55 protein-coding genes and 1 pseudogene (2 of these 56 only partly in view) are annotated in these 55087 nt (G+C 72.4%); 25 read left to right on the forward strand and 31 right to left on the reverse strand.

Annotation, left to right across the window (positions count from 1 at the left end; all coding sequences use genetic code 11):
- The 3 genes from argJ to KHP12_RS13480 all read right to left on the reverse strand — a co-directional run.
- Positions 1 to 1017: the 5' portion of a bifunctional glutamate N-acetyltransferase/amino-acid acetyltransferase ArgJ gene (gene argJ, locus KHP12_RS13470; RefSeq protein ID WP_037964498.1), read on the reverse strand. Its footprint begins 138 nt before the window's first position; only the first 1017 of its 1155 coding nucleotides appear in the window; its start codon is at positions 1015 to 1017; the stop codon falls past the left edge of the window.
- Entirely contained in the window at positions 1014 to 2042 is a 1029-nt protein-coding gene (argC, locus tag KHP12_RS13475; RefSeq protein WP_086883476.1) for an N-acetyl-gamma-glutamyl-phosphate reductase, read from the reverse strand. The genes argJ and argC overlap by 4 nt, the downstream gene beginning before the upstream one ends.
- A gap of 94 nt (positions 2043 to 2136) precedes the next feature.
- Positions 2137 to 3030, reverse strand: coding sequence for an NADP-dependent oxidoreductase (locus KHP12_RS13480; protein WP_086883477.1), 894 nt, complete (start codon positions 3028 to 3030; stop codon positions 2137 to 2139).
- 71 nt (positions 3031 to 3101) lie between these two features.
- Between KHP12_RS13480 and KHP12_RS13485 the strand changes: the two genes are divergently transcribed.
- On the forward strand, positions 3102 to 3689 hold the full coding sequence (locus KHP12_RS13485) for a TetR/AcrR family transcriptional regulator (RefSeq protein WP_086883478.1): 588 nt from the start codon (positions 3102 to 3104) through the stop codon (positions 3687 to 3689).
- Between the two features lie 98 nt (positions 3690 to 3787).
- Here the strand turns inward: KHP12_RS13485 and KHP12_RS13490 are convergent, their stop codons facing one another.
- Positions 3788 to 6007 (reverse strand): NADP-dependent isocitrate dehydrogenase, encoded by a 2220-nt coding sequence (locus KHP12_RS13490; RefSeq protein ID WP_086883479.1) that lies wholly within the window; start codon positions 6005 to 6007, stop codon positions 3788 to 3790.
- 138 nt (positions 6008 to 6145) lie between these two features.
- On the opposite strand from KHP12_RS13490, the gene KHP12_RS13495 reads away from it, so the two are divergent.
- Positions 6146 to 6673 carry a GNAT family N-acetyltransferase gene (locus KHP12_RS13495; RefSeq protein ID WP_086883482.1) on the forward strand — a complete coding sequence of 176 codons (528 nt, stop codon included), beginning with the start codon at positions 6146 to 6148 and terminating at the stop codon, positions 6671 to 6673.
- 61 nt (positions 6674 to 6734) lie between these two features.
- On the opposite strand, the gene KHP12_RS13500 is transcribed toward KHP12_RS13495, so the two are convergent.
- Complete coding sequence (locus KHP12_RS13500) at positions 6735 to 7307, reverse strand: histidine phosphatase family protein (RefSeq protein ID WP_210610179.1); 573 nt, start codon at positions 7305 to 7307, stop codon at positions 6735 to 6737.
- A gap of 578 nt (positions 7308 to 7885) precedes the next feature.
- Positions 7886 to 9334, reverse strand: a complete 1449-nt coding sequence (locus tag KHP12_RS13505) for an aminotransferase-like domain-containing protein (protein ID WP_210610177.1) — start codon at positions 9332 to 9334, stop codon at positions 7886 to 7888.
- Between KHP12_RS13505 and KHP12_RS13510 the strand changes: the two genes are divergently transcribed.
- Both KHP12_RS13510 and KHP12_RS13515 read left to right on the forward strand, forming a co-directional pair.
- The gene (locus KHP12_RS13510) at positions 9333 to 10484 is read left to right on the forward strand and encodes a DMT family transporter (protein ID WP_086882922.1); all 1152 of its coding nucleotides are present in this window, start codon (positions 9333 to 9335) and stop codon (positions 10482 to 10484) included. The two genes, KHP12_RS13505 and KHP12_RS13510, sit on opposite strands and share 2 nt — an antisense overlap.
- Positions 10485 to 10551: 67 nt before the next feature.
- Positions 10552 to 10758 (forward strand): DUF1918 domain-containing protein, encoded by a 207-nt coding sequence (locus KHP12_RS13515; RefSeq protein ID WP_020867170.1) that lies wholly within the window; start codon positions 10552 to 10554, stop codon positions 10756 to 10758.
- Between the two features lie 106 nt (positions 10759 to 10864).
- Here the strand turns inward: KHP12_RS13515 and KHP12_RS13520 are convergent, their stop codons facing one another.
- Entirely contained in the window at positions 10865 to 12097 is a 1233-nt protein-coding gene (locus KHP12_RS13520) for a glycoside hydrolase family 10-like protein (RefSeq protein WP_086882923.1), read from the reverse strand.
- A gap of 256 nt (positions 12098 to 12353) precedes the next feature.
- Here KHP12_RS13520 and KHP12_RS13525 point away from each other — a divergent pair, with 256 nt between their 5' ends.
- Both KHP12_RS13525 and KHP12_RS13530 read left to right on the forward strand, forming a co-directional pair.
- A complete protein-coding gene (locus tag KHP12_RS13525; protein ID WP_344311292.1) occupies positions 12354 to 14672 on the forward strand; it encodes a sialidase family protein in 2319 nt (772 codons plus the stop codon).
- Positions 14673 to 14795: 123 nt separating this feature from the next.
- Complete coding sequence (locus tag KHP12_RS13530; protein WP_086881375.1) at positions 14796 to 15653, forward strand: 3-hydroxybutyryl-CoA dehydrogenase; 858 nt, start codon at positions 14796 to 14798, stop codon at positions 15651 to 15653.
- A gap of 101 nt (positions 15654 to 15754) precedes the next feature.
- Here the strand turns inward: KHP12_RS13530 and KHP12_RS13535 are convergent, their stop codons facing one another.
- On the reverse strand, positions 15755 to 16270 hold the full coding sequence (locus KHP12_RS13535) for a hypothetical protein (RefSeq protein ID WP_211832994.1): 516 nt from the start codon (positions 16268 to 16270) through the stop codon (positions 15755 to 15757).
- Between the two features lie 296 nt (positions 16271 to 16566).
- Here KHP12_RS13535 and KHP12_RS13545 point away from each other — a divergent pair, with 296 nt between their 5' ends.
- On the forward strand, positions 16567 to 16941 hold the full coding sequence (locus tag KHP12_RS13545) for a hypothetical protein (RefSeq protein WP_143677957.1): 375 nt from the start codon (positions 16567 to 16569) through the stop codon (positions 16939 to 16941).
- A gap of 113 nt (positions 16942 to 17054) precedes the next feature.
- Here the strand turns inward: KHP12_RS13545 and KHP12_RS13550 are convergent, their stop codons facing one another.
- The gene (locus tag KHP12_RS13550; protein ID WP_086881372.1) at positions 17055 to 17237 is read right to left on the reverse strand and encodes a hypothetical protein; all 183 of its coding nucleotides are present in this window, start codon (positions 17235 to 17237) and stop codon (positions 17055 to 17057) included.
- 113 nt (positions 17238 to 17350) lie between these two features.
- Between KHP12_RS13550 and KHP12_RS13555 the strand changes: the two genes are divergently transcribed.
- From KHP12_RS13555 to KHP12_RS13575, 5 genes are all read left to right on the forward strand, one after another.
- Positions 17351 to 18130: a helix-turn-helix domain-containing protein gene (locus tag KHP12_RS13555; RefSeq protein WP_244202732.1), complete on the forward strand. Its 780-nt coding sequence runs from the start codon at positions 17351 to 17353 to the stop codon at positions 18128 to 18130.
- A gap of 19 nt (positions 18131 to 18149) precedes the next feature.
- Positions 18150 to 19334, forward strand: a complete 1185-nt coding sequence (locus KHP12_RS13560) for a M20 family metallopeptidase (protein WP_086881371.1) — start codon at positions 18150 to 18152, stop codon at positions 19332 to 19334.
- Between the two features lie 137 nt (positions 19335 to 19471).
- Complete coding sequence (locus KHP12_RS13565) at positions 19472 to 19645, forward strand: hypothetical protein (protein WP_167442460.1); 174 nt, start codon at positions 19472 to 19474, stop codon at positions 19643 to 19645.
- 83 nt (positions 19646 to 19728) lie between these two features.
- Entirely contained in the window at positions 19729 to 21474 is a 1746-nt protein-coding gene (locus KHP12_RS13570) for an asparagine synthase-related protein (protein WP_086881370.1), read from the forward strand.
- Positions 21475 to 21567: 93 nt separating this feature from the next.
- A complete protein-coding gene (locus tag KHP12_RS13575; RefSeq protein ID WP_244202731.1) occupies positions 21568 to 22311 on the forward strand; it encodes an ATP-binding cassette domain-containing protein in 744 nt (247 codons plus the stop codon).
- Between the two features lie 130 nt (positions 22312 to 22441).
- Here the strand turns inward: KHP12_RS13575 and KHP12_RS52400 are convergent, their stop codons facing one another.
- From KHP12_RS52400 to KHP12_RS13585, 3 genes are all read right to left on the reverse strand, one after another.
- Complete coding sequence (locus KHP12_RS52400; RefSeq protein ID WP_276328628.1) at positions 22442 to 22573, reverse strand: hypothetical protein; 132 nt, start codon at positions 22571 to 22573, stop codon at positions 22442 to 22444.
- A gap of 71 nt (positions 22574 to 22644) precedes the next feature.
- The gene (locus tag KHP12_RS13580) at positions 22645 to 23982 is read right to left on the reverse strand and encodes an NsdA family TPR-like regulatory protein (protein WP_208652967.1); all 1338 of its coding nucleotides are present in this window, start codon (positions 23980 to 23982) and stop codon (positions 22645 to 22647) included.
- A gap of 25 nt (positions 23983 to 24007) precedes the next feature.
- Positions 24008 to 24469: a DNA-processing protein DprA gene (locus KHP12_RS13585; protein WP_086881376.1), complete on the reverse strand. Its 462-nt coding sequence runs from the start codon at positions 24467 to 24469 to the stop codon at positions 24008 to 24010.
- Between the two features lie 63 nt (positions 24470 to 24532).
- On the opposite strand from KHP12_RS13585, the gene KHP12_RS13590 reads away from it, so the two are divergent.
- From KHP12_RS13590 to KHP12_RS13610, 7 genes and pseudogenes are all read left to right on the forward strand, one after another.
- A complete protein-coding gene (locus KHP12_RS13590; RefSeq protein ID WP_086881369.1) occupies positions 24533 to 24778 on the forward strand; it encodes a hypothetical protein in 246 nt (81 codons plus the stop codon).
- The gene (locus tag KHP12_RS13595; protein WP_086881368.1) at positions 24775 to 25371 is read left to right on the forward strand and encodes a hypothetical protein; all 597 of its coding nucleotides are present in this window, start codon (positions 24775 to 24777) and stop codon (positions 25369 to 25371) included. The genes KHP12_RS13590 and KHP12_RS13595 overlap by 4 nt, the downstream gene beginning before the upstream one ends.
- Positions 25368 to 25562, forward strand: a pseudogene (locus KHP12_RS53345) (helix-turn-helix domain-containing protein); the annotation flags it as partial. The gene KHP12_RS13595 and the pseudogene KHP12_RS53345, both read left to right, overlap by 4 nt.
- Before the next feature lie 205 nt (positions 25563 to 25767).
- The gene (locus KHP12_RS50990) at positions 25768 to 26247 is read left to right on the forward strand and encodes a Scr1 family TA system antitoxin-like transcriptional regulator (protein ID WP_167442458.1); all 480 of its coding nucleotides are present in this window, start codon (positions 25768 to 25770) and stop codon (positions 26245 to 26247) included.
- The gene (locus KHP12_RS50995; RefSeq protein ID WP_167442462.1) at positions 26244 to 26420 is read left to right on the forward strand and encodes a hypothetical protein; all 177 of its coding nucleotides are present in this window, start codon (positions 26244 to 26246) and stop codon (positions 26418 to 26420) included. The genes KHP12_RS50990 and KHP12_RS50995 overlap by 4 nt, the downstream gene beginning before the upstream one ends.
- The gene (locus KHP12_RS13605) at positions 26417 to 26560 is read left to right on the forward strand and encodes a hypothetical protein (RefSeq protein WP_167442459.1); all 144 of its coding nucleotides are present in this window, start codon (positions 26417 to 26419) and stop codon (positions 26558 to 26560) included. The genes KHP12_RS50995 and KHP12_RS13605 overlap by 4 nt, the downstream gene beginning before the upstream one ends.
- Before the next feature lie 291 nt (positions 26561 to 26851).
- Positions 26852 to 27940: a methyltransferase domain-containing protein gene (locus KHP12_RS13610; RefSeq protein ID WP_211832995.1), complete on the forward strand. Its 1089-nt coding sequence runs from the start codon at positions 26852 to 26854 to the stop codon at positions 27938 to 27940.
- A gap of 84 nt (positions 27941 to 28024) precedes the next feature.
- Here the strand turns inward: KHP12_RS13610 and KHP12_RS13615 are convergent, their stop codons facing one another.
- A complete protein-coding gene (locus tag KHP12_RS13615; protein WP_086885178.1) occupies positions 28025 to 28792 on the reverse strand; it encodes an MgtC/SapB family protein in 768 nt (255 codons plus the stop codon).
- A gap of 267 nt (positions 28793 to 29059) precedes the next feature.
- On the opposite strand from KHP12_RS13615, the gene KHP12_RS13620 reads away from it, so the two are divergent.
- On the forward strand, positions 29060 to 29317 hold the full coding sequence (locus KHP12_RS13620; RefSeq protein ID WP_037961557.1) for a hypothetical protein: 258 nt from the start codon (positions 29060 to 29062) through the stop codon (positions 29315 to 29317).
- A 22-nt stretch (positions 29318 to 29339) separates the two neighbouring features.
- On the opposite strand, the gene KHP12_RS13625 is transcribed toward KHP12_RS13620, so the two are convergent.
- From KHP12_RS13625 to infC, 10 genes are all read right to left on the reverse strand, one after another.
- Positions 29340 to 29870, reverse strand: coding sequence for an NUDIX hydrolase (locus tag KHP12_RS13625; RefSeq protein ID WP_037961561.1), 531 nt, complete (start codon positions 29868 to 29870; stop codon positions 29340 to 29342).
- 80 nt (positions 29871 to 29950) lie between these two features.
- Positions 29951 to 31288 carry an NsdA family TPR-like regulatory protein gene (locus KHP12_RS13630; protein ID WP_086885177.1) on the reverse strand — a complete coding sequence of 446 codons (1338 nt, stop codon included), beginning with the start codon at positions 31286 to 31288 and terminating at the stop codon, positions 29951 to 29953.
- A gap of 250 nt (positions 31289 to 31538) precedes the next feature.
- Positions 31539 to 32756 carry a PP2C family protein-serine/threonine phosphatase gene (locus KHP12_RS13635; protein ID WP_210610173.1) on the reverse strand — a complete coding sequence of 406 codons (1218 nt, stop codon included), beginning with the start codon at positions 32754 to 32756 and terminating at the stop codon, positions 31539 to 31541.
- Positions 32757 to 33655: 899 nt separating this feature from the next.
- Positions 33656 to 36214 carry a phenylalanine--tRNA ligase subunit beta gene (gene pheT, locus KHP12_RS13640; protein WP_211832996.1) on the reverse strand — a complete coding sequence of 853 codons (2559 nt, stop codon included), beginning with the start codon at positions 36212 to 36214 and terminating at the stop codon, positions 33656 to 33658.
- Positions 36214 to 37335 (reverse strand): phenylalanine--tRNA ligase subunit alpha, encoded by a 1122-nt coding sequence (gene pheS, locus KHP12_RS13645; RefSeq protein WP_086883235.1) that lies wholly within the window; start codon positions 37333 to 37335, stop codon positions 36214 to 36216. The genes pheT and pheS overlap by 1 nt, the downstream gene beginning before the upstream one ends.
- A 222-nt stretch (positions 37336 to 37557) precedes the next feature.
- A complete protein-coding gene (locus KHP12_RS13650; protein WP_211832997.1) occupies positions 37558 to 38754 on the reverse strand; it encodes a sensor histidine kinase in 1197 nt (398 codons plus the stop codon).
- Positions 38755 to 38798: 44 nt separating this feature from the next.
- Positions 38799 to 39632: a TrmH family RNA methyltransferase gene (locus KHP12_RS13655; RefSeq protein ID WP_210610171.1), complete on the reverse strand. Its 834-nt coding sequence runs from the start codon at positions 39630 to 39632 to the stop codon at positions 38799 to 38801.
- Between the two features lie 451 nt (positions 39633 to 40083).
- Entirely contained in the window at positions 40084 to 40467 is a 384-nt protein-coding gene (gene rplT, locus KHP12_RS13660) for a 50S ribosomal protein L20 (RefSeq protein ID WP_009713826.1), read from the reverse strand.
- Between the two features lie 113 nt (positions 40468 to 40580).
- Entirely contained in the window at positions 40581 to 40775 is a 195-nt protein-coding gene (rpmI, locus tag KHP12_RS13665) for a 50S ribosomal protein L35 (protein WP_020867203.1), read from the reverse strand.
- A 143-nt stretch (positions 40776 to 40918) separates the two neighbouring features.
- Positions 40919 to 41515, reverse strand: coding sequence for a translation initiation factor IF-3 (infC, locus tag KHP12_RS13670; RefSeq protein ID WP_037961588.1), 597 nt, complete (start codon positions 41513 to 41515; stop codon positions 40919 to 40921).
- Positions 41516 to 41984: 469 nt separating this feature from the next.
- Here infC and KHP12_RS13675 point away from each other — a divergent pair, with 469 nt between their 5' ends.
- Positions 41985 to 42350: a DUF1844 domain-containing protein gene (locus KHP12_RS13675; RefSeq protein WP_086885515.1), complete on the forward strand. Its 366-nt coding sequence runs from the start codon at positions 41985 to 41987 to the stop codon at positions 42348 to 42350.
- A 118-nt stretch (positions 42351 to 42468) separates the two neighbouring features.
- Here the strand turns inward: KHP12_RS13675 and KHP12_RS13680 are convergent, their stop codons facing one another.
- Both KHP12_RS13680 and KHP12_RS13685 read right to left on the reverse strand, forming a co-directional pair.
- On the reverse strand, positions 42469 to 43269 hold the full coding sequence (locus tag KHP12_RS13680; RefSeq protein WP_086885514.1) for an aquaporin: 801 nt from the start codon (positions 43267 to 43269) through the stop codon (positions 42469 to 42471).
- 106 nt (positions 43270 to 43375) lie between these two features.
- Positions 43376 to 44158 carry an SseB family protein gene (locus tag KHP12_RS13685; protein ID WP_086885513.1) on the reverse strand — a complete coding sequence of 261 codons (783 nt, stop codon included), beginning with the start codon at positions 44156 to 44158 and terminating at the stop codon, positions 43376 to 43378.
- Positions 44159 to 44238: 80 nt separating this feature from the next.
- Between KHP12_RS13685 and KHP12_RS13690 the strand changes: the two genes are divergently transcribed.
- Complete coding sequence (locus KHP12_RS13690) at positions 44239 to 45012, forward strand: serine hydrolase (protein WP_208653234.1); 774 nt, start codon at positions 44239 to 44241, stop codon at positions 45010 to 45012.
- 212 nt (positions 45013 to 45224) lie between these two features.
- Here KHP12_RS13690 and mycP read toward each other — a convergent pair whose 3' ends face one another.
- Together mycP and KHP12_RS13700 are read right to left on the reverse strand one after the other, a co-directional pair.
- Positions 45225 to 46442, reverse strand: coding sequence for a type VII secretion-associated serine protease mycosin (gene mycP / locus KHP12_RS13695; RefSeq protein ID WP_086885512.1), 1218 nt, complete (start codon positions 46440 to 46442; stop codon positions 45225 to 45227).
- Positions 46439 to 47497, reverse strand: a complete 1059-nt coding sequence (locus KHP12_RS13700; RefSeq protein WP_211832998.1) for a hypothetical protein — start codon at positions 47495 to 47497, stop codon at positions 46439 to 46441. Before KHP12_RS13700 ends, mycP begins: the two co-directional genes overlap by 4 nt.
- A gap of 213 nt (positions 47498 to 47710) precedes the next feature.
- Here KHP12_RS13700 and KHP12_RS13705 point away from each other — a divergent pair, with 213 nt between their 5' ends.
- The gene (locus KHP12_RS13705; RefSeq protein WP_210610167.1) at positions 47711 to 48907 is read left to right on the forward strand and encodes an amino acid deaminase/aldolase; all 1197 of its coding nucleotides are present in this window, start codon (positions 47711 to 47713) and stop codon (positions 48905 to 48907) included.
- Positions 48908 to 48943: 36 nt separating this feature from the next.
- Here KHP12_RS13705 and KHP12_RS13710 read toward each other — a convergent pair whose 3' ends face one another.
- The 4 genes from KHP12_RS13710 to KHP12_RS13725 all read right to left on the reverse strand — a co-directional run bounded on the left by KHP12_RS13710 (position 48944) and on the right by KHP12_RS13725 (position 53523).
- Entirely contained in the window at positions 48944 to 49909 is a 966-nt protein-coding gene (locus tag KHP12_RS13710; protein ID WP_210610165.1) for a DUF2510 domain-containing protein, read from the reverse strand.
- A gap of 68 nt (positions 49910 to 49977) precedes the next feature.
- Complete coding sequence (locus KHP12_RS13715) at positions 49978 to 50760, reverse strand: 3-oxoacyl-ACP reductase (RefSeq protein WP_037961605.1); 783 nt, start codon at positions 50758 to 50760, stop codon at positions 49978 to 49980.
- A gap of 1 nt (position 50761) precedes the next feature.
- The gene (locus tag KHP12_RS13720) at positions 50762 to 52144 is read right to left on the reverse strand and encodes an aldehyde dehydrogenase family protein (protein WP_086880328.1); all 1383 of its coding nucleotides are present in this window, start codon (positions 52142 to 52144) and stop codon (positions 50762 to 50764) included.
- Between the two features lie 11 nt (positions 52145 to 52155).
- The gene (locus tag KHP12_RS13725) at positions 52156 to 53523 is read right to left on the reverse strand and encodes a glutamine synthetase family protein (RefSeq protein ID WP_037961611.1); all 1368 of its coding nucleotides are present in this window, start codon (positions 53521 to 53523) and stop codon (positions 52156 to 52158) included.
- Positions 53524 to 53646: 123 nt separating this feature from the next.
- On the opposite strand from KHP12_RS13725, the gene KHP12_RS13730 reads away from it, so the two are divergent.
- A complete protein-coding gene (locus KHP12_RS13730) occupies positions 53647 to 54399 on the forward strand; it encodes a FadR/GntR family transcriptional regulator (RefSeq protein WP_037961614.1) in 753 nt (250 codons plus the stop codon).
- A gap of 127 nt (positions 54400 to 54526) precedes the next feature.
- Positions 54527 to 55087, forward strand: the 5' portion of a protein-coding gene (gene eat / locus KHP12_RS13735; protein ID WP_086881598.1) for an ethanolamine permease. 933 nt of this gene lie beyond the right edge of the window; 561 of the gene's 1494 nt are visible here — the first part of the coding sequence; its start codon is at positions 54527 to 54529; its stop codon lies beyond the right edge, outside the window.

Consider the following 55087-nt stretch of genomic DNA (forward strand, 5'->3'; position numbering starts at 1 on the left):
CTCGCCCACCGAGCCGTTCTTGCACACCCAGACGTCGTTGATCGCGACGTTGAGCTGGTCCGGTTCGAAGGCGGCCGAGGTGGTGCCGATCGCGGAGAGCACCCGGCCCCAGTTGGGGTCCTCGCCGTGCACGGCGCACTTGAGGAGGTTGTTACGGGCGATCGAGCGGCCCACCTCCACCGCGTCGTCCTCGGTGGCCGCGCCCACGACCTCGATCCGGATGTCCTTGGAGGCGCCCTCGGCGTCCCCGATCAGCTGGCGGGCGAGATCGGCGCAGACCTCGCGGACCGCCTCGGCGAACTCCGCGGTGTCGGGGGCGACGCCGGAGGCGCCGGAGGCCATCAGCAGCACCATGTCGTTGGTGGACATGCAGCCGTCGGAGTCGACCCGGTCGAAGGTGGTGCGGGTGGCGGCGCGCAGCGCGGTGTCCAGCCCCGGGGCGTCCACGTCGGCGTCGGTGGTGAGGACGACGAGCATGGTGGCCAGGCCCGGGGCCAGCATCCCGGCCCCCTTGGCCATACCGCCCACGGTCCAGCCGGCCGGGCTCTGTACGACGGCCGTCTTGTGGACGGTGTCGGTGGTCTTGATGGCGATCGCGGCCTTCTCGCCGCCGTGCGGGGAGAGCGCCTCGGCGGCCTTGCCGACCCCGGACAGCACCGCGTCCATGGGCAGCCGGACGCCGATGAGCCCGGTGGAGGCCACGGCGACCTCGCCCGCGCTGTGGCCGAGGACCTCCGCGACCTTCTCGGCGGTGGCGTGGGTGTCCTGGAAGCCCAGCGGGCCGGTGCAGGCGTTGGCGCCACCGGAGTTGAGGACGGCGGCCGAGACCTGACCGCCCTTGATGACCTGCTCGGACCACAGGACGGGGGCGGCCTTGACGCGGTTGGAGGTGAAGACGGCCGCGGCGGCGAGGCGCGGGCCGGTGTTCACCACGAGTGCGAGGTCGGGGTTTCCGTTCTCCTTGATCCCTGCCGCGACGCCGGAGGCCGTGAAGCCCTGGGCTGCCGTAACGCTCATGGAGCGACTCCGATCGTGGAAAGTCCCAGCTCCTCGGGGAGGCCGAGGGCGATGTTCATGCTCTGCACCGCGCCGCCCGCGGTGCCCTTGGTCAGGTTGTCGATGGCGCTGATCACGAGGGCGCGGCCGGCCGCCTCGTCATGGGCGACCTGGAGCAGCGCGGCGTTGGATCCGTACACGGCGGCGGTGGAGGGCCACTGGCCCTCGGGGAGGAGGGTGACGAACGGTTCGTCCCGCAGCGCCTTGGCGTACGCGGCGCGCAGGCTCTCCCCGGTGACTCCGGGCCTGGCCTTGGCGCTGCACGTGGCGAGGATGCCGCGGGGCATCGGGGCGAGGGTCGGGGTGAAGGAGACCGACACCCGCTCCCCCGCCGCGGCGGACAGGTTCTGGATCATCTCGGGGGTGTGCCGGTGGCCGCCGCCGACGCCGTACGGGCTCATCGAGCCCATCACCTCGCTGCCCAGCAGATGCGGCTTGGGTGCCTTCCCCGCGCCCGAGGTTCCGGAGGCGGCGACGATGACCGCCTCGGGCTCCAGCAGCCCGGCCGCGTACGCCGGGAAGAGCGCGAGGGAGACGGCGGTGGGGTAGCAGCCCGGCACCGCGATGCGCTTGGCGCCCTCCAGCGCGGCGCGGGCGCCGGGCAGCTCGGGCAGGCCGTAGGGCCAGGTACCGGCGTGCGGCGAACCGTAGAACTTCTCCCAGTCCGCCGCGTCCTTCAGCCGGAAGTCGGCGCCGCAGTCGATGACCAGGACCTGGTCCCCGAGCTGCTCGGCCACGGCGGCGGACTGCCCGTGCGGCAGGGCCAGGAAGACCACGTCATGCCCGGCCAGCGCCTCGGCGGTGGTGGGCTCCAGCACCCGCCCGGCCAGCGGGAGCAGATGGGGCTGAAGCCCGGCGAGGGGCTGTCCGGCGTTGGAGTTTCCGGTCAGGGTGCCGATCTCCACCTCGGGGTGGGCGAGCAGCAGCCGCAGCAGTTCCCCGCCCGCGTATCCGCTCGCGCCCGCCACCGCAGCACGTATGGCCATCGCCGTCGTCCTCCCTAGATGATGGCATGACTATACGTTCGACGACAGCTTTATGCAAAGGGTGGCCGGATTCCCACGGCCGAGGTGAAGCGGCTCAGATGACGATGACCCGGCGCCCGCGCGTATGACCGGCCTGGCTGTCGACATGCGCCGCCGCGGCCCCGGCGAGCGGGTACGACTTCTCCACCGGGATGTGGAGCCTTCCCCGCGAGATGAGGTCGACGGCCTCGGCGAGCGCTTCCGGCACGCTCCCGGCCACGCCGGAGAACCGGACGCCGAGCTCCGGCGCGCCGAGATCGGCGATGGAGATCACCTTCCGCGGATCGCCGGTCAGCTCGACGAGTTCGCGGATCACCCCCGAACCGGCCAGGTCGAGAGCCGCGTCGACCCGGCCGAGCCGCCGCACCCGCTCGACCCAGCCCTCGCCGTACGTCGTGGGGATGGCACCCAGGCTCCGCAGATAGTCCTGGTTCGCGGCCCCGGCCGTGCCGATCACCGTGATGCCGCGGTCGTGGGCGATCTGGAGCACCGCCGAGCCGACTCCCCCGGACGCGCCGCTGACCAGCAGCGTCTGGCCGGGCCGTACGCCGACCTCGCGGATGACGCGCAGCGCGGTCTCCACCACGGAGGGGTATCCGGCCGCCTCCTCGAACGTCAGCCCCTCGGGCATCCGGGCCCAGGCCGACAGCACGGCGAACTCGGCATAGGTGCTCGAACCCTCGCCGAACACACGGTCGCCGACCTCGACCCCTTCGACGCCCTCGCCGACCTCGTCCACGACCCCGGAGGCGTCCAGCCCGACTCCGGAGGGCAACACGGTCGGATGGGCCCCCAGGACCTGGCCTTCACGGATCCGCCAGTCGACGGGGTTCACGCCCGCCGCCCGCACGGCGATGCGTATCCGGCCGGGGCCCGCGTGGGGCTCCTCGGCGTCGATGAGTTGCAGAACGTCCGGACCGCCGAACTCGGCGAAGCTCACTCTCTTCATGCCGCCGACCGTAACACTAACCGTTAGGGTTTAAAAACGGTTTCGGTTTTGGATTTGATAGCGTGAGAGACATGACCGTGCCGCCCGGACGCCGTGAGCGCAAGAAGGCCGCGACCCGCCAGAAGATCGCCGATACCGCCCTGCGGCTCTTCCTGGAACGCGGGTACGAGGCGGTGGGCATCCGTGAGGTGGCCGCCGAGGCCGACGTGGCCGTCACCACGCTCTTCTCCCACTTCACCTCGAAAGAGGCCCTGGTGTTCGAGCAGGACCAGGACTTCGAGCAACGCCTCACACAGGCGGTCACCGGCCGGGCGCCGGACGCGCCGCTCCTCCCCGCGCTGCGCCGTGAGGTCCACGCCCTGGTGCGCCATTGCACGGCGGACGGCGCCGCCCCGATCTGGCACATGATCGAGGCATCGCCCGCGCTGCGGGAGTACGAGGAGTCGATGAGGCTGCGCCATGCGGAGTCGCTGGCAGCGGCCATCGCCAACGATCCCGGGCTGTCGCGGACCACGACGGCCTGCCGGACGATCGCGAGGTTCGTGATCGACGCCTATGCGCTGGCCCGTGAGGCGGCCGATCCGGAGGCCGCGGTGGACGAGATCTTCCGGATGATCGAGGCGGCCTGGGAGGTCGCCTCACCGGCCCGGCGGGCGTGAGGAACTGTTCCTCCAGGTAAAACAGGGACCGCCCCCGGCCGGGCGAGTGCCGGCCGGGGGCGGTGTGGTGCGGTGGTGCGTCAGGCGCGCCAGGCGGGTCAGCCGAGGGTGGCGAGGGCCTGGTTGAGGGTCGCGGACGGGCGCATGACGGCCGCGGCCTTGGCCGTGTCGGGGTGGTAGTAGCCGCCGATGTCGGCCGGGGAGCCCTGGACCGCGAGCAGCTCGTCGACGATCGTCTGCTCCTGGGCGGAGAGCGTCTCGGCGAGCTGGGCGAACGCCTTGGCCAGGTCGGTGTCGTCGGTCTGCTTGGCCAGCTCCTGGGCCCAGTACAGGGCCAGGTAGAAGTGGCTGCCGCGGTTGTCGATCCCGCCGACGCGACGGCTGGGCGACTTGTTCTCGGCGAGGAAGGTGCCGGTCGCCCGGTCGAGGGTGTCGGCGAGGACCTGGGCCCGCGCGTTGCCCGTCTTCTGCGCGAGGTGCTCGAAGCTGACCGCGAGGGCGAGGAACTCGCCCAGGCTGTCCCAGCGCAGGTAGTTCTCCTTGACCAGCTGCTGGACGTGCTTGGGCGCCGAGCCGCCCGCGCCGGTCTCGAACAGACCGCCGCCGTTGATCAGCGGGACGACCGAGAGCATCTTGGCGCTGGTGCCCAGCTCCAGGATCGGGAACAGGTCGGTCAGGTAGTCACGCAGGACGTTGCCGGTGACCGAGATCGTGTTCTCGCCGCGGCGGATCCGCTCGAGGGAGAGCTTGATCGCCTCGACCGGGGCCAGGATCCTGATGTCCAGGCCCTCGGTGTCGTGCTCCGGCAGGTACGCCTTGACCTTCTCGATGAGGTTGGCGTCGTGGGCGCGGCCCTCGTCCAGCCAGAAGACGGCCGGGTCGCCGGTGGCGCGGGCGCGGGTGACGGCCAGCTTGACCCAGTCCTGGATCGGCACGTCCTTGGTCTGGCACATCCGGAAGATGTCACCGGCGCCGACGACCTGCTCGATGACCGCGTTGCCCGCCCCGTCCAGGACGCGGACGGTGCCGGTGGTGGGGATCTCGAAGGTCTTGTCGTGGCTGCCGTACTCCTCGGCCTTCTGCGCCATCAGGCCGACGTTGGGCACCGAGCCCATCGTGGCCGGGTCGAAGGCGCCGTGGGCGCGGCAGTCGTCGATGACGGCCTGGTAGATCCCGGCGTAGCTGCTGTCCGGGATCACCGCGAGGGTGTCGTGCTCCTCGCCGTCCGGGCCCCACATGTGGCCGGAGGTGCGGATCATGGCCGGCATGGAGGCGTCGACGATGACGTCGGACGGCACATGCAGGTTGGTGATGCCGCGGTCGGAGTCGACCATGGCCAGCTCCGGGCCCTCGGCCAGCTCGGCGTCGAAGGACGCCTTGATCGCCGCGCCCTCGGGCAGGCCCTCCAGGCCCTTGAGGATGCCGCCCAGACCGTCGTTCGGGGTCAGACCGGCGGCGGCGAGGGTCTCACCGTGCTCGGCGAAGGTCTTGGGGAAGAAGGCGCGTACGCCGTGGCCGAAGACGATCGGGTCGGAGACCTTCATCATCGTGGCCTTCAGGTGCAGCGAGAACAGCACGCCCTCCGCCTTGGCGCGGGCCACCTGCGCCGAGAGGAACTCGCGCAGCGCCGCGACGCGCATCACGGAGGCGTCCACGACCTCGCCCGCCAGCACCGGTACCGACTCGCGCAGCACGGTGGTGGAGCCGTCGTCGCCCGCCAGCTCGATGCGCAGCGAGCCGTCCTCCGGGATCACCACGGACTTCTCGGTGGAGCGGAAGTCATCGGTGTCCATGTGGGCCACATTGGTCTTGGAATCGGCCGTCCAGGCGCCCATGCGGTGCGGGTTGGCCTTGGCGTAGTTCTTCACCGAGGCGGGGGCGCGGCGGTCGGAGTTGCCCTCGCGCAGCACCGGGTTCACCGCGGAGCCCTTGACCTTGTCGTAACGGGCGCGGATCTCCCGCTCCTCGTCGGTCTTCGGGTCGTCCGGGTAGTCCGGCAGCGCGTAGCCCTGCTGCTGGAGCTCGGCGACCGCGGCCTTCAGCTGCGGGATCGAGGCCGAGATGTTCGGCAGCTTGATGATGTTGGCCTCGGGGGTCTTGGCAAGGTCACCCAGCTCGGCGAGGGCGTCGGGGATGCGCTGGCCCTCTTCCAGGTGCTCGGGGAACTGGGCGATGATCCGGCCCGCCAGGGAGATGTCCCGGCTCTCGACGCCGACCCCGGCCGTGGAGGCATACGCCTCGATCACCGGCAGGAACGAGTACGTCGCGAGGGCAGGGGCCTCGTCCGTGTGCGTATAGATGATGGTCGAGTCAGTCACCGGGTGCTCCGCTCCACGTCTGCAACATTGCTCGACATCAAGATATCCGGTGCCGAGTGCTTTCCCGAAAGGGCCCTGGGCAGAAAGCCGCGCCCTGGTCACGGCACGCGCTCCGATGGGATCGTCCGGTCCATGCCGATGACTCTGCGGGGCGCGCGGGTGGTGCTGCGCCCCACCGTCCCTTCCGATGTTCCCTCCCTGGCCGCGATCCGCGCCACGCCCGAGGTGTACGCGCGCTGGCGGGGCGGCGAGGACCTGGTGGCGGCCGTGCTCGAGGACCTGGCCGAGCCCGGCGCCGAGCAGCTGACCATCGAGGACGGGGACGGGGACGAGGACGAGGGCGTGGTGATCGGCATGATCCAGTGGTCGGCCGAGGCCGATCCGGAGTACCGGCACGCGAGTATCGACATCTATCTGGACCCGGCGATGCACGGGCGGGGGCTGGGCACCGACGCCGTACGCACCCTGGCCCGCCATCTGATCGCCGACCACGGCCACCACCGGATCGTGATCGACCCGGCGGCGGACAACGCCGCCGCGATCCGGTGCTACGCCAAGGTCGGCTTCCGGCCCGTCGGCGTCATGCGGTCCTATGAGCGCGGCGCCGACGGTACGTGGCATGACGGCCTGCTGATGGATCTGCTGGCCGAGGAGCTGACCCCGTGAGCGGGAGGCCCTCGCGTTCTACTTCTCTCACGCACCGACCACTCTCACGCACCGTCCACTCTCACGCACCGTCCACGCGCAGCCGCCACTCGCCCGCCCGGCCGGTGAGGGTGACTGTGGAGAGCGGGCGGATGTCGACGTTCCAGTAGCAGTGCGGCGGCGCCTTGATCGCGTACATCAGGGCGGCGCGGACCACCCCGGGGTCGGCCACGGCCACCATCTTGGCGTGGTCCTCGGCCGGGCGGGTGTCCAGCCAGCCGCCGATCCGCATGATGAACGCGTGCAGCGACTCCCCGCCGTGCGGTGATGAGCGCGGATCGCCGAGCCAGGCGTCCACCTCCGTGGGTTCGCGCGCCATCACATCGGCGAGGGAACGGCCCGCCCAGCGGCCCATGTCGCAGTCGCGCAGGGCGAGTTGGACCAGCGGGGTGAAGCCCAGCGCGTCGCCGGTCTCCCGGCTGCGGGTCGACGGCGAGCAGTAGCGCAGCTCCGCCGCGGCCAGCGGCAGCAGCCCGGGGGCCGCGCGCTCGGCGGCGAGCCGGCCCTCCGAATCCAGCGGCCGGTCGTCGCCGAAGCGCTCCCCCAGCCGGGAGGAGCTGCGGCCGGCGGCGACCAGCGTCAGCCGAAACGTCATCCCGGCATCGTAAGGTCACGGCCGCGGCTCCAGGGCCCGTAACCAGGAGAAGAGCAGCGCCTTTCGGTGTGCGCCGGGTCGCTGGGCGGCTCGAAGCGGCCGTCGCGTGAACACCGTGCGCATCGTGGGTGGCGGGCAGGGTGGCGGACGCCCCGGAGGGGCGGGGGCTGTGTCGATGTGCGGCTCCGCCGCCCTTTCCCCTCCCCGCCCCTTCCCGATACCAGGGGCTCCGCCCCTGGACCCCAAGTCCGGGGGCGGAGCCCCGCCACGCGGCGGAGCCGCATATCGATGCCGCGGGGAGGGGCGGAGCCCGGGGCCGGGGTCTGGGGCAGAGCCCCGGGCTCGGGGCCTGGAGCGAAGCCCGGGGCCGGGATCTGGGGCGGAGCCCCGGTACGGGGCCTGGGGCGGAGCCCCGATACGGGGCCTGGGGCGGAGCCCCGGTACGGGGCCTGGGGCGGAGCCCCGATACGGGGCCTGGGTCGGAGCCCCGGTCCGGGGCCTGGGGCGGAGCCCCGGGTTCGGGAAGGGGCGGGGAGGGGGACAGCCCGGCGCAGGCGGTTCGGTTCGCCGGGCAGCTCCTACGCCAGTACCTCCTCGCACGCGGTGCGCAACCGCCGCACCCCCTCGGCCAGTTCCCCGGTACCCGCCACCGACGCGAAGCTCAGACGGACATGTGGCGCGGGCGGTTCGGCGCAGAAGTACGGGCGGCCGGGGGCGACGGCGACCCCGGCGCGCAGCGCGGCGGAGGCCAGGGCGGCCTCGTCGGTGCCCTGGGGCAGCCGCAGCCACAGGTGGTAGCCGCCGGGCGGGACATGGCGCAGCTCCAACGCGGGCAGCTCCCGCCGTACGGCGGTGACGAGCGCCTCGCGGCGGGTGTGCAACTCGGCGGCCACGGTGCGCAGATGGCGGGGCCAGGAGGGCGCGCCGACGAGTTCCAGGGCGGTCTCCTGGAGCGGGCGGGACACGAAGAAGCTGTCGACGACCTGGATCGCGCGCAGCCTCTCCAGCACGGGGCCACGGGCGGCGAGTGCGGCCACTCGCAGGCTGGGCGAGGTGGCCTTGGTGAGCGAGCAGACGTGGACCACCACCCCGTCGGGGTCGTCGGCGGCGAGGGTGGCGGACAGCGGGCCCGCGTCCTCGTGGACGAGCCGGCGCGCGAAGTCGTCCTCCACCACGAACGCGCCCGCCTCACGGGCGATCGCGAGCACCTCGCGGCGCCGCTCGGCGGAGAGCGTCGCACCGGTGGGGTTCTGGAACAGCGGCTGGCAGACGAAGACCCTCGCGCCGGTCGCCCGCAGCGCCTCGGCGAGCAGATCGGGACGCACCCCGTCGGCGTCCACCGGGACCGGGACGGGGCGCTGCCCGGAGGCACGGGCGGCGGCGAGTATCCCGGGGTAGGTCGGGGATTCGACGAGGACGGGCGCGCCGGGTGGGGCGAGGGCGCGCAGCGCGCTGGTGAGCGCGGACTGGCCGCCCGCGGTGACCAGGATGTCGGCGGCACCGAGGGCCCCGGCCGGGCCGCCGATCTCCCGGGCGAACCAGGCGCGCAGTTCGGGGAGCCCCTCCACGGGCGGGCGGCCCCACGCCCCCGGCCGCCGCCCGGCGCGGGCCAGGGCGGCGGCCAGCGCCCGCTCGGGCTGGAGCGAGGAGTGCAGATAGCCGTTGTTGAACTCCAGGATCCCGGGCGGCGGGGCGGCGAGCGTGGCCAGGACGCCGGTGGCGTCCACCGAGCGCGGCACCGACTCACCGGCCGTCTCCACGCTCAGCGCGACCTCCTGCCAGGAGGTGTCCCCGGGCCGGGGCGCCCCGGCCCGGGGGCGCTCGGCGCGGAAGGCACCGGCGCCCGGGCGGGTGACCACCAGCCCTTCGGCGGCCAGCGCGGCGAGGGCGCGGGAGACGGTCACCGGGCTCACCCGGTGGCGCTCGACCAGGGCCCGGCTGGATGGCAGCTTCTCTCCAGGTGAGTAGCGGTCCAGATCCTTCCGCAGCGATTCCGCCAGCTCAACCACACTGCTACGCTGTTGCATGACAGCCCAGGATAGCGCTACTGACAGCAGTGCGATAGCGGTGAGCGGTGATCCCACCGCGGGTGACGGCCCCGCCCGGGGTGATGACCCCGCCCCGCACGGCGGCCCCACCCCGGGCCGGGGCGATACTCACGCGACCCCGGCGCTCCCGACACCGTTCGCGCTCCGCACCGGCACCCTGCTCGCCGCGCTCGGCGTGGCCGCCTTCTCCCTCACCTTCCCCGCCACCGCCTGGGCGCTCACCGGCCTCGGCCCCTGGTCGGTGACCACGTGCCGGGTGGTGCTCGCGGCGCTCATCGCGGGCGGGGCGCTGGCCGCCCTGCGGGTCCCGGTGCCGGACCGCCGCCACTGGCCGGGGCTGCTGGTCGTCGCGGCCGGGGTCGTCGTGGGCTTCCCGCTGCTGACCACGCTCGCCCTGGAGACCTCCACCACCGCGCACGCGGCCGTGGTGGTCGGCCTGCTGCCGCTCACCACCGCCGCCTTCTCGGCCGTACGCACCGGGGTGCGGCCCTCGCGGGTGTTCTGGGCGGCGGCGCTGGCCGGGGCGGCGGTCGTGATCGCCTTCGCGGTGCAGCAGAGCGGCGGCGCGCCCACCACCGGCGATCTGTATCTGTTCGGCGCGCTGCTGCTGTGCGCCGCGGGCTACACCGAGGGCGGCCGGCTGGCCGGCCATATGCCGGGCTGGCAGGTGATCGGCTGGGCGCTGGTGGGCTGTCTGCCGCTGTCGGTGCCGGGCGCGGTGCTCGCACTGTCGGCCGAGGACGTCCACCTCGGCGGCCGCGCGGTGGCCGGACTGCTGTGGCTGGCGGTGGGTTCGCAGTTCGTGGGCATGGTGGTCTGGTACCGGGGGATGGCCGCCATCGGAGTGACCAGGGCCAGCCAGCTCCAACTGGCCCAGCCGCTGCTCACCCTGGTGTGGTCGGTGCTGCTGCTCGGCGAGACGCTGACCCCCGCCGCCCCGATCGCCGCCGTCGCGGTGCTGGTGTGCATCGGGGTGACACAGCGGGCCCGGGTCCCGGCGGGCGTGGTGCGGGCCTCCAGCCCCGGCCGGACGCGCACGGCCGAAACCGTCGGAGAGGCCGGACGGATCCCGGAAACGGCGGACCCGAATCACCCCCCGGCAGGAGCAAACCAGGACAACCGGCCATAGACTGGCCTCAGGGATCGCATGCCCTCAGCAGACCGCATTGCCCTCCAGCGGACGGGAGGTCACGCACATGGAGGCGACCGTAGGCGACAAGCTGCTGGTGCACGGCAGGGTTGTCGGAATTCACGACCGTGTAGCGGAGATCATCGAAGTGCTCGGGGATAACGGGGAACCGCCCTACCGCGTGCGGTACGAGGACGACGGACACGAGTGCCTGTTCTCCCCCGGGCCCGACTCGGTCGTCCGCCACCTGGCCGCCGGACCCGGGCAGCGTTAGGGAGTGTCCGACGGACCTGGGCGCCTGCGGCGGGCTGCTCTCCTCCCAGGGAAGGGGAGCAGCCCGCCGGACACCCCGTAGCCGTCCCCGCGGGGCAGGCCCCGGGTCAGCGGGGCGGACGGACGCGATACGGATAGTGGTCGGCGACCACACGCGCCATGGCGCCGTTGCGGTCGGCGGCCACTTCCTTCGCCGAGAAGTAGACATTGCCGCGCACCTGGGGAAAGCCTCGGTCGAAGGTGAGGTGCCGGGACAGCTCCGCCGGGTCCTGCCAGGGCGCGGGCTGCGCCGGATCGCCCGCCTTGTAGAGCGCCTCGCCGATGTAGAGGTTCACCCCGGTGTCCCGGACCGCCTCCGACCACCAGGGGACGAGCACCGCGTAGTCGGCGGCGGCGAAGCCGATGTTCCAGTAGACCTGTGGGACGACGTAATCCAGCCATCCCCGCCGCACCCAGCCACGGGTGTCCGCGTAGAGGTCGTCGTAGGTCTGCACCCCCGCCGTGGTGGCGGAGCCGAGCGGGTCGGTGGCCTGGTTGCGCCAGACGCCGAAGGGGCTGATGCCGAACCGCACCCGCCGCTTCAGCCGTTTGACGCGCACGGCCGTCTCGTACACCAGACGGTCGATGTTGTTCCGCCGCCAGGCCGCGCGGTCCGGGAAGCCCGCGCCGTGGCGCTCGTACGCCGCGTCGTCGTCGAAGACCTGCCCGGCCACCGGATACGGGTAGAAGTAGTCGTCCCAGTGGACGGCGTCGATGTCATAGCGCGCGACCGCGTCCAGCATGGCGTCCTGGACGAAGCGGCGGACCTCGGGCAGCCCGGGGTTGTAGTAGAGCTTCCCGCCGTACGGCACCACCCACTCGGGGTGCACCCGGGCCGGATGGGTGGGGATCAGCCGCGCGGGGTCGGTGTGGTTGGCGATCCGGTACGGGTTGAACCAGGCGTGCAGCTCAAGACCGCGCCGGTGTGCCTCGCGCACGGCGGTGCCCAGCGGATCCCAGCCCGGGTCCCTGCCCTGGACGCCGGTGAGGCACTCCGCCCACGGCTCGTACGGTGAGGGCCACAGCGCGTCCGCCGTCGGCCGCGCCTGGAAGACCACCGCGTTGAGCCGGCGGCTCACGGCGGTGTCGAGGAAGCCCAGCAGCTCGGCCCGCTGCTGCTCCGCGGGGAGACCGGGCCTGGACGGCCAGTCGCGGTTGGCGACGGTGGCCAGCCACATCCCGCGGAACTCGGGCCGGTGCCCACCGCCCCGCCCCTCCGCCAGCGCGTCACCCGCCGTGACGGTGGCGGCCAGGGCTCCGGCGGCCGCCACCGTGAGACTTCTGCGCGTGATCCGACCCATGAAACTCCACTCCTCGCCCCAGGGACCTGCACGGCAACTCCCGCTGATGATGGGGCCCTTGCGGGGCGCCCGGCAATGCTTACCGCGAATCCCGGACGGTCCGGCCCAACGCCCCTCGAGGACCCCTTGACTTCACCCTTCTCGCCCGGCCATCCGGCCGCTAGCATCGGATGACGCACGCATGGGAGCGCTCCCAAATACCCTCGCCCGTATGGCCCGCACGCCTCACACCCCCACGTCCGGAGAGGAAGTTCCCGTGCGCAGCAACGGCAGAAGACCGGTCGGCGCGCTCATGGCCGCGCTGGCGCTCGTCGGCGGATTACTCGCCGCGGCGGCCTCCCCCGCCGCGGCCCGCCCCGAAGCCGCCCCCACCCGGAGCGCCGCCCAGGCCGACGCCTACACCTGGAAGAACGTCCGCGTGGACGGCGGCGGCTTCGTCCCCGGCATCGTCTTCAACCGCAAGGAGAAGAACCTCGCCTACGCCCGCACCGACATCGGCGGGGCGTACCGCTGGGACCAGTCCGGCAAGCGGTGGGTGCCGCTGCTGGACTCGCTGGACTGGGACCACTGGGGCTGGACCGGGGTGGTGAGCCTGGCCAGCGACTCGGTGGATCCCAACAAGGTCTATGTGGCTGCCGGTACGTACACCAACAGCTGGGACCCGGGCAATGGCGCGATCCTGCGCTCGTCCAACCGGGGCGCCAGCTGGCAGTCCACCACCCTCCCCTTCAAGCTGGGCGGCAACATGCCCGGCCGGGGCATGGGTGAGCGGCTGGCGGTGGACCCCAACCGGAACAGCGTGCTCTACCTCGGCGCGCCGAGCGGCAACGGGCTGTGGCGCTCCACCGACTCCGGTGTCACCTGGTCCAAGGTGACGTCCTTCCCCAACCCCGGCACATACGTCCAGGACGCGAGCGACTCCAGCGGCTATCTGAGCGACAACCAGGGCGTGGTGTGGGTGACCTTCGACGAGCGCACCGGCTCCTCCGGCAGCGCCACGAAGACCATCTACGTGGGCGTGGCCGACAAGGACAACACCGTCTACCGCTCGACGGACGCGGGCGCCACCTGGTCGCGGGTGGCCGGGCAGCCCACCGGCTATCTCTCCCACAAGGGGGTCCTGGACGCCAAGAACGGCTATCTGTACCTGACCACCAGCGACAAGGGCGGCCCGTACGACGGGGAGAAGGGCCAGGTGTGGCGGTACACCACGGCCACCGGGGAGTGGAAGAACATCAGCCCCATGGCGGACGCCGACACCTACTTCGGCTACAGCGGGCTCACGGTCGACCGCCAGAAGCCGGGCACGCTGATGGTGACCGGCTACAGCTCCTGGTGGCCGGACACCCAGATCTTCCGCTCCACCGACTCCGGGGCCACCTGGACCCGGGCCTGGGACTTCACCAGCTATCCGAACCGGTCCTTCCGCTACACCCAGGACGTCAGTGCCGTCCCCTGGCTGACCTTCGGCACCAACCCCTCCCCGCCCGAAGTCACCCCGAAGCTGGGCTGGATGACCGAGGCGCTGGAGATCGACCCGTTCGACTCCAACCGGATGATGTACGGCACGGGGGCGACGGTCTACGGCACGGAGAACCTCGGAAACTGGGACACGGGCGGCAAAATCGCCATCACGCCCATGGTCAAGGGCCTGGAGGAGACGGCGGTCAACGATCTGGCCAGCCCGCCCACCGGCGCCCCGCTGCTCAGCGCGCTCGGTGACATCGGGGGCTTCCGCCACACCGATCCCGACGCGGTGCCCGCGAGGATGTACACCTCGCCGACGTTCACCACGACCACCAGCCTGGACTACGCCGAGACCAGTCCGAACACCGTGGTCCGGGTGGGCAACAACGACTCCGCGCCGCGGATCGCCTTCTCGACCGACAACGGCGCCAACTGGTTCCAGGGCAGCGAGCCGTCCGGGGTCACCGGCGGCGGCACGGTGGCCGCGGCGGCCGACGGCAGCGGCTTCGTCTGGGCCCCGGAGGGCACCTCGGCCGTCTACCACACCACCGGGTTCGGCAACGCGTGGTCCGCGTCGAGCGGCATCCCGGCCGGGGCGGTGGTGGAGTCCGACCGTAAGAACCCCAAGAAGTTCTACGGCTTCAAGGCGGGCACCTTCTACGTCTCCACCGACGGCGGGGCCACCTTCACCGCCCGGGCCTCCGCCGGGCTGCCGGCCGACGGCCCGGTGCGGTTCAAGGCGCTGCCGGGCGCCGAGGGCGACATCTGGCTCGCGGGCGGCACCACCGGCGGGGCGTACGGGCTGTGGCACTCCACGGACTCCGGCGCGACCTTCACCAAGCTGAGCGGCGTCCAGCAGGCGGACACCATCGGCTTCGGCAAGGCGGCGCCGGGCGCTTCGTACCAGGCGCTCTACACCAGCGCGAGAATCGGCGGGGTACGCGGCATCTTCCGCTCCACGGACGCCGGGGCGAGCTGGACCCGGATCAACGACGACGCCCATCAGTGGGGCTGGACGGGCGCCTCGATCACCGGCGACCCACGGGTCTACGGACGGGTCTACGTGGCCACCAACGGGCGCGGCATCCTGCGCGGCGACATCTCCTGACGGCGGGGGCGGGCCAGGGCCGGATTTCCGGCCCCGGCCCGCCCCCTACCGATAACCGGAGGGTAACGTCTGGGGCGACAGGGGGACGACACAACGGACGGTTGGACCAGCGAAAGGCACGATGTGACCGACATCGAACGCGTCGGAGTGGTGGGCTGTGGCCAGATGGGTGCGGGCATCGCGGAGGTGTGCGCCCGATCCGGCCTGGAGGTCATGGTCGCGGAGACCACGGGCGAGGCCCTGGAGATAGGGCGTACCCGCCTGACCAACTCCCTCGGGAAGGCCGCCGAGCGCGGCAAGATCACCGAGGAGCAGCGCGACGCGACGCTGGACCGGCTGAGCTTCACCACCGATCTGGGGGAATTCGCCGACCGCGATCTGGTGATCGAGGCGGTCGTCGAGAGCGAGCAGATCAAGACCGAGATCTTCCAGGTCCTCGACCAGGTGGTGACCCGCCCGGACGCGATCCTCGCCTCCAACACCTCCTCCATCCCGCTGGTCAAGCTGGCCGTCGCCACCTCCCGCCCGGACCAGGTGATCGGCATCCACTTCTTCAATCCGGCGCCGGTGCAGGCGCTGGTGGAGCTGATCCCGGCGCTCACCACCGGTGACGAGACCATCAAGCGCTCCGAGGCACTGGTCGCCGACATCCTGGGCAAGCACGCCATCCGCGCCCAGGACCGCGCGGGGTTCGTGGTCAACGCGCTGCTCATCCCGTATCTGCTGTCCGCCATCCGGATGTTCGAGTCCGGGATCGCCAGCCGCGAGGACATCGACAACGGCATGGAGCTGGGCTGCGCCCATCCGATGGGCCCGCTGAAGCTGTCCGACCTGATCGGCCTGGACACCATCGCGGCGATCGCCGACTCGATGTACGAGGAGTACAAGGAGCCGCTGTACGCCTCTCCCCCGCTGCTGCTGCGGATGGTGGACGCGGGCCGTATGGGACGCAAGACGGGCTCGGGCTTCTACACCTACTGATGACCAGCGCTAACGCCCACCCGAAGAGGTAATCCGTGAGCTCTTGCGGACACCAGTAGGGCGGCCATCCCGGACCACGGATAGCCGCCCCTACTGATCATTTATCGCGCCAGGGAGTTCTCAGGGAGTTTCGGCGGGAGCTCACGCATCGCCCTCGCCGCCCCGACCGTGACCCGCGCAAATCCCTGGTACGGCCGGACGCTGGCTGGGTGCTGGCCGTTGAGATTCCCGACGCACACCACAGCCAGGCCGACGCGCTCGCAGTGCTGCCTGACCCAGGCGACCCCGGCAGCCAGAGCCCGGTCCGGCTCACCGCTCGGCTCTGTACGGATCTCCCCGAGGAGCGGGACCACCGGAGGCATGAGAGCACCCACCACCCTGACCGCGGCCTTGAAGACGGAGCTGAGGTGATTCCAGATGACCTCGTTGGTGGAGTCCGCGAGGCCCCGTGACTTCAGCTCCTTCTTCCAGTCGCGCAGGTGATCATCACCGATGACGTTCAGTGGCAGCCGGCCGATGGGAGCGTCGACGATGTGGTTGAAATCTTCGACTTCATCGGCCCAGCCGTGTTGACCGGTCAAGAGCGCGGGGAAAACGCCGGTGGCGCCGGACCCCACACGCGCCGTGGATAACCTCCCCGCGCGGGCCGAGGTACCGGTGCCGCTCCCGGGTGAGAAGGGCGACCCGGGCGCTCCGGGCAAAGCCGGAAGCGACGGGGCGACCGGCAGGCCCGGAGCCACGGGCCAGCCTGGGAAGGACGGCCAGCCGGGGGCATCCGGCGCCTCGGGCCAGGACGGGGCGCCCGGCCGGGATGGAGCCCCTGGAGCTCCGGGTGAGAAGGGTGAGCCCACCGCATCCGCCGTCGGCGGGGACCGCTGCCGTATCCCGAGCAGCCGGGCCCCGTTGGTAGGGCATGGAGAACACCACCGCGGAATACAGCGGCAGCAGCGTCGGGCAGGCACTCAAACGGTGCCTCATGTCGATGTCGGCCGACTCGACCAGCTTCCCGAAACAGGCCACGACGAGCTGCTTCATCATCAACGGCCTGGTCCGCACCGAGCGCCTGGCCTGGCGCGGTCAGGGCGGCAGGGACCTCTTCCGGGTCGGGATCGGCAGCGGTGGCGACTGGGCGCCGATCGAGGAGGCGTGGGACGACGGGCATCTCCCGGACGATGAACTGGAGGAACTGTTCATCGAGCACGTCATCCTGGAGGACATGATCGCCCAGGAGGCCGAGCAGTGGGGCTTCCCCGGGGACGATTACACGATCGTCGTGGAGCCTGCCTGACGGGACCGGCACGCCGGCAGCCGCAGGCACAGCGGGAACGTCTATCCGATCGCTGCCAGGCTGCGGTAGCTCGGTTGCGGCCCGCCCCGCCGGTTCGGCGGGGCGGTGGCACATCAGGCCGCTTCAACCAGTCGTTCGCGCTGGGCTGCGGCCCATACCTCGAGGAGCCGTTCGTACTCCGCCCGTTCGTCTGCGCCCAGCGGCCGCCCGGCGCGCTCGCGCATGAACGCGCGGATCGCCTCGTTCGCGGACTCGGCGGCGCACGGCCGCGCCGGGCCGGGAGAACTGGGGGACATACCGATAAGCCTACGGGCACGGTCCGACATCGGGCCGCGAGAGCGGCGCAGTGCTGAACGACCGGCGTGTGGGGAAGGCTCGGGGACACATGCCGGTCGTTGGGGAGGGGGCGGTGTCCGTGGCCGTGGTCGGCAGTACGGACTCGGCGCTCAAGCGGGCCAGGGTGGCGCGGAACATGACGCTGGAGGAGGCAGCCGACGCCCTGAACGCGATCACCGGAGGCGCGTCGGACGCGAGCCTGATGAGCGCGTGGGAGTCCGGCCGGCGCCGGACCGGTAAGCGGAACCGGGCCGCCCTCTGTCAGTTGTACCGGGAGCGCCCGGAGGTGCTGTTTGCCCATCAGGACGGGGCGGCCACCAGCGTGCTGGAGTCCTCCGGCACCACGGTGGTGGTCAAGGTGCTCACCCGCTGGACCGACCTGGTCGAGGCGATGGTGGATGTCGCCGCCGGAGCGCGCGAGCACCTGGTTGTCACCGGTTCCCGCAGCCGGGAGAAGGCGTATCTGGGAGCGATCGAGACGGCCGTGGCCCAGCATCCGGACTTGGTGCACTACCGGGTGCTGCACGGGGAGCCGCGGCACCGGGCGCTCGCTGACCACCTGCTGCGGCTACTGGAGCTGCGCGATCCGTCCGCGCGCCGCAACGGCGTTAAGACGCTGCACATCGGGATGGTGGAGCAGGCCGAGGCACTGGAACGGTTCTTCGTCGCCTCCGAGACCGCGGCGGTGGTGCCGCTGCCCAGTTTTCACGGGGCCGAGGGCTTTGACTGCGGCGTCTTACTCAGCCGCGAGGCGGCCGTCGGACTGGTCCACCATGGGCGGGAGGCGTGCGCGTCCGCGCGGCCGGTGGAGACGATCGAGGCCGTCCGCGCGCTGCCGATACGGCACAACTGAGAAGAGGCGAGGGAGAGGCGTGAGCGACAACCTTCAGCAGGCGGCCGAGGCCCGCGCGGCATCCGTGATCGGGCTGGCCCAGGAGCTGATCCGCCGCCCGAGCCGGGCCGGGATCGACGACTACGGGCCGGTCCTGGACGTGCTGGAGGACTGGCTCACCGCCCGTGCCCTGCCGCACCGCCGCCTGCACGGCGCGGCGGGCGAGCTGGTCGGGCTGCTGGTGGAGATCCCCGGCGGTCGGCCGGGCGCCTGGTGGACGCTGGACGCGTGCATGGATACCGCCCCCTACGGCGACGAGACCGCCTGGTCCTTCCCGCCGGACTCCGGTGACATCGTGGACGGCTGGCTGCGCGGCCGGGGTGCGGCCGACTCCAAGCTCGCCGCAGCGATGTTCTGCCACATCGCCGCCGACCTGATGCCCCACGTCGCTGATCTGCACGGCGGGCTCGCCGTGCTCCTGGACGTGGATGAGCACACCGGCGGCTTCGGCGGCGCCCGCGCCTATCTCACCGACCCCGCTGCGGCTCGCCCAGCCGGGGTGATGATCGGCTACCCCGGGCTGGACGATGTCGTGGTCGGTGGTCGGGGCCTGTGGCGAGCCGGCGTCGCGGTCCACGCCCCCTCTGGGCACTCCGGATCGAGTCGGGCCGTGGTCGGCGCCGTCTCCCGGGCCGCACACCTCGTACGCCTCCTGGATGCCGCCGACCTGCCCAGCGTCGACGGCGCCTTCCCCCTGCCGCCGAAGCTGTCGGTCACGTCCTTCCACGGCGGCCAGGGCTTCTCGGTCACCCCCGACCGGTGCGACCTCAACGTCGACATCCGCACCACCCCGACCTTCGACGCCCATGACGCCGAGACGCTCGTCCGCAAGGCTGTCGCCGAACTCGATGCAGAGTTGCCCACCTCGAAGCCCACCGAGGTCACCCCGGTCGCCGCTTGGCCGCCCTTCCGACTCGCCAAGGGCGAGCAGCCCGCCGCCGCCCTGCTGAACGCCGCCGCCGAGGCAGGGCTGATAGTGCGGGCGAAGACCGCGGGGCCGTCCAACATCGGCAACCTGCTCGCAGGGGAGGGCATCCCGGCCACGGCCGGCTTCGGCGTGCCGTACGAGGGGCTCCACGGCACAGACGAGCGCGCCCACCTGGCCGAGTTGCCGCAGGTCTACACCGTCTACCAGCGGGCCGTGCTCCAACTCCTTGAGGGCTGACGTCCCAGGCCCGTCCCCACTTCCTCCCAGATTCACTCCCAGGAAGCGCCCAACTCCGTCTCTGGGAACGAGCCTTGGCTCGCGGTGACATAGAGGCAGCACCACCTCCACATCCACGGAGACAAGGGAGGCCGGTCATGGCCGCACAGATCACCGTCACCACCCAGCCCGCCGCGGAGAGCACGCCCATCCCGCCGCCGCTCACCAGCCGGTTCGCACCGCAGGTCAGCACCCACCCGGTGGCCGCCCTCACCCTGGGCAGGCAGAACGCCAACGACTCGGACAAGAGCAACTACTTCGAGAGCCCCTGACCGTCCAGGACACCACGGAACACCCCGGGGGCCGGCCGCTTCGACGGCCGGCCCCCGGGCCCGTCAACAGGGGAGGCGAACAGATGGAACGGGAGTGGATGACCGGCGGCACCGCCGCCGTGGACGGAGTGATGATCGACGGGCTCGGCGATGTACGCCGGGCTCATACCACGCGGGTGCGCGTCGCCGTCGATGGACCGGTCGTACTCGCGGTCGTGGGCGACTGCCCGGCCACGGCGCAGGAGGTCCGCGACGCGCTTCCGGCCGTACGGGCGGGCCGCTGGGGTGAGCTGAGCCGGTGGGCGGGCTCGTACTGGGTGGTCGCGGACGATGGGCGGCAGCGGTTCGTGTGCGGCGACCTGGCCGGCATCCGGGCCGTCTACTACGCGCGCGGCGAGGAAGGAACACAGTGGGCGACCCAGCCCGGCCTGCTGGGGCGTCCCCTCGTGACGGATCTGCCGTATCTGGCGGCCCGGCTCACGGCGGGTGAGCATCACTGGCCGCACCGCAGCCCGTACGAGGAGATCCGCATGGTGCCCGGCGGGTTCGGGCTGCTGCTCGCGCCGGGGACGCCGCCACAGCTCATCGACATCTCCGGCGTCGAGCCGGTAGAGGAGCTTCGCGAGGGTGCCGACCGGTTCGGTCGCGCGCTCACTGAGGCTGTCCAGCACCGGGTCCGCGCCGCCGGCGGGGTGGTGGGGGCGGACCTGTCCGCCGGCCTGGACTCCTCGGCGGCAGTCGTGCTGGCCGCCGAGGCCGGAGACGTGCACGCGGTGACGTACACGGACGGGTACACCAGCGGGGAGGACATGGCGTTCGCTTCCCGCGTTGCCGAGCACACCGGGATCGCGCACACGGTCGACATGGGCGTCGACAAGCAGTTGCCGTTCTCCTTCCCAGCCGGGCAGCCGACGGGGGTGGAGCCGGTGCTGGAGGCGGCGATGTTCGCCATGGACACCAGCTATTTGCAGCCCGTACGTGGGCTGCCGTTGCACCTGACCGGGCACGGCGGGGACATCGTGCTGGACGCCTCCGGCTCCTGCTGGGTGCGGCTTCTCCAGGAAGGCCGACGCCGCGAGGCTCATCGCCAGGTGGTGGCGTTCGCCCGGCTCCGCAACACTGCACCGGGCCCGTACTGGAAGGCTCTGAAAGAGGCCGCCGTCCTCGGCCGCGCCGACTCCCTGGAACGCGCGGCACAGGCTCTGGAGCGCCGACCCATCAAGCCGGAGGCTGCTGTGGCTGGCTGGTCGTGGTGCCGGCTGGGGGCTGGTGCGTCCTGGCTGACCGGCTACGGGCGCCACCAGGTCGCCGCTCTGCTGCGGCAGGCCGCTCGCGACCAGCAGCCAGAGCTGGCGGACGAGTTCGACCAGTGGGCCGCCCTGCGTTCGGTGGGCGCCTCGGCCCGCGGCTGGGCCCCGTACGGTGGCACTCTCGGTATCCGGCCGGTGTATCCGTACCTGGACAACCAGGTCGTCCGCGCCGCCTTCGCCGTGCCGGCCGTTGCCCGGCGCGGGCTGGTGGCCTACAAATCGCTGCTACGGGCCGCGCTGCCCGAGCTCCCGGACTGGCTGACCTCCCGGCGCTCGAAGGGTTCGTTCACCGCCCAGCGCATCGCCGGACTCGCCCGGCACCGGGACCAGCTCGATGACCTGATCGCCTCCAGTCCGCTCGCGGAGGGCGGACTGATCGACCCCGCGGCCGTCAGTACCTCGCCGGCTCAGGCGGCCCGAGGACAGAGCACCACGGTGATCGCCGACCTGCACCAGCTGATCGTGACGTGCTGGTGGCTCACCGGTCAGACGACCAGCAGGGAGGTGGCGGCATGCTGACTGTCCCTGGACGACTGGGCCCGGTTCCTCGCCGTGGCCAAGCCGTGGACGACCCGCCGTGGCTCGGCCCCGGTCGCCGAGGACGGGCCGCAGGTGATCACCGCCACGGACGTCTCCTTCACCTACCCCGGCGCCGACACCCCCGCGCTCGAGGGCATCAACCTGGACCTCAAGCGCGGTGAGGTCATTGCCCTGGTCGGCGAGAACGGTGCGGGCAAGAGCACCCTCGCCCGCATCCTGACCGGTCTGTTTCTCCCCACGGCGGGCTCGGTGCGGTGGGACGGGGTGGACCTGGCGGACGCCGACCCGGCCGCAGTGCTCGCCAAGGTGGCGCTGGTGCCGCAGGACTACACCCGCTGGCCGCTCGCGGCTCGCGAAAACATCACCCTCGGCCAGCCCCGCTCGGAGGGCGACATCGCCGTGCATGCCGCTGCTGAGGCGGCCGATGCCGACAGTGTGATCGCCGCGCTGCCCCACGGACTGGATACCTCGCTGGCTCGTTCCTGGTGGGGTGGGCATGACCTTTCGGGCGGGCAGTGGCAGCGCGTTGCGGTCGCTCGCGCCTTCCATCGCGACGCACCCGTCCTCGTGATGGACGAGCCGACCGCCGCGCTCGACGCCCGTGCCGAGCACCGGATTTACACGCGGCTCAGGGCACTCGCCGAGGGGCGGGCGACCGTGTTCGTCACCCATCGGTTGGCCAACACCCGTCTCGCCGACCGCATCATCGTCCTCGACCATGGGCGCATCGCCGAGACGGGCACCTTCGATGATCTCGTCAGTCGGGGGGCGACCTCGATCTTCTTCGAGATGCTCAAGCTGCAAGAGGACCGGTAGTCCTGGCCAACCGGGCCGGGCAGGGTCAGCGAGACTGGACCGGCCCGGCGGCTCTCACTCCCGATCGGCGGCGTCTCTGAATACGTGATGCCTCCTCTCGGCCCCGGCCGGGAGGAGGCTTTCGTCTTGCTTATCCGTCGTCGGGATGCCGCACGGCCCGCTTCACTGCGGCCTCGAGGTCGGCCCGACTGAGCCCGGTGTCCTTGGCGTGCTCGGCGTCGGCCGCCGTCTGGAGTTCGATGAGTCTGTCAGGGATGTCCACGGCCGGATCATAAGCCGGGCACAACGCACCCCTCGTCTGGCCTGCGAGCCGGGCCAGGGGCTTTCGTCGTGTCAGCATCCCAGCACGTCGATGAGGTGATCGTCCAGGTCGGCGACGAAGCCCTCGCGCCGCCAAGGCCGCAGTTCCTTGCGCGCTCGGCGTAACCGCAGTGTCGGCACACGTCCGCCGGTGCTGATAGCTGAGTCGACGCAGTTGTGCAGGAGGTCTGCGGCCCTTTCCGGCGCGTCCAGCCGGATACAGGCCAGTGCCTGATCGGTGGAGACGATGGCCCGCTGTACCCGCTCACGCGGCGCGTCCAGGGCTTCCGCGCTGCTGGCGAAGACATCGTGAGCGACCGCCGCGTCTCCTACGTACAGCTCGCACAGACCCTCGAAGCCGCGCAGGTGATCAGCGCTGAAGCTCGTCGGCGAGGGATCCCCGTCGTCATCGCGGTCGAGGTCGTACCAGGCGAGCGACAGCGCGGTCTGCGCGTGCCGCCCGGCGCCCGACCGCGCGGCGATCTCGGCCTGAAGCGCATGCGCCCGGGCCCGCACGCGGACGCTGTCGCCAGTACGAGCATCGCGCACCGCAGCGTCGACCAGCTCACGGGCCGCGCCAATGCCCGGGACCGAGTACAGCGTGACCAGGGCGTGGCTCAGGTGAACGACTGCCCGGCGCCACGGGGCGCCGAGTTGTCCTGCCGCGTCAGTAGCAGCCGCGTATAGCGCCCGGGATGCCTGGTCATCGCGGGTCTCGAACGCCAGCCGCCCGGCGAGGGTGTACGCCTGCGCCGCGACCGTGCGTAGCTCGGGCCGCAGCGGCTCCGGGACGTCTCCGGCCAGGAGCCGCTGACAGGACTCGATCACGGGGGCGAGTAGCAGCTGCAATCGAGCGAAGGGCAGTGAGCCCACTTGCGAGTTGACGTCTCCGACTGCCGCGCGCAATCCGTCGAGGAGCGCGTCATCGGCGCGCGTCGGATCGGCGAGCGCGACGGCCATGGAGTACTGGGTAGCGGGCCCCAGCAGAGCGAGCAGGCCGGTCCCGTCGTCGGTGGCCGTGCGGACCAGGAGCGCGCGCAGTTCGTGCAGATGAGCGTCTGCCTCGCCCAGGTACGCGAGAGCGTCCAGCAGTTCGGCGAAGTCGCTGCCCGGCCCCAGCGCGACTTGACCGTCAGCGCCCCGGCTGTAGAGGTGTGCGAGCAGGAGTTGGTACCGGTCGCTGGGAAGGATGGGCTTGGAGCTCTCCCACCGAGCGACGGACCGCTGCACGCTCGGGGCCGATGAGGAGAGGGGCTGGTCGAGGCGGCGCGCTGTGTCGATGAGCGCCCGCGCGGTGTCAGCCAGGGACCAGCCTCGTGCCTTCCGGAGGGACTTGAGGGCAGCAGCGCCGCGGGTTTCGCACGTGCTCATGCCCTCATCATGCCGGTGATCCGCGTCACACGGGCACGATCAGGCGTGCTTTTTCCTGTTCGGCACCGTAGTTGAGGGTTTGCCACGTCCCCGATGTACCCTGCGGCCCCCCGAGAGGGAAGCCGATCACCATGTCGGAGCGATCGACCATCCACCGGTTTCGGGCGTGGAAGGCCGGACTGCGTAGCTCTTCTTCCGCGCCGAGTTCGACGACTTCTGTGATGCGGTCGCGGCTGCGGGTGATGGCTTGCCGCGCTTCGGCGGGCTGCTGTCGGACAGTGCCGGGGACGACGATGGTGATCTGCGCGTCGGAGTTCCCGGCGAGCCAGAGCAGGGACAGGCTGTCGATGCCCTTTGCGCCGCCGATGTAGAACCGGGTCTCGGGGACGGCGAAGGGAGCGAGATAGTTGGTGAACAGCTCGGCGTAGCTGTCGAGGTCGCGGTGCCCTGTCGACCGGGTACCGGTGATGACCACAGCCCGAGTCATGATCCACTCCGTGTCATAGGTTGTCATATCCCGCCGCGACTACCGGTGCGATGAGATCGATGCATGAACGCAGCCGGTTACCGCGACCTCGCCGATCGACTGAAAGCCTACGGACTATCGATAGTGGCGAAGGGTGCCCAGCTGTGTGTGGCGAATCCGCTCAGCGCCAATCTGGTGGAGGAGATCGCCAGCCAGGGGGGACGCTACGTCACTGCCTGGGGGTATGAGATCGGCGAGCGTGGTGACGAGAGCGGTACCGCTCTTCGCCTCGCCTTTCTTCTCGGCGCGTCTCCGGGAGGCGCGGTATGAAGACCAGAACCCTGCCGTGGACACCACCGCCCGCCGTGGACGTCGAACCCTTACCGGCAGGCAAGTGGTGGGACGCCGTCCGCGCAGCCCCGACCGTCGGCGAACGCGCCCTCGAACTGCTCGGCGACGAGACCGGCGCCGTCATCCAGGACAAGCACGGCCCTCTGTACTGGCTCGTCGCCATGGGCTCCGCCAAGAGCTGGCACCTGCGGCAAGTCCGCGTCCTCGCCAAGCTGGAGCACGAGAGCACTTACCTCGGTGTACCGCCCGTCTCCTGGACCGAGGGCCCGCGCACCCACTGGCGCGTGCCGCTCTCGGCCAACCGCTACCTGACGGACGCGGGGAGGTTGTGGGGGGCGCTGGCCGAGGCCGACCGCGCCGAGTACGGACGCGCCCCTGAGGGCCGCCAGCTCTGCTACCGCTGCAAGCTGCCCACCGACGAGCCCATCCCGGTCGAAGTGGAGGATGGCCGTAGCGCCGTCGGCAAGGTCACGTATGCCTGTCCTCCGCATGCGCCGCTCTACTCGAAGCGCCGCCCGCGGAGCCTCACCAGCGCGGCCGCGGCCGAGCACGAGGGGCGGCGGTCCCGATGACCACCATCCCGGACCGCGGCCCCGCAGCCCTCGTACTGGGCGCCTACCTGCGCTCGCTCCGGCTGGCCAAGGGCATCAAGGCCGCCAAGGCCGCCGAGGCGATCCGCGGCTCGGAGGCCAAGCTCAGCCGCATGGAGACCGGTCAGGTGGCACAGCGCTGGGACGACGTGTCCACCCTGGTCAGGGTCTACGGGATGACCGACTGGTCCACCATCGTGGACACACTGCGGTGGTCAGGCTGGCAGTCGAGAGAGCTCAAGCGCAGGGCAAGCACCATCCACGACAACGCCGAAGGCTGGCTGGACCGACTACGCGCGTGCGAGCACCACGCATCCGCCATCTGCGGCTACGCCACGGCCACCATCCCGCGCATCGTGCAGACCATGGGAAGGCCCCGTGGACTATCTGACCCTGCTGACAACGTCCACCCGACCCCCGCGGATCCCGCGGCACACCGTGCTCCCAGACCAGACACGGCAGGACGTCGTCATCCTCCTCGATGGGGCGATGCTCCTGCGGACGTGCGCAAACCCGGCGGCGATGGCAGCGCAGATGGCCTATCTCCAGCATCTGCAGGAATCCACGCACGGTCCGCGGATCTTGGTGGTGCCCTTCCAGGCCGGGGTCATCCCGCCGCACGGCGCCCTGCACCGCTTCCTGCTCCACGACCAAGAGGTCTGCGCCGAGGAGACCTGGAGCGCCATCTACATCACCGGAGCCGACAGCCAGGCGGCGCGCGACTGCCTGGCCGCCGGGCTCACTGCCGCCAAGGATCTCAAGGCGAGCGCCGCGTTGCTGGACATCGCGCGCCGACGGTTCGAGCAGCTGGCCAAGGACCCAGAGTCCGATCCGCTCCTGGAAGAGCTGACGGCATGACCGCGAGTCCGCTGGGTCCGGCCGCCGAGACCGAGTGGCGCGCCGCCCTGGAGCACGCCGCAGGCTGCCTGGCCTGCCGGACACCCGGCGCTGTCTGCTTGGAGGGCGGGCGGCTGCTACGCGCCTACGAGGAAGCCGCACGGCAAGCCCGGCCAGGAGGTGACGCCGAATGAGGCGCCGTCGCCACTCACCTGCTGCGCGAGCCGGGCTTCTCGCCTTCCGCGCCGCCCACATGGGCCTGCTGCTCACCGTGGTCCCCGCCCTGCTGGTGCTCGCGGTGTGGATTTGCTTCGCGAGCAGCCCGGCCCGATAGACCGGGTGGGCCGTCGGCGGCCCGGGGATGCCCCGCCCCGGGCTTGGCTTCGCCGTCGGCGGCCCACCCTTCCAGACACCCTGCGGCCCCGCCCCGGCCGCCCCCTTGTCAATGAGGACGGACCGGCCAGGGCGGGTCTTCACCCAGGTGCCCAAGCGCCTGTACTCAGGAGGTGGAAGTGTGACTGTCAAGAACAAGCACAAGGGCGATCCCGCCCCGATCAAGCCGTGGACGCCCCCGCCGCCGCCCCCGCCGGACGGCACGCCGCCCCCGAGGGAGAAGTGAGGGCCCATGACCGAGGACTGGCGACCACGTCACGCGGCGCTGCTGGAAGCTCTCGCCGCGTCCGGCGAGCTGCCGGGCGCATGGCGCCCGGCCTTCGCCGCTGTCCCACGCCACCACTTCATCCCCGCCGACATCTGGGAGCAGCGGGCCACCTGCGTTCCCGTGACGACGGACGCGGCCTGGTGGGACCTTGTCTACCGGGATGTGCCGATCGTGACGCAGGTGGACGACGGGCAGAGCGACGGCCCGGCCATCGCGACCTCGTCCAACTCCATGCCCACGATGGTGGCGCGCATGCTCACCGCGCTGGAGGTCGCCGACGGGCAGCGCGTGTTGGAGATCGGCACCGGCAGCGGCTGGAACGCCGCGCTGCTCGCCGCGCGCCTGGGGAGCCGGAACGTCACCACCGTCGAGGTTGATCCGGTGCTGGCGGAGAAGGCCGCGAAGGTCATCAAGGACGCCGGGTACAGCCCTGATGTCGTATGGGGCGACGGCGCATGGGGGTGGGAGTCCGGGGCGCCGTACGACCGGATCATCGCGACCTGTTCGGTGCGCCGCATCCCCTACGCCTGGGTGCGGCAGACCAAGCCGGGCGGGCTCATCCTCGCCCCGCTGGCAGGAGACTTCTGGTCCGGGGCGCTGGTGCGGCTCGACGTGGGCGGCGACGGGGTGGCCTCCGGCCGGTTCGTCGGCGGAGCCCGGTTCATGCCCATGCGCTCGGAACGCCCTCGCCCGGACGCCCCGGTGGACAGCGGAACGGGGCGGCGCGGCGGCACCGGCGCGCTTCCCGCCGAGACCATGGCGGGCCTCGGTTTCGCCCTCTACGCGGGCGCGAAACTGCCGGGCGTGGTCATGGCCGACGGAAAACCGGACGGCAGGTATCAGATGTGGCTCCATGATCGAAACGGGTCGGCGGCCACCGTCACCCAGGAGGAGGTGTGGAGTTACGGCCCACGCCGGTTGTGGGACGAGGCCACCGCCGTGCACGACACATACGTGAACGACGGCAGCCCGGACTCCGGCGACTTCGGGCTGACCGTGTCCCCCGGCGGACAACAGCTCTGGCTCCGCTCACCTGACACACCCCTCGACTGACAGATTGGGCCAACCCCGGCCCTGGCCGTACGCATCCGCCGGGGTGCGCGGGCTACGCACTGAGGACGCGGGCGGTCTGAGCCGTCAGTCCGAGCCGTCGAGGTCGTGGCCCGCGTCGGCGCCGAGGACGCCGTCCAGCTCGGAGATCTCCCCGACCAGCCGCAGGACGTCCCCGGTGCCCTCGAGGGCGAGCATCACCTCGGCGACGCCCGTATCAGCGGGCCGGGCCTCCTCCTCGGCCCGGACGATCCTGGTGGTGCGGTCCCGGCCCTTCCACGGTGCCCGGTCCACCCGGACCCGCAGCACCTTGTACCCGGCGGCCGTGCACAGCTCCAGCACGCGCGGCAGCAGTCCGGCGCCCACCCGGTACGAGAGGCTCAACTCCACCCGTTCGGCCGACCAGACGGTCGGCAGCCGGCGGGTGAGTACCGGATAGCCCCGGATCACCAGGAAGTGCACCGCGGTGGCGGCGGTGGCCAGCAGGGCCAGACCACCGCCGCAGGCCATGCCCACCGCACAGGTCAGCCAGACGGTCGCGGCGGTGGTCAGGCCGCGGACGGCGTCCCGCCGGACGAAGATCAGGCCGCCGCCGATGAAGCCGATACCGGAGACGATCTGCGCCGCCACCCGCGAGGGGTCGAGGCCGACGTGGTCGCGGAACAGCACATCGGCGAAGCCGTACTGGGAGACCTGCATGAACAGCGCGCTGCCCACACCCACCAGGGTGTGGGTGCGCAGCCCGGCGCTCTTCTGCTGCACCGCCCTCTCGAGCCCGATCAGGGTGGACAGCACCAGCGCGACGCCGAGCTCGGCGAACTGCCGCACTCCCTGGTCGGCGCCGAATTCCCACATCGGAGCGGCGATCAGTTGCACATCCGTCCCTTCTGTCCGGCCTGTCCGGCCTGGGATGGATCCGCTCCATCCGGTCCGCCCGCCCCTCGTGGTCCCTTCCCCCGACCGCCGTCCCCCATGAGTACCCGCTGAGTACCCGCCTTTCGCACGGGGTGTGCGCCGGTGACTCACACACCATCCCCACACACGCTCCCGCACCACCTGGGCATGCGCTTGACTCGGAGTGTCACCACTGCATGGACGTTACATCCGGAAGGGGATCAACCCGTGACCACCGAGCCCGAGCAAGCCGCGTTAGCCGTGGAGCTCGCGGAACTGCGCCGGACCGTCGAAGTGGGCTTCACCCGCGTCGACGGCCGGCTCGCCCTGCTCGACCACCGTGGAGAGCAGGCTGAGGAGGACGTGAACCAACTGGGCGGGCGGCTACGGATTCTGGAGCACGGACGCTGGCCGCTGCCCTCCATCGCCGCCCTGACCGGGGTGTCCGCCCTGGCCGTCGCGGTATGGCAGGCGGCGGGACACTAGCCAGGACGGCCGGTGGCCCGGCCTACCCGAGCCTGATGTGGTGGAGCAGCAGCAGCGCGGCCGCCATGTTGGCCGCGGGCACCTCGCCCCGCGCCACCAGATCGGGCACGAGCTTCAGCGGCACCCACTCGCGGCGGTCCGACTCGAAGTCGTCCTCCGGGTGCCCGACGTACGACGCCTCCTCTGCCCAGTAGATGTGGTGCCGTGCGTCGGTGAGCCCGTTGGACGGCTCGACGGAGAGCAGATGGCGCAGCGGGCCGGGCCGCCAGCCGGTCTCCTCCTCCATCTCCCGGGCCGCGGCGTCGGCGATGTCCTCACCGTCCTCGACGACGCCCGCGGCCAGCTCCCAGCCCCAGGCGTCGGTGATGAACCGGTGCCGCCACAGCAGCAGCACCTCGTTGGCCGCGTTCACCACGGTGGCCACGGCCACCGGGCGCAGCCGGATCAGATAGTGATCGAGTTGACGTCCGTCGGGGAGCCGGACATCGGCGAGGTTGACCCGGAACCATCGGTTCTCGTACACGGTCCGCTCCCTAAGGTTCTTCCAGCGCACTGTCAGCCACCTTTCGTCGCACGGGAGGCCATCCTGGGCCACCCGCTGACGAGAGTGCGGACCCGCGAGCGGAACCGCGGTCACAGAGGAACGCGCAGTGCCCCGTCGATGAGTTCGGCGGCCTCGGCCGTCGCGGCGCTTCCGCTGGCCGCGAGGTGTTCCCGTACTGCCCGCAGCCGGTCGCGTAACCGCTGGGACTCCATGCCCCGCGCCCGCTCGGTCATCTCCACCGCGGTGGCGCCCGCCCGGTCCGCCTCGCCCTGGCGCAGCTCGATATGGGTGAGCATGGCGAGCCGGTGCACCCGGCCCCGGTCGTGGGCGGGGGTGCCGACCGCGGCGGTGGCGTGCTCGCGGGCGCCACCGAGGTCGCCGAGGCTCAACAGCGCCTCGGCCACCTGGACGTTCACCAGACCCGGCTGGACATAGCCGGTCTCGTCGGGCTCCTGGCCCGGTCTGATCCGGTCGGCGGCGGTCTCGGCGCGCCGGATGCAGGACAGCGCTCCGGCGCCGTCGCCGAGCCGGGCGTACGCCTTGGCCTGCATGGCGTAGAGGTCGGCGGCGAGCGCGGGGGTGATCTGGGAACCCGCGGCGCGCAGCGCCGACTCGGCGAAGGCGACCGCCTGCCGGTACTCCTTCATGAAGAGGGACTGGTTGACCAGCAGCGCTATCACATACGCGCCCAGGCCCCGGTCGCCGCTGGCCTTGGCGAGCCGCAGCGCCTGGTGGAAGTAGCGCTGGGCCAGGCCGTGCGTGTTGGAGTCGTAGGCGCAGATCCCGGCGATGGCGACCAGGCCGCCGGTCGCCCGGTGCAGCTGGCGGCCGGTGTCGTCGGCGTAGGCGCCGCGCAGCAGCGGCGCCGCCTCGGAGTTGAGGAACCCCACCACCCGGGTCCGGGTCGCGACACCGCCGGCCTTGCGGTACATCTGCTCGTAGTGGGCGCGGGCGGCGCGCAGCGTCTCGATGTCGGTCATGCTCACGCGGGTCAGCCCGCGCCGGGAGACATCGGAGTCCTCGGGAGGGTTCTCCCACTCCCACACCGGGATGACGGCGGGGGTACCGGTGACCGCCGGGGCCTCGACGACATGCGGGCGCTGCTGTTCGTCGGAGCGCCACAGCGCGGTGGCGCGCTCGACGAATCCGGAGAGCGAGGTGGCGGGGCCGCGGGCGCTGCCGGGGGTGCCGAGTCCGATGTCGTCCAGGGTGAGGGCGCGGTGCAGCCGCTCGCCCAGCACCTCGCAGATGAGGTCGGGCACCTGGCCGCGCGGCCGCTGGCCCTTCAGCCACCGGGCCACCGCGGTGTGTTCGTACCGCAGCTTCATCCCCCGGGCCCGGCCCGCCTCGTTGACATGCGCGGCCAGCCCCGCGTGGGAGACTCCGGCCTCGTCGAGCACGGAGTCGAGCAGTGTGTTGGGCTCCATCTCGCCCTCCCGAAGCGCTCGGTGGCGCCAGCGTAATGGAGGGCGCTTCGCACGGGGTGTGAATCGGGTGGTGGGAGCGGGCCGTTCCAGGGCCTGTCTGGGGTTGTGATCTGGGCTCGCGGGGCGTGGCACGCACGCTCGCCGCGTTGCCGAAACGCCCTAGTAGCTCCGCTACGAGGGCCTTCCGGCGCCCTACGATCGCACGCACCACGCCCCGCTCCCTGATCCAGATCACAACCCCCGACAGGCCCTAGGCCCGGTGGGCGTCGGCGGCGGGGCGGGTGAGAGCGCTGGGGCCTGAGAGCGGGCAGTGGTCGTAGCGCAGGGCGAGCAGCGCCACGTCGTCGGCGAGCCTGCCGCCGGTGTGGCGCAGCAGCGCCGCGCGCACCCCCGCCACGACCGCCGCGGGGACGAGCGGTCCGGCGCCCGCGGCCTCGGACAGGGCGCGGCGCAACGGGAAGAACGTGCCCTGGGCGTCGCGGGCGTCCTCGGCGCCGTCGGTGTGCAGCACCAGGGTGTCGCCGGTCTCCAGGGAGCCCCAGTGGGCGGTGGGGAGTTCGGCGGGGAGCGGGAAGAGGCCCAGCGGGGGCAGCACCTCGCCGGGTGCGGTCTGCCGGGCCAGGGCCGGGCCCACGGGCTGTTCGCGGAGGCGGTACGGCCAGGGGTGGCCGCAGTTGAGCGCGGTGACCTCGCCGTCCCGGCCCACCTCCAGCAGCAGGACGGTCACGAACTCCTCGTCCACATGGCTGTCCAGCGGGCACTCCCCGTCGGCGCGGGCCCGCAGATGGCGCTCCAGGGCGCGGTCGAGCCGCCGCAGCACCCCGCTGAGCCGGGGTTCCTCATGGGCGGCCTCACGGAAGCTGCCGAGGACGGCGGCCACGGTGCCGATCGCGGGGAGGCCGTGCCCGCGCACATCGCCGATGATGACGCGAACGCCGTACGGGGTGGCCAGCGCCTCGTAGAGATCGCCGCCGACGGCGGCGCCCCGGCTGGCCGACAGATGGCCGCCCGCCAGCTCGATGCCCGCCAGCCGGGCCGGGAGCGGCCGCAGCACCACGTCCTGCGCCGCGGCGGCCACCGCCCGGAGCTCCTCCAGCTCGCGGACCAGCCGCACCTTGCGGCCCGCCGTGAGATAGCCGCCGAGGGCCACGCCGGCGATGGCGCAGCAGGTGACCAGCGGGGCGTGCGGGTCCGTCACCTCGCCGTCGGGCTCCAGCGCGGTCACGGGCGCGAGGGCGAACAGCAGACCGGCGCTGCCGAGCAGCAGCACGCGTCCGCGGCGGCCGCCGCTCGCACAGGCGATGGCGGGTGCGGCGGCGATGAGGGGGACGACCTCGGTGTGATGCGGGGTCAGCAGCTCCCAGCAGATGACGCCGAGCACCCACAGACAGGGGACGGCGCGGGCGGCCGCCCGCAGGCTCCGTGCCCTCCGTGCGAACGCGCCGCCGACTGCCGATGTCCCGATCATGTGTCGCCCCCAACGCCGGCCAATGAGGCGGTCGGCCGGGCCCCCGGACGGTCGGTCCCGCATGGGCCGTACGACCGGCACGATTCTTGCGACGGCTGCTGCCAATTGGACCAGCCGCCTCCGCATCTCACCTGATCGGGTGACCGCACCCCAGGCGCCCACCCGAACACCCCGCCGTGCCGCGGACGAGGTGTCGGCTGTTTGCCGTCGACCGGGTGGGGCGGCGGGCTTGGGGCTACGGCGGGGCCGTAGCCCCAAGCCCGCCCGGAAGGCCACCGGCGCCCGCTAAGCGCTCCGCGGGAAGTGCCCCGACCTGTCGTCGATCGTCCGCGGCGCCGTCGTGGCTGGTCGCCCACGCGGCGGAGCCGCATATCGACACAGCCGCGGCGGAGCCGCACATCGACACAGCCCGCGCCCCTTCGGGGCGCACCCGAACCGCACCGGACTTCAATGAGGCCGCTTAGCCAGGGTGTCCGGCGACTCGTGACGCCTGCGGCGGGCCGCTCCCCTTCCCGACACCTGACGATATGCGGCTCCGCCGCGTGCGGGGCTTCGCCCCCAGACCTCGAGCCGGGGCTCCGCCCCTGGACTCCGGGGTCCAGGGGCGGAACCCCTGGTATCGGGAAGGGGCGGGGAGGGGAAAGCATCGCTACGCGGCTCCGCCGCGTGGTCCGCCGGACACCCCGTAAGCCGCCACCGCGACGGCCCGCGCAAGCCGAGCAGGCGAGCGGGCGCCGGAGGGCCCGGGACACCCGCAGCGCGGCGTGCGTCCGCCGTCCCGGGACACCCGCAGCCCCGCGTGGCGTGTGCGTCCGCCGTCACGGGGGCCGGGGTACGGCGAAGGGGCGCACCCGTTGCGTACGGGTGCGCCCCTCCGTGGTGGCGCGTGCCGGGTGCCGTCAGGCTCCGCGCAGGGTGGCGCCCGTGCGGTCGGCGGCCGCCGACACCGCGGCGTCGCGGGAGGCGGCGATCTCCTCGGCGGTCAGCGTGCGGTCCGGGGCACGGAAGCGCAGCGCGTAGGCCAGCGACTTCCTGCCCTCGCCGAGCTGCTCACCGGTGAAGACGTCGAACAGACGGAGGGATTCGAGCAGTTCCCCCGCGCCCTCGCGCAGCGCCTTCTCGACCTCGGCCGCGGGCACGGACGCGTCCACGACCAGCGCGACGTCCTGGGTGGCCACCGGGAACGTGGAGACGTGGGGCGCCTCCACACGGCCGGCACCGGCCTGCTCGAGACGGTCGAGCTCGATCTCCATCGCGCAGGTGCGCTCGGGCAGCCCCAGGGCCTTGGTGACCCGGGGGTGGAGCTCACCGGCGTTGCCGACGAGGATCTCCTGGCCGTCGACGACGGCCAGCAGCGCGGCGCAGCGGCCCGGGTGCCACGGGTCCTGCTGGTCCTGGCGGACGATCAGCTCGACGCCCGCCTCGCGGGCCACGACCCGGCCCGCCTCGACGGCGTCGGCCCAGCTCACCGGGGTGCCCTTGCCCCACCAGCCGGCCTGCTCGCGGTCGCCCGCGAGGACGACGGCGGCGCGGCGCGGCTGGTGTGGCAGCGCCGCGTTCAGCCCGGCGATCTGCTCGTCGGTGGGACGGCGGTCGACGGGCAGGACGGCCGCGGGCGGCTCGTCGCCGGTGGCGCGGAAGACCAGACCCGTCTCGAAGAGCGCCAGGTCGTGCTCGCCGCGGCCGGCGTTGCGGCGCAGCGCGCCGAGCAGCCCGGGCAGCAGCGTCGTACGGAGCGCGGGCTCGGTGTCCGACAGCGGGTTGACCAGGCGGACCAGATCGCGCCGCGGGTCGTCGGCGGCCAGCCCGAACTGGTCGAGGACCTCCTCGCCGAGGAACGGGTAGTTCAGCGCCTCGACGTAGCCGGCCCCGGCCAGCGCCCGGCCGACCCGGCGGTGCAGCCGCTGACGCTCGGTCAGCCCGCGCCCGGCGGGGGGCCGGGGCAGGGTCGAGGGGAGGTTCTCGTACCCCTCGAGCCGGATGACCTCCTCGGCCAGGTCGTTGGGGTCGGTGAGGTCCGGCCGCCAGCTGGGGACGGTGACGGTGAGGTCGTCGGCGCCGTAGACGTCGCAGCCGATCTGCTGGAGGCGCCGCACCACGGTCTCGCGGCCGTAGGCCACGCCCGCGACCTTGTCCGGATGGTCGGCGGGCAGCGTGATGGTGTGCGGGGCCCTGGGCGCGATGATCTCGGTGACGCCCACCTCGGCGGTGCCGCCCGCGAGCAGCACCAGCAGATCGACGGTGCGCTGCGCCGCCGCCGAGGTGGCCTCGGGGTCGACACCGCGCTCGAACCGCCTGGACGCCTCGGAGGACAGCTTGTGGCGGCGGGCGGTGCGGGCGACCGGGACCGGGGCGAAGTGGGCGGCCTCGATGACCACCTCGGTGGTGCCCGCCACCTGGCCGGACTCGGGGTCGGCGGCGCTGTCCGCGATCTCGGTGTTGGCGCCGCCCATGACTCCGGCGAGGCCGATGGGACCGCTCTCGTCGGTGATGACGAGGTCCTCGGCGTCCAGGACGCGCTTGGTGCCGTCGAGGGTGGTGAGCTTCTCGCCGGGCTGCGCGCGGCGCACCCCGATCGCCCCGGTGATACGGGAGCGGTCGTAGGCGTGCAGCGGCTGGCCGATCTCCAGCATCACGTAGTTGGTGACGTCGACCGCGAGCGAGACGGGTCGCATGCCCGCCTTCTGGAGCCGGCGCTGGAGCCAGATCGGGGAGCGCGCCTCGGGGTCGAGCCCGGTGACGGTGCGGGCGGTGAAGCGGTCGCAGCCGACCGGGTCGGCGACCTTGACCGGGTAACCGTGGCTGTTGGGCGCGGGCACGTCCAGCAGGGCCGGGTCGCGCAGCGGCAGCTCGTAGGCGATGGCGGTCTCGCGGGCGATGCCGCGCATCGACAGGCAGTAGCTGCGGTCGGGGGTGACCGCGATGTCCAGGACCTCGTCGACGAGCTGGAGCAGCTCAATGGCGTCGGTGCCGACCTCGTACTCCGGCGGCAGCACGATGATGCCGTGCGCGCCGTCGTCGCCCATGCCCAACTCGTCGCTGGAGCAGATCATGCCGTGCGAGACCTTGCCGTAGGTCTTGCGCGCGGAGATCGCGAAGCCGCCGGGCAGCTCGGCGCCGGGCAGCACGACCACGACCTTGTCGCCGACCGCGAAGTTCCGGGCGCCACAGACGATCTCCTGCGGCTCACCGGTCCCTCCCCCAGAGCCTTCGGCCTGGGAGGTGCCCCCCGCCTGGCCGACGTCCACGGTGCAGAAGCGGATCGGCTTCTTGAAGCCCTCCAGCTCCTCGATGGTCAGCACCTGCCCGACGACCAGGGGGCCCTTGAGCCCCGCGCCGAGCTGCTCGACCGTCTCGACCTCGAGCCCGGCGGCGACGAGTTTGGCCTGTACGTCACGGCCGGTCTCACCGGCGGGCAGGTCGACGTACTCCCGCAGCCAAGAAAGCGGGACCCGCATCAGATCTCCATCCCGAAGGGCCTGGTGAAGCGCACATCACCCTCGACCATGTCTCGCATGTCTTCCACGTTGTGCCGGAACATCAGCATCCGCTCGATGCCGAAGCCGAAGGCGAAGCCGCTGTACCGGTCCGGGTCGATGCCGCAGGCGATGAGCACCCGCGGGTTGACCATTCCGCAGCCGCCCAGCTCGATCCAGCCCTCGCTGGAGCAGGTGCGGCAGGGCCGGTCCGGGTTGCCCACGGACTCGCCGCGGCACACGTAGCACAGCATGTCCATCTCGGCGGACGGCTCGGTGAACGGGAAGAAGTTCGGCCGCAGCCGGGTGGTCATGCCCTCGCCGAAGAGCGCCCGCACCATGTGGTCGAGCGTGCCCTTGAGGTCGGCCATGGTCAGGCCCTCGTCGATGGCCAGCAGCTCGACCTGGCTGAAGACGGGGGTGTGGGTGGCGTCCAGCTCATCGGTGCGGAAGGTACGGCCGGGGCAGATCACATAGATCGGCGGCTTACGGTCGATCATCGACCGGATCTGCACCGGCGAGGTGTGGGTGCGCAGCACCACACCGGAGCTCTCGCCCTCCTTCGCGCCCTGGACGAAGAACGTGTCCTGCATCTCGCGGGCCGGGTGGTCCGGCGGGAAGTTGAGCGCGTCGAAGTTGAACCACTCGGCCTCGACCTCGGGGCCCTCGGCGACCTCGTAGCCCATCGCCACGAAGACGTCCTCGATGCGCTCGGAGAGCGTGGTGATCGGGTGGCGGGCGCCGGCCGGGGTGCGGTCGTACGGCAGGGTGACGTCCACCGCCTCCTCGACCAGCACCCGCGCGTCACGCTCCGCCTCCAGCTCCTCCTGGCGGACCTTCAGCGCCTGGTTCACCTGGCCGCGGGCCTGGCCGACGCGCTTGCCCGCGTCCGCCTTGGCGTGCGGCGGCAGGGCGCCGATCTCGCGGTTGGCGAGCGCCAGCGGAGAGCGGTCGCCGGTGTGGGCGACCTTCACCTCGCGCAGCGCCTCGAGGTCCCCGGCGGCGGTGATGGCGGCGAGCGCCTCGTCCCGCCTGCGGGCGATCTCTTCCGGTTTCAGTGCCTCGACCTCGACAGGGTCGTACGACTTATTGGGTGCCGACATCTCTTCCCGTGCTTCCGTTTGTCCCCCAGCTACCGCTGGGAGGTGCCCCCCGGCTGCGCGACCCCGGCTCGACTGGCTGCGACCGCTGCGCCCCGTGCTGGGGACGCCAAAGGTGCCAAAGCCCGAGTCTAAGGGGCGCGGGAGGGGTGCTGTCCCGGGGGACGCCGCGCGACGGCCGCCGCGCTCGGGGTCCGCCCCTTGCTGAAGGAGCCCGCGGGTGGATCAGGCCAGATAGGCCGGGGTGCCCACGGGCAGGGTAAATCGGAACTCCGCGCCGCCGCCGCGGGCCCGGTCGACGGTGATCGTGCCGCCGTGGGCCTCGACGATGCCCTTGACGATGTAGAGCCCCAGGCCGGTGCCGCCGCGCTTGCTGCCCCGCCAGAAGCGGGTGAAGACTCGGCTCATCGACTCCTCCGGGATACCGGGGCCCTCGTCGCTCACGGTGACGGCGGTCCTTTCGACAGTGGGGCCTTCCGCGGGGCCTTCCGCGACCGGCCTGGCCGGTGCGGGCGCTATATCAATGGTGACCGTTCCCTCGCCGTGGCGCACCGCGTTTTCCAGCAGGTTGCCCAACACCTGATCGATCTTGTCCGGATCGGCCCACAGCCTGGGCAGCGGCCCCCTGACCCTGATCAGGAACCGCTCGGCGGTGTGCCCGGCCGCGGTGAGCGCCTGCACATGGCGGCGGACGGCGGCGGCGAGATCCACCGGCTGACGGCGCACCTCCAGCCGGCCGGAGTCGATCCGGGAGATGTCCAGCAGCTCGGCGATCAGCCGGGTGACCCGGTTGGCGTCGGCGTCGACGGTCTCCAGCATCAGCCGCTTCTGGTCGTCGGTGAACCGCTCCCACTTGGCCAGCAGCGTGGCCGTGAACCCCTTCACGGACGTCAGCGGCGAGCGCAGCTCATGGGCGACGGTCGCGATCAGCTCGGCGTGGCTGCGCTCGGTGCGGCGGCGGGCCTCGGTGCCGCGCAGACAGACCACCACCCGGCGCACCGGTCCGGTCGGCCGCTCGCGCACATAGCGGGCCGAGACCAGCACCTCGCGGCCGCCCGGCAGCAGCAGGTTCCGCTCGGGCTGCCCCGCCCGGATGGCCAGCCCTCCATAGGGATCGGTCAGCGCCCACCAGCGCCGGCCGTCCAGGTCCTCTAATGGCAGGGCCACCTCGAGCCGGCGGCCGATCGCGTCCGCGGGGTCGGTGGCGGTGATCCGGGCCGCCGCCGCGTTGAAGCAGGTGACCAGGCCGGTCTCGTCGGCCACGACCAGGCCGTCGGGCAGCTCGTCGGGGTGCGGCCCGAACGCGTCCGGCGCGCCGCCGGGGTCCCCCACGGTGGACAGGGGGTCCTGCCCCCCGTCGGGCGGCTCCGCTCCGGGCGCATGGGCTTCGGCCGCCCTGGCGCCGGAGGTCCTGACGTCCATCCCCACACCCCCTCTCGGGTCCCCTCCCAGAGGGGGCAACCCTACTAGGTCGATGTGACGGAGCGGCACCCTGCGGGAGCGCGCTGCGCACGAGCGGAGGCATAGAGGCACACGGCGGCGGCCGTGGCGAGGTTGAGGCTCTCGGCCCTGCCGTGAATCGGAACGCGCACCACCTCGTCCGCGAGTGCGCGGGTAGCCTCCGGCAGGCCCCATGCCTCATTGCCGAAGATCCAGGCGGTGGGGGCGCCCAGCAGCCCGTCGTCCAGCTCGGAGTCCAGGTCCCGCTCCCCCGCCCCGTCCGCGGCCAGCACCCGCGCCCCGGCCTCCCGCAGCCCGCTCACCGCGCGCTCGACGGGTACGCCGATGGCGACGGGGAGGTGGAAGAGGGAGCCGACGGAGGCGCGTACGGCCTTGGGGTTGTACGGATCCACGGAGGCGTCCGTCAGTACGACCGCGTCCGCCCCGGCGGCGTCGGCGCACCGCAGCACGGTGCCGGCGTTGCCGGGGTCGCGGACGTTGGCGAGCACGGCGACAAGCTTCGGCCGGGCGGCCAGGATCTCCTCGAACGGCGAGTCCAGGAAGCGGCACAGCCCGACGATGCCCTGCGGGGTGACCGTGTCGCACATCTCCGCGACGACGTCGTCGGTCGCGGTGAACACGGGGATGTCCGCGGCGCGGGCGGCGTCCAGGATCTCCTGGTGCCGCTCGGCGGCCTCGGGGGTGGCGTACACCTCCACGAGATGCGCGACGGCCTCCCGTACGGCCTGCGGCCCCTCGACGATGAACCGCCGCTCCTTGCCGCGGAAGCTGCGCTTGGCGAGCCGCCGGGCGGCGGTGACGCGCGGCGATCGCAGGGACGTCAATTCGGGGGTCGCCATGGGGTTGGGTGCGCTTTCTCGTGTGGTGTGTCGGTTGCGCGTGCCGGGCACCGGGCAACCTGCCCGGCCGCGGGCATCGCCTCGCGGGGCGGCTTCCCCCACCCCGCCCCTCCCCGAAACCGGGGCAAGCCCCCGGACCCCCGGAAGGGGCAGCAGCGCGCCCAGCTGCGACCAGCCGTCCGTCGTTGTGGGCAATCGTCCCGCGGAGGGGGTACCTCCCAGCGGTAGCTGGGGGAGGGACGGGTGGGCACAACCCGGCCACCGGGCCGCACCCGACGACGAGACCCCAGGGGGCACAGCCCCGCCTCCGGGGCGCGCCCGGAGACGCAACCCCCAGGGGGCACAGCCCGGCCGCCGGGGCTCGCCCGGGGGCGGCACCGGCATGCGTGGACCCGCAGGTGATGCGTTCACCTGCGGGTCCACTCGGCAATGCTCAGCGCAGCGCTTACGCCTACGCGGCCTTCGGCGCGTTCACATCGCTCGGCAGCGCCTTCTGCGCAGCCTCCACCAGCGCCGCGAACGCGTTCGCGTCGTTGACCGCGAGGTCCGCCAGAATCTTGCGGTCGACCTCGATGTTCGCGGCCTTCAGGCCCTGGATGAAGCGGTTGTACGTCATGCCATTGGCGCGGGCAGCGGCGTTGATGCGCTGGATCCACAGCTGACGGAAGTCGCCCTTGCGCTTCTTGCGGTCGTTGTAGTTGTAGACCAGAGAGTGGGTGACCTGCTCCTTGGCCTTGCGGTACAGGCGGGAGCGCTGGCCACGGTAGCCGCTGGCCTGCTCGAGGATCGCCCGGCGCTTCTTGTGGGCGTTGACTGCCCGCTTGACGCGTGCCACTTGTTTAACTCCTTGTACGGGGCCGCGGGTGACTCACGCGGCCCGGAAACGAATAGGTCCCGGCGGGTCCCGGTCTGGCGCTCGCCTCGCCCCGCCGAAGCGGGGCAGCGGCGTCACTTGCCGAGAAGCTTCTTGATCTTCTTGGCGTCGGCAGGGGCCATCTCGACCTTTCCGGCCAGGCGGCGCGTCAGCGTGGACGGCTTGTGCTCGAGAAGGTGGCGGCGACCGGCGCGCTGGCGCACCACCTTGCCGGAGCCGGTGAGCTTGAAGCGCTTGCTGGCACCGCTGTGCGTCTTGTTCTTCGGCATGTCGCCGTACTCTCCTCGTCGGGGCACTTCCGCCTCATCCGGGCGCAGCGCGAGCAGGCCGCTGACCGGTGTGTACGGAAGCGTCGATTATTTCGGTGTGTGTCGGGACCGGGGTCCCGGGGTCGAGGCTGGCGCCTCGGACATCACGCCTCGGCGGGCTCCTCGGCAGACTGCTCCACGGACGCGTCCGGAGACTGGTCCAGGTGGGGAACGCCTTGGCGCTCCGCCTTGCGGGCGGCCTGCGCCTCACGGGCTTCGGCCATCGCCTCGGTCTTCTTCTTGTGCGGACCGAGAACCATGATCATGTTTCGGCCGTCCTGCTTGGGGTTGGACTCCACGAAGCCCAGCTCCTGGACGTCCTCGGCGAGCCGCTGCAACAGCCGGTAGCCGAGCTCGGGCCGGGACTGCTCACGGCCACGGAACATGATCGTGATCTTGACCTTGTCGCCCTGCTTGAGGAACCGGACGACGTGACCCTTCTTGGTGTCATAGTCGTGCGGGTCGATCTTCGGCCGGAGCTTCATCTCCTTGATGACCGTGTGCGCCTGGTTCTTGCGCGCTTCACGGGCCTTCATGGCCGACTCGTATTTGAACTTTCCGTAGTCCATGAGCTTGCAGACCGGCGGACGGGCGTTCGCCGCCACCTCGACCAGGTCGAGGTCGTACTCCTGCGCAAGCTCCAGGGCCTTGGCAAGCGGCACAATGCCGACCTGCTCGCCACTGGGACCGACGAGTCGCACCTCGGGGACGCGAATCCGGTCGTTGATGCGGGGCTCGGCGCTGATGGATCCTCCTCGGTTGCACCACGCGACCGTCTGGCGGACTGCCGCGTAACGTCTCTTAGTTTTGAGACCACCGCGTCGTGACGCACAAAACGCCCCGACGGGTACACAGGCGGGGCTCCTCATTGACCGGGAGCACCGCCGCGATATCACCGCGGGGCGCAGCCTGACCGATGACCTGCCAACCGTGGGTCGGGAGGTGGGAGCGTGGAGCCTCCACTTGTGGGCCGGACACACAGGTGACCGGCCGGTCGTTTATCTACGATACCAGCACCCGCGCGCGATGCTCACCCGCTGCGTCCTGGGTATCCGTCCCGTCCCGCGTCCCCCTCGCCTCCCGGTGAACTCACCCGCCCCGTGCGTACGGTGCCGGGCGGACGCCTAGGCTGGGTCACACCGTCCATCCAGGAAGTGAGCCCCGACCACCATGAGCGACGCCAACGCCGGGCAGCCGCCGGCCCCCGACTTCGACCGGATGACCCGGGACATCGCGGATGTGCCCGCGGTCGAGGTGATCACCACGGTCGCGGTGCACCTGATGAGCGCCGCCGCGGTCAACCTCGGCCTGGCCGAGGAGGGCCCCCAGCACAAGGACCTGGACGAGGCGCGGAAGCTGATCAACGCCCTGGCGGGGCTGGTCACGGCCGGCGCCACGGAGATCAGCTCCTTCCACGCCGCTCCGCTGCGGGACGGCCTGAAGTCCCTCCAGCTCGCCTTCCGCGAGGCGTCGGTGGTGCCGGACGAGCCGGGGCAGGGGCCCGGCGAGAAGTTCACCGGCCCGATCTTCGGCTGACCGGCCGCCCCTTCCTCAAGGCCGGTAAGGCCGGTCCCTCATGGCCGGTAAGGCCGGGCCCCGGCATCCGGGCCCCGGCATCGACTCGGCCTCAGGCCGCCTCCGGGCCGCTCGTCGCTCAGGCCGCCTCCGGGCCCTTGGTCTCCGGGCCGCCCGCCTCGGGGCGGTGGCCGCCGCGCATGCGTCCCCACGGCCCGGTCGCCGGGGGCGGATGTGCCTCCTCCCGGTCGGCCTGGCCCGCCGGATGGAGATGGGTGAACCGGTGCACCACCGCGGCGAGCACCCCGCCGACCAGCGGCGCCACGATGAACAGCCACAGCTGGCCCAGCGCATCGCCGCCCGCGAAGATCGCGGGGCCGAAGCTGCGCGCCGGATTGACCGAGGCCCAGGTCAGCGGGATGCCGATCAGATTGGCCGCGGCGAGGGCGAGGCCCACCGGGACCGGTTCGGCGCCGACCATCGGCACCGCGTGGGTCACCGTGAGGAAGACGAAGACCAGCAGGAAGGTCAGCAGCACCTCGGCGAGGAAGGCCCCGCCCGCGCCCATGCCGACCGGTGAGCGGCCGCCGTAGCCGTTGCTGCCGAAGGCGCCGGCCGTCTGGAGCCGGGGCACCTGGTTGGCGAGCAGGAACAGGATCGCCGCGCCCACGATCGCACCGACGAACTGCGCGACCCAGTACTGGACGGCCGTACGGATGTCGATGCGCCTGGCCAGCAGCACACCGAGGGTCACCGCCGGGTTGATGTGGCAGCCCGAGATGCGTCCGAACGCGAAGGCGATCGCGATCAGCGTGAAGCCGAAGGCGAGCGAGACCCCGAGGGCGTTGATGTAGTCGCCCGCCAGGACCAGCGAACCGACTCCGAAGAGGACCAGCATCGCGGTCCCGATGAACTCCGCTACGACCGTTCTCGTCTCCATGGCGCTCTCCTCACGCAGATTCCGACCGCCAGTCGCCTAAGCATTGTGGGCGGTATCGGGAGGATTCGCCTGTTGGTCCGCATGGGGCGGGGCCGGGCCCCGCCCCTCAGCGGCTGAAGAGCGGCTCGCCGGGGATCTGCGCGTCCGGCGGCAGCAGCGCCAGGGTCAGCCCGCGCACCAGCCGCGCCCGCAGCACCTCGTCGGCGGCCAGGGCGCCCGCCACCCGGTGCGCCGTCTCGCGCGCGGGCGCCTGCGGAGTCAGGGCGAGCGCGAGCATCCCGTCGGCGTCCGCCGCCGGGGCCAGATGGGCCCGGAGCACCTCCGGCTCGGCGGCCAGCACGGTGCGCACCGCCTCGGTCACGGCCGGGTCGGCGAGCGGATCGGCGCTGGTCCGCCCCTCGGCGAGGGCCAGCAGGGCGGGGCCGGTCAGCTGGTACGGCACCGGGCCCGCGAGGTCCAGGACCAGGGTGTCCGCCTGCTCATGGGCGGTGGCCTCCAGCGCCTGGCGCAGCGGTACGGCCACGGGCCGGGCGTCCGGGCGCCAGCGGGCCAGCGTCTCGAGCGAAGTGAACGCGGGCAGCGCGCGCCGGCCGTCGGGAGCCTGGAGCGTGGGCACCGCCATGTCGCTGGTCTTGTCGCGGCGCAGCCCGCCCGCCCGTCGCCCGCCACCACCCTCAACGGACGCTTCGCGCGGCTTGAATTCCACCACCTCGGCCTCGCCGAGGATCGCCACCACGGGAACGAGCAGCCGGGCGCCGGTGAGCGCGGCGAGCACCTCCGGTTCTGCCGAGCGGTCATCGGCCCAGGCGGCGAGCGCCGCGGTCAGCCGGGGGTCGGCGGAGCCGTCGTCGCCGGAGAAGCCGGGGTCGGGAATGTTCTTGAGCGCCACGCCATGAGGGTATCGACAGCGAGGAGACCGAGATCCGCCGGACCCCCACCCGGGGCAGGGGCCGCAGTGAAGGAGACGGCGTGGAACGCGTGAACGACGGCGGCCCGGCCCTGCCCGCCCCGTCCGGTACGGACGGGCTGAGCGGCGCGCTCGCCGACGCGCTCGCGCCCCTGGCCGCGGACTTCTCGGTCGCCGTCCTGGATACGGGGTCCGGGGCGACCGGGGCCCACGGCGATGGCTCGTACGCCACGGCGAGCGTCATCAAGGTCGGCATCCTCGCGGCGCTGCTGCTCGGGGCGCAGGACGAGGGGCGGCGGCTGACCGCTCAGGAGCGCTCGTACGCCACCGTGATGATCGAGCGGAGTGACAACGACGCGGCGACGGCGCTGTGGGGGACGATCGGCGGGGGATGCGGCCTGGAGACCGCGCTGGGACGGCTCGGGCTGACCGATACGCACGCCGACGACCGCGGACGCTGGGGGCTGACCCACACCACCGCGTCCGATCAGCTGACCCTGCTGCGCGCGGTCTTCCTGGACGGCTCCCCGCTGAGCGCGCGCTCCCAGGCGTATCTACGGACCCTCATGGGCCGCGTCATCGCCGGTCAGACCTGGGGCGTCTCGTCCGCCGCGGCCGGCACCGGCCGCGGAACGCGGCTCAAGAACGGCTGGATGCCCCGCGACGCCACCGGCCTGTGGGTCGTCAACAGCATCGGCGAGGTGACGGCGAACGGCCGGCCCCATCTGATCGCGGTCCTGTCCGAGGGCAGCACGGACCGGGAGGGCGGGGTGGCGCTGGTGGAAGAGGTGGCCCGGACGGCCGTGGCGACGACCGCCGCATACGGATCGCGGTGAGCGGACTGGTCCGGAGCGGCCCCCAGCCGACGACCGCCGCCGGGCCTTCAGCGCGCGGACTCCCCACGAGCAGGCGCGCACCGGCCCCGGACCGACGACGCGGCGGCCGGGCGCCGCTCAGGGCCGACGGAGCCCCGTCAGCGGCGCGCCTGGCAACGGGCCTTAGCCGATCATCGCGGCGCCCGGGCGGCGCTCAGCGCGTACGCGGCCGCTCAGCGCGTACGCGCGCCCGGCAGCAGTGCCCGCAGCCGCGGGGGCATCCGCAAGGGGCCCGAGCCGCGCCACAGGGATATCGCGGCGACGATCAGGGCCGTGCCCGCGAGGCCGGCGAGGAGGGCCATCTGGTTGGGGCCGGAGTCGTCGTGGGCGCCCTGGGTGTGGCCGGGGCCGTTGCCGAAGTAGCGGTCCGGGGCGGCGGCCGCGGCGGGCCGCTGGGCCTCGGGCTTCAGCTTGTCGCCCGCGGTGATCGCGGCCGCCGGGTTCACCAGGCCCGCGCCGAGGTCGTCGCTGCGGCCGCCCTCGGGGACGTCCTGGGCGGTCCGGGTGAGGAGCCCGCGGATCTGGCGCGGGCTCAGGTCGGGGTGGGCGGCGCGGACGAGGGCGACGGAGCCGGAGACGAAGGCGGCGGCCGCGCTGGTGCCCCAGCCCTCGTAGTAGCGCTTGTCGGGGTCGGCGATGACCACGTCCACGCCGGGTGCGCAGACGGTGGCGTACCAGCGGCGGGTGGAGAAGGCGGCGCGGGAGCCGTAGCGGTCCACGGCGGTCACGGCGATGACCCCGGGGTAGGCGGCCGGGTAGGAGACCCGGTCGCCCTTCTCGCCGCCGTTGCCCGCGGAGGCGACCACGACCGCGCCCTTGCGCAGCGCGTATTGCACGGCGGCGTCCTCGGCGGCCTCGGGGTGGGCGGAGGCGCTGTCGTCGCCGAGCGAGAGGTTGATGACGTCGGCGCCGTGGTCGGCCGCCCAGCGGATCCCGGCGGCGAGCGCGCCGCCACGGGTCGAGCGGGCCTTCTTACGGTCGGGATCGGAGTCCTCGAGGATCACCCGCACCGGCAGGATCCGGGCCTTCGGGGCGACGCCCAGGACGCCCTCGCCGCCGGACGCCCCGTGGCCGTGCCCGGCGATGATCCCGGCCATGGCGGTGCCGTGGCGGGCCCAGGCGCGTTCGCCGCGCCGGGCGCCGAAGCCGATGAGGTCCTTCCCCGGCAGCACCTGGCCTTCGAGGTCGGGGTGGCCTTCGTCGACACCGGTGTCGAGGACGGCGACGGTGATCCCGGAGCCCTTGGTGGTCTGCCATGCCTCGCGGACGTGGAGGGTGTCCAGCGCCCACTCCTGGGCCTGTATGCCGTCGGCGTCCGCGGGCGCGGCGGGCACCAGGGTCAGCCCGGCGGCGGCGAGTGCCACGGCGAGGCGCCGCCCGATCCCGCTCATGACGTGGTCTCCGCGAAGGTGGCCAGGGCCCGGCGGAATCCGGACTCGATCGCGTCGGCGATGCCCCGGGCGTCGTTGCCGAGGCCGGACTGCGCGGGGGCCGAGGTGGCGCCGCGCTGGGTCGCCTCGCCCGCCGACTGCGGGTCGGTGACCTCACGGCCGTCGGCGAAACCGGTGACGGTGTAGATGACGGCGGGGGCGTCGGCGAGGATCCGGATCCGCCAGCTGGCGCGCTGGTCGTCGCCGAAGCCGGCCGCGGCGGTGCCCTTGGCGGCGTATGCGCGGGGCATCAGATCGGTGCGCTCGTCCAGCTTCTCGGTGACGAAGCGCTGCTGAAGCGCCCGCATCCCGGCGGGTCCCGAGGTGGTGATCAGCACTCCGACGGTGGTGACACTGGTGCTGGTGGCGTCGGTGTACGTGGCGCGCACCAGCCGTTTGCAGCCCACCGGGGCCAGCGCCTTGGCGAGCAGCGGATCGAATCCGCCGCCGCAGCTGCTGTCGGGGGCGACGGCTATCCGGGTCCAGGCGCGGTCGGCGCCGCCGGGGCCCCCGCCCTTGCCGCGCAGGGTGCGCGGGAAGAGGTCGTCCACGGGGACGCTGCGCCAGGCGGAGCGGGCGTGGGCGTAGGTGTCGGCGGTGGACGGCTGGGCGCCGGGGGCGTCGCCCAGCCAGCTTCCGGCCGCCGCCCCGCCGAGCAGCCCGAGGCCGAGCACGAGACTCGCGGCGGCGGCCGCCGTACGGCTGGGGGGACGGCGCCGACCGCCCGGACGGCCGTTCCCGAAGGGCGCGCCGGTGCGCGGAGGCACGGACGGGCGCGGCGGTGTCGAGGGCTGCGGGGGCACCCGGGTGCCGGACGCCTCGGCGGTGCCCCGGGAGAACGGGGCCTTCGCCCGTACGCCGAGGACGGGTGTCTCCGGATCCGGGGTGAACCCGGGCGCGTTGGCGGGGCGCGACGGGGGCGCGGAAGGCCGCTCGGGCGCCGTGCGCGGGGGATGTGCGGGGCGTGGTGGGGGCGTGCCGTGGGGTGAGTGCGCCTGTTCCGCGTCGGTGCTCACCTGCACCCCCTCGCACCCGTCGAGACCTGCTTCACCTGGCTCCGTCCGGTTCGCCGCGCCACCGCACCGCCTTTCGGACAGGCGGGCCCGTATACGGACAACCCGCCGCTGACCTGCCGGTCGTGGCGTGCGCGACACTCTACGGCCAGCCGGGGGCGCTGCGCACCGGCCGCCCTCTACCCAGTGGTAATAGCGGTCTGGCAAGCTGCGTCCATGTCCGCTGCCGCCGCTGACCGGGCCCGGTACGACCGGGCCACCGCCCATCTCGAAGCGCCCGTGGCGATTGTCGACCTGGGAGCCTTCGACGACAACGCACGGGATCTGGTCCGCCGGGCGGGAGGCAAACCGATCCGTGTCGCCAGCAAATCGGTGCGCTGCCGCGCGCTGTTGGAGCGGGTGCTGGCGCGCGACGGCTTCGCGGGGATCATGAGCTTCACGCTCCCGGAGTCGCTGTGGCTGGCGCGCGAGGGGTTCGACGACGTGCTGCTCGCCTACCCCTCCGCCGACCGGAACGGCTTCGCCACCCTGACCGGCGACCCCAAGCTGGCCGAGGCCGTGACCGTCATGGTGGACGACGTCTCCCAGCTCGATCTGATCGACAGCGTTCGCGCCGGGACCGAAGAGGTCCGGGTCTGCCTGGAATTGGACACCTCGCTGCGGATGCTCGGCGGGCGGGTGCGGGTCGGGGCGCTGCGCTCACCGCTGCGCGCACCGGAGCAACTGGCCGCGCTGGCGCGGGCGATCGCCGACCGCCCCGGCTTCCGGCTGGTCGGGCTGATGGCGTACGAGGGACATGTGGCGGGCGTGGGCGACGCGGTGCCCGGGAGCCCGCTGCGCTCGCGCGCCATCCGGCTGATGCAGTCCGTGGCGCGCCGGGAGCTCGCGGCGCGCCGGGCCGCGGCCGTACGAGCGGTGCGGGCGGTGGCGGACCTGGAGTTCGTCAACGGCGGCGGTACGGGCAGTGTGCAGCACACCGCCGCGGAGGACGCGGTGACCGAGATCGCCGCCGGGTCCGGGCTCTACCAGCCGCGGCTGTTCGACCACTACACCTCCTTCCGCGGCCGCCCGGCGGCCCTGTTCGCCCAGCCGGTGGTGCGCCGCCCCGGGGTGGGCGTGGTGACGGTGCTCGGCGGCGGCTATCCGGCGTCGGGCGCGGCGGGCCCGGACCGGCTGCCGGTGCCGTATCTGCCGGAGGGGCTGGTGTACGACTCGATGGAGGGGCCGGGCGAGGTGCAGACCCCGCTGCTGGGCACGGCCGCCGACGATCTGCTGATCGGCGACAAGGTGTGGTTCCGGCACGCCAAGGCCGGTGAGCTGTGCGAGCGGTTCGACACGCTGCGGCTGATCGAGGGGGACCGGGTGGTGGCCGAGGTGCCGACGTACCGGGGCGAGGGCAGGACGTTCCTGTGACCGATACCTCTCGAGCAACGACCGGAATGTGCCAGCCTAGATCGACCGGCCGTCGCCCGCCAGCGCCTCGATACCCTTGACGATCTTGTCCATGTCGCTGAGCGGCGGCGCCTTGTCGCTCTCGTCGAACCCGAAGCGCACCACGACCATCGTGTCCGGCATGGTGGGCGAGGGGAACGCCACCGACTGCACGATGCCGTCGTCGCCCTTCTTCGTCACCACCTTCCAGCGGACCAGATAGCCCTTCTCGCCCGCGACCTCGACCGCCGACGCCTTCAGCTGCTTGTGGGAGGTGATCCCGCCGTACGCCTTGCGGTCGGTGTCCTGGTCCGTGCCGTAGGACTCCTCGGCGTTCTGCGCGATGTCCTCCTCGGCTATGCCCTTGGCGGAGGTGGCCTTGTAGCCCTCGGCGGTCCGGGAGAAGGCGCCGCCGCGCACACAGTCGGTGGACGGGTCGCCCGGGCAGGGGTAGCGGGAGGTGGTGACGCCCGCGCCGCCGGAGCTGCTGCGCCCGGCCTGCCAGCCGGAGAGCACCGGCAGGCTGATGCCGTTGCCCTGGTCCGGGGCGGTGTCCGGGTCGTGGCTGGGCGGTGCGCTGGGGCTCTCGGTGGGCCCCTCCGAGGGGTTGTCCGGGGTGGGGAGGTCCGGGGCCGGGTCGCCGCCGTCGTCCGGCGCGGAGGTGCTGGGGGCGGGCCCGGTCTGGGCGTTCCCACCGCCGTCGCCGCCGCTGCCCAGCAGCACGATGCCACCGACGATCGCGGCGACGACGACGCCCACGGCGACGGAGAGCGCCGCGATTCTCGGGCCCCGCCCCCGGCTGTGGCCGTGTCCCCCCTGCCGCCCCGGCAGGTAGGGGGGCGGCGGCGGGCCGAAGGCCGGGTCCGCGGCGCCCGAGGCATCACGGGTGTACTCGGTCCAGGCCGAGCCGTCCCACCACCGTTCCATGGCGGGGCCGTTACCTGCGTAGCCGGGATCGGGGTACCAGCCGGGGGGCGTGTTCATGGTCACACGGTCAGCCTATGGCCAGGGGTGAGGTCCGTACACCGCGGATGGCAGGACTGCGCACCGGACTACAACGGCGTGACATATGCCCCGGCGATCCCGCCGTCCACGAGGAACTCGGCGGCGTTGACGAAGGACGCGTCGTCGCTGGCCAGGAAGGCCACGGCGGAGGCGATCTCCTCCGGCTCGGCGAACCGGCCCACCGGCACGTGCACCAGCCGGCGCTGGGCCCGCTCCGGGTCCTTGGCGAACAGCTCCTTCAGCAGCGGGGTGTTGACCGGCCCCGGGCACAGCGCGTTGACCCGGATGCCCTCGCGGGCGAACTGCACGCCCAGTTCGCGGGACATGGCCAGCACCCCGCCCTTGGAGGCGGTGTAGCTGATCTGGGAGGTGGCGGCGCCCATCACGGCCACGAACGAGGCGGTGTTGATGATGGAGCCCCGGCCCTGCCGCCGCATGTACGGCAGCGCGGCCTTGCAGCACAGATAGACGGAGGTGAGGTTGACCTCCTGGACCCGCTTCCAGGCGTCGAGCCCGGTGGTGAGGATCGAGTCGTCGTCGGGCGGGGAGATCCCGGCGTTGTTGAAGGCGATGTCCACCGAACCGTAGGTGTCGAAGGCGGTCTTGAAGACCGCCTCGACCTGCTCGGGGTCGGTCACGTCCACCCGCACGAACAGCCCGCCGACCTCGTCGGCGGCGGCCTTGCCCGCGCTCTCGTCGATATCGGCGCAGACGACCTGCGCGCCCTCGGAGGCCAGGCGGCGCGCGGTGGCCAGGCCGATGCCGCTGCCCGCTCCGGTGATGACGGCGGTACGGCCCACCAGACGGCGGCACACGGGGGTCTCGGTCACGTCACTGCTCCTCGGTGCTGATGAAGACGTTCTTGGTCTCGGTGAAGGCGGCAAGGGCGTCGGGGCCCAGCTCCCGGCCCAGGCCGGACTGCTTGTAGCCGCCGAAGGGGGTGGCGTACCGCACGCTGCTGTGCGAGTTGACGGACAGGTTCCCGGCGGCGACGGCGCGCGAGACCCGGACCGCGCGGCCCACGTCCCGCGTCCAGATCGAGCCGGACAGGCCGTAGTCGGTGGCGTTGGCCAGCCGTACCGCGTCGGCCTCGTCCTCGAAGGGGAGGACGACGGCGACGGGGCCGAAGATCTCCTCCACGGCGGTGCGGTCCCCGGGTCCGGTGGCCTCCAGCACGGTGGCCGGGTACCAGAACCCCTTGCCCTTCGGGGCCTCGCCGCGGATCGCGGCGGGCGCGTCCTCGGGTACGTAGGACCGTACGCGCTCCCGCTGGGCGGCCGAGATCAGCGGGCCCATGGCGGTGGCGGGGTCGGCCGGGTCGCCGACCGCGAAGGAGGTCACGGCGGGCGCCAGCAGCTCCATGAACCGGTCGTAGACGGATGCCTGGACCAGGATGCGGCTGCGGGCGCAGCAGTCCTGTCCGGTGTTGTCCAGGAAGGAGCCGGGCGCGGCGGCCGCGGCGCGCTCGAGGTCGGCGTCGGCGAAGACGATGTTCGGGCTCTTGCCGCCGAGTTCGAGGGTCACCCGCTTCACGCCCGCGGCGCATTTGGCCATGATCTCCTTGCCGACCGCGGTGGAGCCGGTGAAGACGACCTTGGCGACACCGGGGTGCTCGACCAGCGCGGCGCCCGCGACCGGTCCGGCCCCGGGCAGCACCTGGAAGAGCCCCTCGGGCAGGCCCGCCTCCAGGGCGAGCTCGGCCAGCCGGAGCGCGGTGAGCGGGGTGGTCTCGGCCGGTTTGAGGACCACCGCGTTCCCGGCGGCCAGGGCGGGCGCGGTGCCCCAGGCGGCGATCGGCATGGGGAAGTTCCACGGCGCGATGACCGCGACCACGCCCAGCGGCTCATGGAAGGTGACGTTCAGACCGCCGGCCACCGGGATCTGGGCGCCGCTCAGCCGCTCCGCTCCCCCGGCCGCGTAGTCCAGCAGATCGCGCACATTGCCCGCCTCCCAGCGGGCGTTGCCGATCGGATGGCCCGCCTCGCGGACCTCGAGGGCGGCCAGCTCCTCGAGGTGCCCGTCCACGGCGGCGGCGAAGCGGCGCAGCAGCCGGGCGCGGTCGGCGGGCGCGAGCGCGGCCCAGCCGCGCTGCGCCTCGGTGGCGCGGGCCACGGCGGCGGCCACCTCGTCCGGGGTGGCGGCCGGGACGGTGGCGATGACCTCCTCGGTGGCCGGGTTGAGGATGTGGTGTTCGTGGGGGTGTCCGGTGCTCACTCGCTGGTTCCTCACATGCGCTCGAAGGACCGGAAGCGCTCCCAGTCCGTGACGGCGGTGTCATAGGCGTCCTGCTCGACGCGCGCCATGTTGAGGTAGTGCTCGACCACCTCGTCGCCGAAGGCGGCCCGCGCTATGGGGCTGTTCCGCCACAGCTCGGCGGCGTCGCGCAGCGAGGTCGGGACGTGCTCGGCGTCACCGGTGTAGGCGTTGCCGGTACAGACCTCGGGGAGCTCCAGCTCCCGCTCCACGCCGTACAGCCCGGCGGCCACCATCCCGGCCACGGCCAGGTACGGGTTGACGTCGCCGCCGGGGAGCCGGTTCTCCAGCCGGTGGGAGGGGCCGTGGCCGATGACGCGCAGCGCGCAGGTGCGGTTGTCCGGGCCCCAGGCGACGGCGGTGGGCGCGAAGGAGCCGGGGCGGAACCGCTTGTAGGAGTTGATGTTCGGGGCGTAGAGCAGGGTGAAGTCGCGCATCGCCGCGATCTGTCCGGCGAGGAAGTGGCGCATGGTCTTCGACATGCCGTACTCGCCGTCGTCGTCGGCGAGCACGGGGTGCCCGGCCTCGTCGCGCAGCGAGAGGTGGATATGGCAGGAGTTGCCCTCGCGCTCGTCGTACTTGGCCATGAAGGTGAGCGCCATGCCCTCCTGGGCGGCGATCTCCTTGGCGCCGGTCTTGTAGACGGCGTGCTGGTCGCAGGTGGTCAGGGCGTCGTCGTAGCGGAAGGCGATCTCGTGCTGGCCGAGGTTGCACTCCCCCTTGGCCGACTCGACGGTCATCCCGGCGGCGCCCATCTCGTTGCGGATGCGGCGCAGCAGGGGCTCGACCCGGCCGGTGCCGAGGACGGAGTAGTCGACGTTGTACTGGTTGGCGGGGGTCAGCCCGCGGTAGCCGGTGTTCCACGCCTGCTCGTAGCTGTCCCTGAAGACCATGAACTCCAGCTCGGTGCCGGTGTACGCGGTCCAGCCGCGCTCGGCGAGCCGGTCGAGCTGGCGGCGCAGGATCTGGCGCGGGGAGGCGACCACCGGACTGCCGTCGTGCCAGGCGAGATCGGCGGTGAGGAGGGCGGTGCCGGGGTTCCAGGGGGTGCGGCGCAGGGTGGCGGTGTCGCCGTGCATGGCGAAGTCGCCGTAGCCGCGCTCCCAGGAGGACATGGCGTAGCCGTCGACGGTGTTCATCTCGGTGTCGACGGCGAGGAGGTAGTTGCAGCCCTCGGTGCCGTGTGCCAGGACGTCGTCGAGGAAGAAGCGGGCGGCGAACCGCTTGCCCTGGAGCCTTCCCTGCATATCGGTGAAGGCCAGGACGACGGTGTCGATCTCCCCGGCGGCGACCAGTCTGGTCAGCTCGTCGACCGAGAGCGGGGGCGTGCGGTCTGCCACGGTGGGGCCTCCTGCGTCGGAGAATTCGGGGGGAGGGAGGGTGCGGAGCGGGGTTGGGGGGCGTGGGGTGGCCTTAAGGTAATACCGCAGACCATTGATTGGGAAGTAGGTGCGGACGGTTCGATGAGCGAGAGCGGGAGTGGGCGCGGGAGCGCGGCGGACGACCGGCTGGCGCCGGTGCTGCGCCCGGTGCGCGCGGGGAACGGCTTCGAGGAGGCGCTGGAGCAGATACTCCAGGTGCTGCGGCTGGGGCTGGTCCCCGACGGCGGCCGGCTCCCGGCCGAGCGGGAGCTCGCCGACCGGCTGCGGATCAGCCGGGTGACCCTGCGCGAGGTGCTGAAAGTGCTCCAGGACCAGGGGCTGGTGGAGAGCCGCCGCGGCCGCTACGGCGGCACCTTCGTCCGGGCCAGGCCCGAACCCGCCGAGGGCGGCGGCGAGGACGAGCTGCGGCGCCGGGTCGAGGCGGTCGACGTCGAGGACACCCTGCGGTTCCGCGAGGTCCTGGAGGTGGGCGCGGCGGGGCTGTGCGCCGCGCACGGGCTGGCGGCGGGGCAGGCGCGGCGGCTGCGGGCGGCCCTGGACGCGACGCGGGACGCCCCGCTGGCCGACTACCGCCGCCTGGACACGATGCTCCACCTCACGCTCGCGGAGCTGGCGGGCTCACCGTCGCTCGCCGCCCAGTACGCGGCCGTCCGCGCGACCGTCAACGACCTGCTGGACTGCATTCCGCTGCTGGTGAAGAACCTCGAGCACTCCCAGGCCCAGCACGGGGCGCTGGTCGAGGCGGTGCTGGACGGGGACGCGGACGGGGCGCGCGAGGTGATGCGGGAGCACTGCGAGGGCACGGCGGCGCTGCTGCGCGGCTTCCTGGTCTGACCAGGTAATCCCCCGGGGTCCTTAACCACGGTTTTACGCAGAGGTCTTGCGCATCGCCGACCGGGAGGCAAAGGTATGGCCCCACACCTTTGCCATCGCCCCCTCGTGTGGAGCAGGAGTGTCCCCCATGGCCGACCGTACCGAATCCGCCCGCACCGAATCCGCCGGCGCCTCCGGCGGCGCCCCGCCGGGCGGCGGCGCGGCGCCATCCCCCGAGGACGCGTATCTGGAGCGCCGCACCCTGCGGCGCGGCAGCGCGGGCCCGCTGCTGCTGACCGGCCTCGGCGTCGCCTATGTCGTCTCCGGCGACTTCTCGGGCTGGAACTTCGGCCTGGCGGAGGGCGGCTTCGGCGGTCTCGCCATCGCCGCCCTGCTGATGGGCCTGATGTACGCCTGCATGGTGTTCGCCCTGGCGGAGCTGGCCGCGATCCTCCCCACCGCGGGCGGCGGCTACGGCTTCGCCCGGCGCGCCCTCGGCCCCTGGGGCGGCTTCCTCACGGGGACGGCGATCCTCATCGAGTACGTCCTGGCGCCCGCCGCCATCTCCATCTTCATCGGCGACTACGTCGAGTCGCTCGGGCTCTTCGGCCTGGAGTCCGGCTGGCCGGTCTATCTGGCGTGTTTCGTCATCTTCATCGGCATCCATCTGTGGGGCGTGGGCGAGGCCCTGCGGTTCAGCCTGGTCGTG

It is taken from the genome of Streptomyces asiaticus (assembly GCF_018138715.1).
Taxonomy (GTDB): Bacteria; Actinomycetota; Actinomycetes; order Streptomycetales; family Streptomycetaceae; genus Streptomyces; species Streptomyces asiaticus.

What these genes read in the sequence shown, in the direction of transcription:
- KHP12_RS50995 (WP_167442462.1), top strand. Translation starts at nt 26,244, where the DNA reads ATGACCGCGAGTCCGCTGGGTCCGGCCGCCGAGACCGAGTGGCGCGCC.
- KHP12_RS13635 (WP_210610173.1), bottom strand. Translation starts at nt 32,756, where the DNA reads ATGATCGGGACATCGGCAGTCGGCGGCGCGTTCGCACGGAGGGCACGG.
- argC (WP_086883476.1), bottom strand. Translation starts at nt 2,042, where the DNA reads ATGGCCATACGTGCTGCGGTGGCGGGCGCGAGCGGATACGCGGGCGGG.
- KHP12_RS13705 (WP_210610167.1), top strand. Translation starts at nt 47,711, where the DNA reads ATGTCCGCTGCCGCCGCTGACCGGGCCCGGTACGACCGGGCCACCGCC.
- pheT (WP_211832996.1), bottom strand. Translation starts at nt 36,214, where the DNA reads ATGCGGGTCCCGCTTTCTTGGCTGCGGGAGTACGTCGACCTGCCCGCC.
- mycP (WP_086885512.1), bottom strand. Translation starts at nt 46,442, where the DNA reads ATGAGCGGGATCGGGCGGCGCCTCGCCGTGGCACTCGCCGCCGCCGGG.
- KHP12_RS13515 (WP_020867170.1), top strand. Translation starts at nt 10,552, where the DNA reads ATGGAGGCGACCGTAGGCGACAAGCTGCTGGTGCACGGCAGGGTTGTC.
- pheS (WP_086883235.1), bottom strand. Translation starts at nt 37,335, where the DNA reads ATGTCGGCACCCAATAAGTCGTACGACCCTGTCGAGGTCGAGGCACTG.
- KHP12_RS13500 (WP_210610179.1), bottom strand. Translation starts at nt 7,307, where the DNA reads ATGACGTTTCGGCTGACGCTGGTCGCCGCCGGCCGCAGCTCCTCCCGG.
- KHP12_RS13545 (WP_143677957.1), top strand. Translation starts at nt 16,567, where the DNA reads ATGGAGAACACCACCGCGGAATACAGCGGCAGCAGCGTCGGGCAGGCA.
- KHP12_RS13480 (WP_086883477.1), bottom strand. Translation starts at nt 3,030, where the DNA reads ATGAAGAGAGTGAGCTTCGCCGAGTTCGGCGGTCCGGACGTTCTGCAA.
- KHP12_RS13730 (WP_037961614.1), top strand. Translation starts at nt 53,647, where the DNA reads ATGAGCGAGAGCGGGAGTGGGCGCGGGAGCGCGGCGGACGACCGGCTG.
- KHP12_RS13565 (WP_167442460.1), top strand. Translation starts at nt 19,472, where the DNA reads ATGGCCGCACAGATCACCGTCACCACCCAGCCCGCCGCGGAGAGCACG.
- KHP12_RS13570 (WP_086881370.1), top strand. Translation starts at nt 19,729, where the DNA reads ATGGAACGGGAGTGGATGACCGGCGGCACCGCCGCCGTGGACGGAGTG.
- KHP12_RS13590 (WP_086881369.1), top strand. Translation starts at nt 24,533, where the DNA reads ATGAACGCAGCCGGTTACCGCGACCTCGCCGATCGACTGAAAGCCTAC.
- KHP12_RS13595 (WP_086881368.1), top strand. Translation starts at nt 24,775, where the DNA reads ATGAAGACCAGAACCCTGCCGTGGACACCACCGCCCGCCGTGGACGTC.
- KHP12_RS13610 (WP_211832995.1), top strand. Translation starts at nt 26,852, where the DNA reads ATGACCGAGGACTGGCGACCACGTCACGCGGCGCTGCTGGAAGCTCTC.
- KHP12_RS13580 (WP_208652967.1), bottom strand. Translation starts at nt 23,982, where the DNA reads ATGAGCACGTGCGAAACCCGCGGCGCTGCTGCCCTCAAGTCCCTCCGG.
- KHP12_RS13615 (WP_086885178.1), bottom strand. Translation starts at nt 28,792, where the DNA reads ATGTGGGAATTCGGCGCCGACCAGGGAGTGCGGCAGTTCGCCGAGCTC.
- KHP12_RS13585 (WP_086881376.1), bottom strand. Translation starts at nt 24,469, where the DNA reads ATGACTCGGGCTGTGGTCATCACCGGTACCCGGTCGACAGGGCACCGC.
- KHP12_RS13520 (WP_086882923.1), bottom strand. Translation starts at nt 12,097, where the DNA reads ATGGGTCGGATCACGCGCAGAAGTCTCACGGTGGCGGCCGCCGGAGCC.
- KHP12_RS13675 (WP_086885515.1), top strand. Translation starts at nt 41,985, where the DNA reads ATGAGCGACGCCAACGCCGGGCAGCCGCCGGCCCCCGACTTCGACCGG.
- KHP12_RS13550 (WP_086881372.1), bottom strand. Translation starts at nt 17,237, where the DNA reads ATGTCCCCCAGTTCTCCCGGCCCGGCGCGGCCGTGCGCCGCCGAGTCC.
- KHP12_RS13710 (WP_210610165.1), bottom strand. Translation starts at nt 49,909, where the DNA reads ATGAACACGCCCCCCGGCTGGTACCCCGATCCCGGCTACGCAGGTAAC.
- KHP12_RS13680 (WP_086885514.1), bottom strand. Translation starts at nt 43,269, where the DNA reads ATGGAGACGAGAACGGTCGTAGCGGAGTTCATCGGGACCGCGATGCTG.
- KHP12_RS13650 (WP_211832997.1), bottom strand. Translation starts at nt 38,754, where the DNA reads ATGGACGTCAGGACCTCCGGCGCCAGGGCGGCCGAAGCCCATGCGCCC.
- KHP12_RS13655 (WP_210610171.1), bottom strand. Translation starts at nt 39,632, where the DNA reads ATGGCGACCCCCGAATTGACGTCCCTGCGATCGCCGCGCGTCACCGCC.
- KHP12_RS13485 (WP_086883478.1), top strand. Translation starts at nt 3,102, where the DNA reads ATGACCGTGCCGCCCGGACGCCGTGAGCGCAAGAAGGCCGCGACCCGC.
- KHP12_RS13510 (WP_086882922.1), top strand. Translation starts at nt 9,333, where the DNA reads ATGACAGCCCAGGATAGCGCTACTGACAGCAGTGCGATAGCGGTGAGC.
- rpmI (WP_020867203.1), bottom strand. Translation starts at nt 40,775, where the DNA reads ATGCCGAAGAACAAGACGCACAGCGGTGCCAGCAAGCGCTTCAAGCTC.
- KHP12_RS13630 (WP_086885177.1), bottom strand. Translation starts at nt 31,288, where the DNA reads ATGGAGCCCAACACACTGCTCGACTCCGTGCTCGACGAGGCCGGAGTC.
- KHP12_RS13505 (WP_210610177.1), bottom strand. Translation starts at nt 9,334, where the DNA reads ATGCAACAGCGTAGCAGTGTGGTTGAGCTGGCGGAATCGCTGCGGAAG.
- KHP12_RS13605 (WP_167442459.1), top strand. Translation starts at nt 26,417, where the DNA reads ATGAGGCGCCGTCGCCACTCACCTGCTGCGCGAGCCGGGCTTCTCGCC.
- KHP12_RS13495 (WP_086883482.1), top strand. Translation starts at nt 6,146, where the DNA reads ATGACTCTGCGGGGCGCGCGGGTGGTGCTGCGCCCCACCGTCCCTTCC.